56 protein-coding genes and 1 pseudogene (2 of these 57 running past the window's edge) are annotated in these 56,210 nt (G+C 64.8%); 32 read left to right on the plus strand and 25 right to left on the minus strand.

From position 1 onward, the window contains the following. The 3 genes from AC5Y5W_RS08385 to AC5Y5W_RS08395 all read right to left on the minus strand — a co-directional run. A protein-coding gene (locus AC5Y5W_RS08385; protein WP_500009964.1) for an IS110 family RNA-guided transposase crosses the window boundary here: on the minus strand, positions 1-321 show its 5' end (the start). It extends 963 nt beyond the left edge of the window; only the first 321 of its 1,284 coding nucleotides appear in the window; the start codon lies at positions 319-321; its stop codon lies beyond the left edge, outside the window. A gap of 414 nt (positions 322-735) precedes the next feature. Beyond that, the gene (locus tag AC5Y5W_RS08390) at positions 736-1,356 is read right to left on the minus strand and encodes an RES domain-containing protein (RefSeq protein ID WP_500009963.1); all 621 of its coding nucleotides are present in this window, start codon (positions 1,354-1,356) and stop codon (positions 736-738) included. Further along, positions 1,349-1,864 carry a hypothetical protein gene (locus tag AC5Y5W_RS08395; RefSeq protein WP_500009962.1) on the minus strand — a complete coding sequence of 172 codons (516 nt, stop codon included), beginning with the start codon at positions 1,862-1,864 and terminating at the stop codon, positions 1,349-1,351. The genes AC5Y5W_RS08390 and AC5Y5W_RS08395 overlap by 8 nt, the downstream gene beginning before the upstream one ends. Before the next feature lie 86 nt (positions 1,865-1,950). Between AC5Y5W_RS08395 and AC5Y5W_RS08400 the strand changes: the two genes are divergently transcribed. From AC5Y5W_RS08400 to AC5Y5W_RS08415, 4 genes are all read left to right on the plus strand, one after another. Then, positions 1,951-2,442, plus strand: a complete 492-nt coding sequence (locus tag AC5Y5W_RS08400; RefSeq protein WP_500009961.1) for a DUF309 domain-containing protein — start codon at positions 1,951-1,953, stop codon at positions 2,440-2,442. 21 nt (positions 2,443-2,463) lie between these two features. Further along, positions 2,464-3,402: a class I SAM-dependent methyltransferase gene (locus tag AC5Y5W_RS08405; RefSeq protein ID WP_500009960.1), complete on the plus strand. Its 939-nt coding sequence runs from the start codon at positions 2,464-2,466 to the stop codon at positions 3,400-3,402. 223 nt (positions 3,403-3,625) lie between these two features. After that, positions 3,626-4,174, plus strand: a complete 549-nt coding sequence (locus AC5Y5W_RS08410; RefSeq protein WP_500010016.1) for an MmpS family transport accessory protein — start codon at positions 3,626-3,628, stop codon at positions 4,172-4,174. After that, a complete protein-coding gene (locus AC5Y5W_RS08415; protein ID WP_500009959.1) occupies positions 4,171-7,101 on the plus strand; it encodes an MMPL/RND family transporter in 2,931 nt (976 codons plus the stop codon). The genes AC5Y5W_RS08410 and AC5Y5W_RS08415 overlap by 4 nt, the downstream gene beginning before the upstream one ends. 20 nt (positions 7,102-7,121) lie before the next feature. Here AC5Y5W_RS08415 and AC5Y5W_RS08420 read toward each other — a convergent pair whose 3' ends face one another. Next, complete coding sequence (locus AC5Y5W_RS08420) at positions 7,122-9,485, minus strand: lysylphosphatidylglycerol synthase transmembrane domain-containing protein (RefSeq protein WP_500009958.1); 2,364 nt, start codon at positions 9,483-9,485, stop codon at positions 7,122-7,124. 72 nt (positions 9,486-9,557) lie between these two features. On the opposite strand from AC5Y5W_RS08420, the pseudogene AC5Y5W_RS08425 reads away from it, so the two are divergent. Next, positions 9,558-11,855: pseudogene (locus AC5Y5W_RS08425) on the plus strand (GH92 family glycosyl hydrolase); the annotation flags it as partial. A gap of 31 nt (positions 11,856-11,886) precedes the next feature. Beyond that, the gene (locus AC5Y5W_RS08430; RefSeq protein WP_500009957.1) at positions 11,887-12,762 is read left to right on the plus strand and encodes a DMT family transporter; all 876 of its coding nucleotides are present in this window, start codon (positions 11,887-11,889) and stop codon (positions 12,760-12,762) included. An 8-nt stretch (positions 12,763-12,770) separates the two neighbouring features. On the opposite strand, the gene AC5Y5W_RS08435 is transcribed toward AC5Y5W_RS08430, so the two are convergent. Beyond that, positions 12,771-13,403 carry an RES family NAD+ phosphorylase gene (locus tag AC5Y5W_RS08435; RefSeq protein WP_500009956.1) on the minus strand — a complete coding sequence of 211 codons (633 nt, stop codon included), beginning with the start codon at positions 13,401-13,403 and terminating at the stop codon, positions 12,771-12,773. Then, positions 13,400-13,582 carry a hypothetical protein gene (locus tag AC5Y5W_RS08440; protein ID WP_500009955.1) on the minus strand — a complete coding sequence of 61 codons (183 nt, stop codon included), beginning with the start codon at positions 13,580-13,582 and terminating at the stop codon, positions 13,400-13,402. Before AC5Y5W_RS08440 ends, AC5Y5W_RS08435 begins: the two co-directional genes overlap by 4 nt. Before the next feature lie 74 nt (positions 13,583-13,656). On the opposite strand from AC5Y5W_RS08440, the gene vapB reads away from it, so the two are divergent. The 6 genes from vapB (at position 13,657) to vapC (ending at position 15,925) form a co-directional block, all read left to right on the plus strand. After that, on the plus strand, positions 13,657-13,878 hold the full coding sequence (gene vapB / locus AC5Y5W_RS08445; protein WP_500009954.1) for a type II toxin-antitoxin system VapB family antitoxin: 222 nt from the start codon (positions 13,657-13,659) through the stop codon (positions 13,876-13,878). After that, complete coding sequence (locus AC5Y5W_RS08450; protein ID WP_500009953.1) at positions 13,875-14,285, plus strand: PIN domain nuclease; 411 nt, start codon at positions 13,875-13,877, stop codon at positions 14,283-14,285. The genes vapB and AC5Y5W_RS08450 overlap by 4 nt, the downstream gene beginning before the upstream one ends. Positions 14,286-14,501: 216 nt before the next feature. Continuing rightward, positions 14,502-14,771, plus strand: a complete 270-nt coding sequence (locus tag AC5Y5W_RS08455; protein WP_500009952.1) for a type II toxin-antitoxin system VapB family antitoxin — start codon at positions 14,502-14,504, stop codon at positions 14,769-14,771. Then, the gene (locus tag AC5Y5W_RS08460) at positions 14,768-15,166 is read left to right on the plus strand and encodes a type II toxin-antitoxin system VapC family toxin (protein ID WP_500009951.1); all 399 of its coding nucleotides are present in this window, start codon (positions 14,768-14,770) and stop codon (positions 15,164-15,166) included. The genes AC5Y5W_RS08455 and AC5Y5W_RS08460 overlap by 4 nt, the downstream gene beginning before the upstream one ends. A 166-nt stretch (positions 15,167-15,332) precedes the next feature. After that, positions 15,333-15,530 carry a type II toxin-antitoxin system VapB family antitoxin gene (locus AC5Y5W_RS08465; protein WP_499895463.1) on the plus strand — a complete coding sequence of 66 codons (198 nt, stop codon included), beginning with the start codon at positions 15,333-15,335 and terminating at the stop codon, positions 15,528-15,530. Continuing rightward, positions 15,527-15,925 carry a type II toxin-antitoxin system VapC family toxin gene (gene vapC / locus AC5Y5W_RS08470; RefSeq protein ID WP_500009950.1) on the plus strand — a complete coding sequence of 133 codons (399 nt, stop codon included), beginning with the start codon at positions 15,527-15,529 and terminating at the stop codon, positions 15,923-15,925. Before AC5Y5W_RS08465 ends, vapC begins: the two co-directional genes overlap by 4 nt. A 38-nt stretch (positions 15,926-15,963) precedes the next feature. On the opposite strand, the gene AC5Y5W_RS08475 is transcribed toward vapC, so the two are convergent. Both AC5Y5W_RS08475 and AC5Y5W_RS08480 read right to left on the minus strand, forming a co-directional pair. Then, the gene (locus AC5Y5W_RS08475; protein WP_500009949.1) at positions 15,964-16,209 is read right to left on the minus strand and encodes a type II toxin -antitoxin system TacA 1-like antitoxin; all 246 of its coding nucleotides are present in this window, start codon (positions 16,207-16,209) and stop codon (positions 15,964-15,966) included. Positions 16,210-16,411: 202 nt separating this feature from the next. Beyond that, positions 16,412-16,648, minus strand: a complete 237-nt coding sequence (locus AC5Y5W_RS08480) for a hypothetical protein (protein WP_500022265.1) — start codon at positions 16,646-16,648, stop codon at positions 16,412-16,414. On the opposite strand from AC5Y5W_RS08480, the gene AC5Y5W_RS08485 reads away from it, so the two are divergent. After that, positions 16,638-17,174 (plus strand): hypothetical protein, encoded by a 537-nt coding sequence (locus tag AC5Y5W_RS08485; RefSeq protein ID WP_500022266.1) that lies wholly within the window; start codon positions 16,638-16,640, stop codon positions 17,172-17,174. The two genes, AC5Y5W_RS08480 and AC5Y5W_RS08485, sit on opposite strands and share 11 nt — an antisense overlap. A 29-nt stretch (positions 17,175-17,203) precedes the next feature. Continuing rightward, positions 17,204-17,386: an ADP-ribosylglycohydrolase family protein gene (locus AC5Y5W_RS08490; RefSeq protein ID WP_500009946.1), complete on the plus strand. Its 183-nt coding sequence runs from the start codon at positions 17,204-17,206 to the stop codon at positions 17,384-17,386. A gap of 7 nt (positions 17,387-17,393) precedes the next feature. On the opposite strand, the gene AC5Y5W_RS08495 is transcribed toward AC5Y5W_RS08490, so the two are convergent. From AC5Y5W_RS08495 to tpx, 3 genes are all read right to left on the minus strand, one after another. Then, the gene (locus AC5Y5W_RS08495; protein WP_500009945.1) at positions 17,394-17,789 is read right to left on the minus strand and encodes a type II toxin-antitoxin system VapC family toxin; all 396 of its coding nucleotides are present in this window, start codon (positions 17,787-17,789) and stop codon (positions 17,394-17,396) included. Continuing rightward, a complete protein-coding gene (locus AC5Y5W_RS08500) occupies positions 17,783-18,040 on the minus strand; it encodes a type II toxin-antitoxin system Phd/YefM family antitoxin (protein WP_500009944.1) in 258 nt (85 codons plus the stop codon). Before AC5Y5W_RS08500 ends, AC5Y5W_RS08495 begins: the two co-directional genes overlap by 7 nt. Before the next feature lie 66 nt (positions 18,041-18,106). Beyond that, positions 18,107-18,610, minus strand: coding sequence for a thiol peroxidase (gene tpx / locus AC5Y5W_RS08505; protein WP_500009943.1), 504 nt, complete (start codon positions 18,608-18,610; stop codon positions 18,107-18,109). 176 nt (positions 18,611-18,786) lie between these two features. Between tpx and AC5Y5W_RS08510 the strand changes: the two genes are divergently transcribed. Genes AC5Y5W_RS08510 through AC5Y5W_RS08520 form a run of 3 tightly spaced genes read left to right on the plus strand, consistent with a single transcriptional unit; the run spans position 18,787 to position 27,811 of the window. After that, on the plus strand, positions 18,787-22,146 hold the full coding sequence (locus AC5Y5W_RS08510; protein ID WP_500009942.1) for a hypothetical protein: 3,360 nt from the start codon (positions 18,787-18,789) through the stop codon (positions 22,144-22,146). Further along, complete coding sequence (locus AC5Y5W_RS08515; RefSeq protein WP_500009941.1) at positions 22,143-26,783, plus strand: DEAD/DEAH box helicase; 4,641 nt, start codon at positions 22,143-22,145, stop codon at positions 26,781-26,783. Before AC5Y5W_RS08510 ends, AC5Y5W_RS08515 begins: the two co-directional genes overlap by 4 nt. After that, positions 26,780-27,811: a hypothetical protein gene (locus AC5Y5W_RS08520; protein ID WP_500009940.1), complete on the plus strand. Its 1,032-nt coding sequence runs from the start codon at positions 26,780-26,782 to the stop codon at positions 27,809-27,811. The genes AC5Y5W_RS08515 and AC5Y5W_RS08520 overlap by 4 nt, the downstream gene beginning before the upstream one ends. 359 nt (positions 27,812-28,170) lie before the next feature. Here the strand turns inward: AC5Y5W_RS08520 and AC5Y5W_RS08525 are convergent, their stop codons facing one another. Continuing rightward, a complete protein-coding gene (locus tag AC5Y5W_RS08525) occupies positions 28,171-28,320 on the minus strand; it encodes a hypothetical protein (protein ID WP_500022267.1) in 150 nt (49 codons plus the stop codon). 216 nt (positions 28,321-28,536) lie between these two features. Here AC5Y5W_RS08525 and AC5Y5W_RS08530 point away from each other — a divergent pair, with 216 nt between their 5' ends. Continuing rightward, positions 28,537-29,283 carry a DUF5131 family protein gene (locus AC5Y5W_RS08530; RefSeq protein ID WP_500009939.1) on the plus strand — a complete coding sequence of 249 codons (747 nt, stop codon included), beginning with the start codon at positions 28,537-28,539 and terminating at the stop codon, positions 29,281-29,283. Here AC5Y5W_RS08530 and tcmP read toward each other — a convergent pair. Further along, a complete protein-coding gene (tcmP, locus tag AC5Y5W_RS08535; RefSeq protein WP_500009938.1) occupies positions 29,273-30,541 on the minus strand; it encodes a three-Cys-motif partner protein TcmP in 1,269 nt (422 codons plus the stop codon). The two genes, AC5Y5W_RS08530 and tcmP, sit on opposite strands and share 11 nt — an antisense overlap. Before the next feature lie 165 nt (positions 30,542-30,706). Here tcmP and AC5Y5W_RS08540 point away from each other — a divergent pair, with 165 nt between their 5' ends. The 5 genes from AC5Y5W_RS08540 (at position 30,707) to kilB (ending at position 38,003) form a co-directional block, all read left to right on the plus strand. Then, positions 30,707-32,548 (plus strand): N-6 DNA methylase, encoded by a 1,842-nt coding sequence (locus AC5Y5W_RS08540; protein WP_500009937.1) that lies wholly within the window; start codon positions 30,707-30,709, stop codon positions 32,546-32,548. Then, a complete protein-coding gene (locus AC5Y5W_RS08545; RefSeq protein WP_500009936.1) occupies positions 32,545-33,747 on the plus strand; it encodes a restriction endonuclease subunit S in 1,203 nt (400 codons plus the stop codon). Before AC5Y5W_RS08540 ends, AC5Y5W_RS08545 begins: the two co-directional genes overlap by 4 nt. After that, positions 33,744-36,689 carry a type I restriction endonuclease subunit R gene (locus AC5Y5W_RS08550; protein ID WP_500009935.1) on the plus strand — a complete coding sequence of 982 codons (2,946 nt, stop codon included), beginning with the start codon at positions 33,744-33,746 and terminating at the stop codon, positions 36,687-36,689. The genes AC5Y5W_RS08545 and AC5Y5W_RS08550 overlap by 4 nt, the downstream gene beginning before the upstream one ends. Next, positions 36,689-37,018 carry a M48 metallopeptidase family protein gene (locus AC5Y5W_RS08555; protein ID WP_500009934.1) on the plus strand — a complete coding sequence of 110 codons (330 nt, stop codon included), beginning with the start codon at positions 36,689-36,691 and terminating at the stop codon, positions 37,016-37,018. Before AC5Y5W_RS08550 ends, AC5Y5W_RS08555 begins: the two co-directional genes overlap by 1 nt. A 490-nt stretch (positions 37,019-37,508) precedes the next feature. Continuing rightward, entirely contained in the window at positions 37,509-38,003 is a 495-nt protein-coding gene (gene kilB / locus AC5Y5W_RS08560; protein WP_500009933.1) for a plasmid transfer protein KilB, read from the plus strand. Between the two features lie 240 nt (positions 38,004-38,243). Here kilB and AC5Y5W_RS08565 read toward each other — a convergent pair whose 3' ends face one another. From AC5Y5W_RS08565 to AC5Y5W_RS08580, 4 genes are all read right to left on the minus strand, one after another. Beyond that, positions 38,244-39,224, minus strand: a complete 981-nt coding sequence (locus AC5Y5W_RS08565) for an SDR family oxidoreductase (protein WP_500009932.1) — start codon at positions 39,222-39,224, stop codon at positions 38,244-38,246. Positions 39,225-39,259: 35 nt separating this feature from the next. Beyond that, entirely contained in the window at positions 39,260-39,571 is a 312-nt protein-coding gene (locus AC5Y5W_RS08570; protein WP_500009931.1) for an EthD family reductase, read from the minus strand. Beyond that, positions 39,571-41,622, minus strand: a complete 2,052-nt coding sequence (gene paaZ, locus AC5Y5W_RS08575; RefSeq protein WP_500009930.1) for a phenylacetic acid degradation bifunctional protein PaaZ — start codon at positions 41,620-41,622, stop codon at positions 39,571-39,573. The genes AC5Y5W_RS08570 and paaZ overlap by 1 nt, the downstream gene beginning before the upstream one ends. Before the next feature lie 105 nt (positions 41,623-41,727). Further along, a complete protein-coding gene (locus AC5Y5W_RS08580) occupies positions 41,728-42,351 on the minus strand; it encodes a TetR/AcrR family transcriptional regulator (protein ID WP_500009929.1) in 624 nt (207 codons plus the stop codon). A gap of 94 nt (positions 42,352-42,445) precedes the next feature. Here AC5Y5W_RS08580 and AC5Y5W_RS08585 point away from each other — a divergent pair, with 94 nt between their 5' ends. From AC5Y5W_RS08585 to paaK, 9 genes are read left to right on the plus strand one after another with little or no spacing between them, the layout of a single operon-like run. After that, positions 42,446-43,186, plus strand: a complete 741-nt coding sequence (locus tag AC5Y5W_RS08585; RefSeq protein WP_500009928.1) for an enoyl-CoA hydratase/isomerase family protein — start codon at positions 42,446-42,448, stop codon at positions 43,184-43,186. After that, a complete protein-coding gene (locus AC5Y5W_RS08590; protein ID WP_500009927.1) occupies positions 43,183-44,046 on the plus strand; it encodes a 3-hydroxyacyl-CoA dehydrogenase family protein in 864 nt (287 codons plus the stop codon). Before AC5Y5W_RS08585 ends, AC5Y5W_RS08590 begins: the two co-directional genes overlap by 4 nt. After that, entirely contained in the window at positions 44,043-44,828 is a 786-nt protein-coding gene (locus tag AC5Y5W_RS08595; RefSeq protein WP_500009926.1) for an enoyl-CoA hydratase/isomerase family protein, read from the plus strand. The genes AC5Y5W_RS08590 and AC5Y5W_RS08595 overlap by 4 nt, the downstream gene beginning before the upstream one ends. Then, positions 44,828-45,757: a 1,2-phenylacetyl-CoA epoxidase subunit PaaA gene (gene paaA / locus AC5Y5W_RS08600; RefSeq protein WP_500009925.1), complete on the plus strand. Its 930-nt coding sequence runs from the start codon at positions 44,828-44,830 to the stop codon at positions 45,755-45,757. The genes AC5Y5W_RS08595 and paaA overlap by 1 nt, the downstream gene beginning before the upstream one ends. Beyond that, the gene (paaB, locus tag AC5Y5W_RS08605; protein ID WP_500009923.1) at positions 45,738-46,037 is read left to right on the plus strand and encodes a 1,2-phenylacetyl-CoA epoxidase subunit PaaB; all 300 of its coding nucleotides are present in this window, start codon (positions 45,738-45,740) and stop codon (positions 46,035-46,037) included. The genes paaA and paaB overlap by 20 nt, the downstream gene beginning before the upstream one ends. 15 nt (positions 46,038-46,052) lie before the next feature. After that, the gene (gene paaC / locus AC5Y5W_RS08610; RefSeq protein ID WP_500009921.1) at positions 46,053-46,961 is read left to right on the plus strand and encodes a 1,2-phenylacetyl-CoA epoxidase subunit PaaC; all 909 of its coding nucleotides are present in this window, start codon (positions 46,053-46,055) and stop codon (positions 46,959-46,961) included. Beyond that, entirely contained in the window at positions 46,955-47,458 is a 504-nt protein-coding gene (gene paaD / locus AC5Y5W_RS08615) for a 1,2-phenylacetyl-CoA epoxidase subunit PaaD (protein ID WP_500009919.1), read from the plus strand. The genes paaC and paaD overlap by 7 nt, the downstream gene beginning before the upstream one ends. A gap of 1 nt (position 47,459) precedes the next feature. After that, positions 47,460-48,527: a 1,2-phenylacetyl-CoA epoxidase subunit PaaE gene (gene paaE / locus AC5Y5W_RS08620; RefSeq protein WP_500009917.1), complete on the plus strand. Its 1,068-nt coding sequence runs from the start codon at positions 47,460-47,462 to the stop codon at positions 48,525-48,527. Between the two features lie 15 nt (positions 48,528-48,542). Then, positions 48,543-49,880, plus strand: coding sequence for a phenylacetate--CoA ligase PaaK (gene paaK, locus AC5Y5W_RS08625; RefSeq protein ID WP_500022268.1), 1,338 nt, complete (start codon positions 48,543-48,545; stop codon positions 49,878-49,880). On the opposite strand, the gene AC5Y5W_RS08630 is transcribed toward paaK, so the two are convergent. The 8 genes in view from AC5Y5W_RS08630 to AC5Y5W_RS08665 are tightly spaced (at most 20 nt apart) and all read right to left on the minus strand, a layout consistent with a single transcriptional unit that may run on beyond the window. Beyond that, a complete protein-coding gene (locus AC5Y5W_RS08630; RefSeq protein ID WP_500009916.1) occupies positions 49,869-50,774 on the minus strand; it encodes a DUF1028 domain-containing protein in 906 nt (301 codons plus the stop codon). The genes paaK and AC5Y5W_RS08630 overlap by 12 nt on opposite strands. Further along, positions 50,775-51,161 (minus strand): SCP2 sterol-binding domain-containing protein, encoded by a 387-nt coding sequence (locus tag AC5Y5W_RS08635; protein ID WP_500009914.1) that lies wholly within the window; start codon positions 51,159-51,161, stop codon positions 50,775-50,777. After that, entirely contained in the window at positions 51,158-53,497 is a 2,340-nt protein-coding gene (locus AC5Y5W_RS08640) for a xanthine dehydrogenase family protein molybdopterin-binding subunit (RefSeq protein WP_500009912.1), read from the minus strand. The genes AC5Y5W_RS08635 and AC5Y5W_RS08640 overlap by 4 nt, the downstream gene beginning before the upstream one ends. Beyond that, the gene (locus AC5Y5W_RS08645) at positions 53,494-53,979 is read right to left on the minus strand and encodes a (2Fe-2S)-binding protein (protein ID WP_500009910.1); all 486 of its coding nucleotides are present in this window, start codon (positions 53,977-53,979) and stop codon (positions 53,494-53,496) included. The genes AC5Y5W_RS08640 and AC5Y5W_RS08645 overlap by 4 nt, the downstream gene beginning before the upstream one ends. Further along, positions 53,976-54,818 carry an FAD binding domain-containing protein gene (locus AC5Y5W_RS08650; RefSeq protein WP_500009908.1) on the minus strand — a complete coding sequence of 281 codons (843 nt, stop codon included), beginning with the start codon at positions 54,816-54,818 and terminating at the stop codon, positions 53,976-53,978. Before AC5Y5W_RS08650 ends, AC5Y5W_RS08645 begins: the two co-directional genes overlap by 4 nt. 9 nt (positions 54,819-54,827) lie before the next feature. Beyond that, positions 54,828-55,619 carry an alpha/beta fold hydrolase gene (locus AC5Y5W_RS08655; protein ID WP_500009906.1) on the minus strand — a complete coding sequence of 264 codons (792 nt, stop codon included), beginning with the start codon at positions 55,617-55,619 and terminating at the stop codon, positions 54,828-54,830. Between the two features lie 5 nt (positions 55,620-55,624). Further along, a complete protein-coding gene (locus AC5Y5W_RS08660; protein WP_500009904.1) occupies positions 55,625-56,059 on the minus strand; it encodes a YybH family protein in 435 nt (144 codons plus the stop codon). Positions 56,060-56,079: 20 nt separating this feature from the next. Continuing rightward, positions 56,080-56,210, minus strand: the 3' end of a protein-coding gene (locus AC5Y5W_RS08665) for an LLM class flavin-dependent oxidoreductase (RefSeq protein ID WP_500009903.1). It continues 856 nt past the right edge of the window; only the last 131 of its 987 coding nucleotides appear in the window; its start codon lies beyond the right edge, outside the window; the stop codon is at positions 56,080-56,082.

Below are 56,210 nucleotides of genomic sequence, written 5' to 3' on the forward strand. Positions count from 1 at the left end.
TAGCCAGGCCGCATCAGAAACGTCGGTCTTGCGTCCGGGTACGTTGCGGACGTGGCGGGCGTTGACCAGCATCACGTTCAGCGTGTCGTCGAGCAGAAAGTAGAACGGCTTCCAGTACGCCGCGGTCGACTCGATCACCACACATGTCACCTGCTCGGCGATCAGATGCTCCCGCAACGCCAAAATGCTGCCAGTCATCGATGTCCACGTGGTCACCGTCGACGATGTAGCTTTACGACCGCGGCCTTGGACGCGCACGCACACCTTGGCGTCCTTTTTTGACACATCGATGCCCGCACAACGCGGATGAATCACTTCCATGACAATTCATCCCCTTTCACACTCAAAACTGTTGTAATGAAAGGTGTTTCGGAGAGGGCTGATATGAAACAGAAGTCTCACTCGCGTGCTCACCGGCAACAATCCACATCCCTCGCATAACCGCTAAGGGAATGCCCTCCAGCCCCACGCTCTATAGCCGTGCTCACCAGCAACAAGGCGGGACGGGGTCGCCGAAACACCTCTTAAGCGTCAACCTGGACCACAGCGAACGCAACCACGCACCGAACCGCGCCGGCACGTGATTTTCATCCACCTACACCGGGGCGCAGCCCCCACAACGCTCTGAGCGACTATTGCGGCGCAGCGGGCCAGTTGTCGCTCAGAGGCGGGCAGATCGACACATGCCGAAGATCTTGAGGCGCCTGGGAATTCTGGGGTCATGGGGTGCGTCGTCTACAGTCCGTCGATATCCCAGCCGATGGTGAACCCATGGCGCAGAACAAGGTCGGTGAGGACGTCGGTCCGCTCGGCAAGCGGCCAGGACTCGGTGGAGAAAGCGTCGAGGGCGAAGAATGCGTAGTTGATCGACGTCTCCGGCGTGGTGCGCGGCCGATAAATGAGGGCGTCGAGGTCGGTCCACCAGCGATGGACGGCGTCGGCGAGTCGGTGGCAGGTGGTCCATACCTCGGGATGCTGGCCGGTGCTGATCTGGTCGTCGACGTCGAGGATGTCGAGGTTGTTCTCGGTACGCAGATCGAACACCCGCAGATGGCGGGCAGTGACCAGTCGCACCAGGTGATGCGCGATATGGTCGGCGGGAATCATCAGTCCGGTGGCCCGGTAGCGCTCACGGAATGCGCCGACGGAAGTACTTGCGGCATAACGTGTCCGGAATGCGCCGGACTCCGGATCGAACCGGAAGCGTGGGCTGGGGAAGCCGGTCCAAGTCCAGTCCTTGGGCGCCATGGCTTCGACCCGCCACAGCTCGGTGCCGGCATCGACGCGCCGGCGCCGCAGACCGACCGGTCGAGCACCGGACAAGAGCGTCCGGTAACCCGCGGAAAGGTCAGGCACCGACGGCGGCGAGCATCCGCCATGCGGTCTCGGTGGTCGAAGGGTGACGCAGCGCCTCGGCGATCGACAACCCACCGAGTTCGTCGTGGGTCAGGCGCATGATGCGATCCGCAGCCAGCGCGTCCGACGTGAACCGAGCCAACAATTCCAGGATCCGTGGCAGATCGGGTCGCTGCCGGTCGCCGTCGAATTGCCAGGCGGGAAACCAGGTTTGGTTCCCGACCGCGGCCCCGAGAAGTTTGCCGCGGCTGCGCAGCCTGTGCACGGCCTGCGGCGAACGCAGTCCCAGCCGAGCCTGGACTTTCGGCGTCGGCAACGATCCTTCGACGAATTCGCGGACCAGGGCTCCGCGGCGCTCCTCATTCAAGCTGCGGGCAGCGATGCGTTCCAAGACTCCGTGGGGTGCAGTCGGCGCGGTCAGGATGGCGTCGAGGACCTCGACGAACTCGGCGTCTTTGCGTGCACGTTCGGCGACCTGGCGGAGCAGTGGGGCAACGGCAGTGGTCACGGATCCATGGTACCACCGACGGTCGGCAATTGAAACAATCGAAACAGGAGGCTGGGCTCGCGGGCGGGCTGCGCCATGATGGATGCATGGCCGAGCGGGATCGTGACGAAGTGGGCCGGCCGCGCAGTGCTCGCCCGCGCGACGCGTTGGGCCGGCCGCTTCCCTATGGCAGTGACGGCGTTCCCCGCATTCCCGACGACCTCGAGCTGAGCCCGGCGGAAACCCTGACCTATGCGCAGCAGCTGCTGGATCAGGGCATGGCGTTCAACGCCCACGAGGTGCTTGAGGCGGCCTGGAAGAACGGGCCCGACGACGAGCGAACCCTCTGGCAGGGCCTGGCTCAGCTCGCGGTGGGCCTCACCCACGTCCAGCGCGGCAACCCCAAGGGTGCCATCAGCCTGCTGCGCAGCGCGTCGGGTCGTCTTTCGCGTAGCGACGGCCGTTATGGCATCGACGTCGGCGGGTTGACGGATTTCGCCGATGCACTGGTCAGCGACCTCTCCGCCGGCATCGAGGTCACCTCGGATCGGCTCCGACCCTGCCTCACAGAAAGCTCACGTACCGTCGGCGACGAGTAGCGCTGGTGAGGAGGAGCGACGGTGCCGAGAAGCGACAACGACACTTGGGACATCACCGAAAGCGTGGGCGCGACGGCGCTCGGTGTGGCGGCGGCGCGCGCCGCGGAAACCGAGAGCGAGAACCCGCTGATCGACGATCCGTTCGCGCGGGTCTTCCTCGACGCGGCCGGCGAAGGCATGTGGACCTGGTTCGCGGCTCCTAACCTGCCCGATGAGGTCATCGAAGCTGCTCCGGAACTGCCGCTGCGGATGCAGTCGATGCTCAACTACATGGCTTCCCGCACAGCGTTTTTCGACCGGTTCTTCATCGACGCGGCCAACGCCGGGGTACGACAGGCGGTGATTTTGGCGGCCGGGCTGGATTCGCGGTCGTGGCGGCTGCCGTGGCCCGACGGGATGACGGTCTACGAGCTCGACCAGCCCAAGGTGCTGGAGTTCAAGTCGTCGACACTTTGGCAAACCGGCGCCAAGCCGTCCGCCGGACTGGTCAACGTCACCGTCGACCTGCGGCAGGATTGGCCAAAAGAGTTGCAGCAGGTGGGGTTTGATCCCGGTGCGCCGAGTGTGTGGTCAGCGGAGGGGTTGCTGCCGTTTCTGCCGGCCGCCGCGCAGGACCTGTTGTTCGAGCGGATTCAGGAGCTGAGCGCACCCGACAGCCGGATTGCGGTGGAGGCACCGGGCCCGGGCTTCAACGATCCGGACGTCCACGCCAAGCAGCGCAACCAGATGCAGCGGATCCGCGACATCATCGCCAAATTGGACGAGTCGCGCGACATTCCCGACGTCCAGGACCTGTGGTACATGGAGGACCGCACCGACGTCGGCGAGTGGCTGCGTGGCCACGGCTGGGAGGTAGACGTGGTGGCGGCCGAAAACCTGATGACCGGCTATGGCCGCCCACCGGCTGACGTCGAGGACTCGGCGCCGCACAGTCTGTTCGTGTCCGCGCAGCGGGTGTAGTTCGCCGGTGCGCTTCAGCTGCGGCAACACCTACTGCAACATTGGTAACGAAATCCGGAGGATATGACCCTCTTCTGATGTGATGGCGCATCCGACAGTCCGCGAAAGCTGTCGCGTGGACAGAACTGCTTTACTGGTCGCCTATTCAGATTAGAGTAGCTAAGGTTACACACGGACTAACTATTTGAGCAGCCTTCGCGCATGGTTAGGAATTGAAGCGCCCATGACGACGACTGAGCCGAGGACCGAGCCGCTGAATATCCAGGGCGCCGCAGGCAGTGGGGGCAAGAACGCCACCCCGAAGCGCACCAAGACGAAGGGGTTTCTGGGCCGTTTCTGGCTCGTGCTCACGGTGGTCGCTGTCGTCGCGCTGTCCGGATTCGTCGTGCACCGGTTGCACGGCGTTTTCGGCGTTCACAAGGGTTCGTTCGGTGGTGGCACGTCGGGCGAGGTCCTCGACGAGTTCAACGCCAAGACGATCACACTCGAGGTCTGGGGTTCGCCAGGCAGCACGGCAACCATCAACTACCTCGATGAGAACTCCCATCCGCAGCAGGCCCTCAACGCGCCGTTGCCCTGGAGCAAAGTATTGAGTTCAACGAAGCCTGGGATCCCGGCGAACCTGGTGGCTCAAGGAGATGGCAGTTGGATCGCCTGCCGGTTCGTCGTGAACAACCACGACGGGCACGGTGACGTCATCAAGGCTCCGAATCACTCGCCCCCTAACGAATCAGTGAATGCCTTCGTTTATTGCCTGGACAAGTCCGCATGAGCGAGACAGGCGAGGCTGCGCCGCGCGTCGACCAGCCGCTGATCCCGCCGTTCCTGCCGCGGATGATCCACCGGTTGGCGCTGCCGATCGTCCTGGTGTGGTTGGGCATTGTGTTCGTCACGAACACCATCTCGCCACAGCTAGAAGTCGTCTCCAAAACCCACTCGGTGTCGCAGAGTCCCACAGACGCGGTGTCGTTTCAGTCGACGATGCGCGTCGGATCGACATTCAACGAGTTCGATTCCGACAACTCGGCCATGGTCCTGCTGGAGGGCGACAAGCCGCTGGGGGCGGAGGCGCACCGCTACTACGACGAGATCGTCAAGCGACTCGAGCAAGACAAGAAACACGTTCAGCACGTCCAGGACTTCTGGAGTGATCCGCTGACCGCCGCCGGCTCCCAAAGCCACGACCAAAAAGCCGCGTACGTGCAGGTGTACCTCGCCGGCAACATGGGTGGAGGCCTGGCCACTGAGTCCACCGAGGCAGTCCGCAAAATCGTGGACTCGGTGCCCGCGCCGCCGGGAATCAAGGCCTACGTCACCGGTGCGGGTCCGCTGATCGCCGACCAGTCTCACGCGGGTGAGAAAGGCGTCGCGAAGGTCACCGTCGTCACCATCCTGGTGATCATGTTGATGCTGCTGTTCGTCTACCGTTCGGTGAGCACCGTGTTGATCATGCTGACCATGGTCTTCATCGAGTTGGCGGCCGCCCGCGGTGTCGTCGCGACGCTGGGTAACTACGGCATCATGGGGCTTTCCACGTTCGCCAACAACATGCTGGTTTTGTTGGCCATCGCCGCCGGAACGGACTACGCGATCTTCGTCGTCGGCCGCTATCACGAGGCCCGTGGTCTGGGCGAGACACGTGAAGAAGCGTTCTACACGATGTTCCACAGCACGGCGCATGTCGTGCTGGGGTCTGGGCTGACGATCGCCGGCGCGATGTACTGCTTGAGCTTCTGTCGGTTGCCGTATTTCGAGTCGCTGGGCGTGCCCTGTGCGGTCGGCATGCTGGTCGCGGTCTTGGCGGCGCTGACCCTGGCGCCGGCGATGCTCACGGTGGCTTCGTTCTTCAAACTTCTCGACCCGAAACGAAAAATGCAGACCCAGGGCTGGCGTCGGATCGGCACCGCGATTGTCCGTTGGCCCGCACCGGTTCTCGCGGTGACGATCGCCATCGCGTTGGTTGGTCTGCTCGCCCTTCCCGGCTACAAGACGGACTACGACAACCGTCACTTCCTGCCGGCGGACACTCCAGCCAACGTCGGTTATGCCGCCGCGGACCGCCATTTCGACCAGGCCCGGCTGAATCCCGAGCTGTTGATGATCGAGACCGATCACGACTTGCGAAACCCAGCCGACTTCTTGGTCCTGGACAAGGTTGCCAAAGCGGTCTTCCACATTCCCGGTGTCGGCCGGGTGCAGACCATCACCCGGCCGCTGGGCACGCCGCTCGACCACAGCACCCTCGGGTTCCAGATGGGGGCGCAAGCCGCGGGCCGGATCCAGACCCAGCACTACCAAGAAGAGCAGGCGGCGAACCTGCTCAAGCAAGCAGACGAGCTTCGCAAGACGATGGCAACTCTGCATGAGCAAATGCAGGTCACCCAGGATCTCAGCAATACCACGCACGAAACCACCAAGCTCACAAAAGAAACCGTGCAGATCACCGAGTCCTTGCGGGACAGCATCGCCAACTTCGACGACTTCTTCCGGCCGATCCGCAGCTACTTCTACTGGGAGAAGCACTGCTACGACATCCCGGTCTGCTGGACACTCCGGTCTCTCTTCGACGCGCTCGACGGCATCGACGAGGTGGCTGAGAACATCGAGAAACTCAGCGCGAATCTCGACAAGCTGGATCAGATTCAGCCGCAACTGGTGGCACTGATACCGCCGCAGATCGAAAGCCAGCAGCGCAACCTCGACACCATCATGTCGAACTATGCGATCACAAGGGGTCTCAACGACCAGGCGAAAGCGCAGTCCGACAACGCCACCGCCCAGGGTGATGCCTTCGACAAAGCGAAAAACGACGACACGTTCTACCTTCCGCCGGAGGCGTTCAAGAGCCCGGATTTCGCGCGCGGCCTCAAGCAGTTCATCTCACCCGACGGCCACGCCGTCCGGTTGATCATCTCCCACGAAGGCGACCCGGCGACGCCGGAGGGCATCAGCCACATCGAACCGATCAAGCAGGCCGTGCACGAGGCGATCAAGGGCACGCCGTGGGAGGGCTCCAAGGTCTACCTCGGCGGCACCGCGGCGACGTACAAGGACATGCACGACGGCTCCAACATCGACCTGTTGATCGCTGGAATTGCCGCTGCCACTTTGATTTTCGTCATCATGCTGGTCATCACCCGAAGCGTCGTCGCGGCCTTCGTCATCGTGGGCACCGTGCTGCTCTCGCTGGGTGCCTCGTTCGGGCTCTCCGTGCTGCTCTGGCAGTACATCCTCGGCTTCAAGCTGCACTGGATGGTGCTGGCGATGGCGATCATCCTGCTGCTAGCGGTCGGATCGGACTACAACCTGCTGCTGATTTCCCGGTTCAAAGAAGAAATTCATGCCGGGCTCAAGACGGGCACGATCCGCGCCATGGCCGGCTCGGGTTCGGTGGTGACCTCTGCCGGTCTGGTGTTCGCAGCCACCATGGCCACGTTCGCCTTCAGCCCGCTGAAGGTGATGGCCCAGGTGGGTACCACGATCGCGCTGGGCTTGTTGTTCGACACCCTGATCGTGCGCTCGTTCATGACGCCGTCGCTGGCCACCCTGCTCGGACGCTGGTTCTGGTGGCCGCAACACGTGCGCCCACGGCCGGCCAGCAGCATGCTGCGGCCGTACGGGCCGCGTCCTGCGGTGCGCGAGTTGATCCTCAACGACGTCGACGAACACCCGGCGGGCGGACTGGTACAACCGCGCTGATCTGTCGTGGCGCGACGGCGCTAGATCATTTCGTTGCGGGTGAGCCAGCGCATCACCGGCCAGCCGACGAATACCGGTAGCCAACAGGTCAATACGCGATACAGCAGCACCGACGGCACGCCGATCGCGGCGGGGACACCGAAGGCGGCCAGTCCACCGATCAGCGCCGCTTCGACGGCGCCCACCCCGCCGGGTGTGGGTGCGGCTGAGGCCAGCGTCCCGCCGACCATCGTCACCACGGTGACGGCGACGAAGGTGGTGCCACCGCCGAAGGCTTCGACGCTGGCCCACAGCGCCAATGCCGCACCGAGAGTCGTTCCGGCAGCGCCCAATACGATCAGCGCCAGTCGTTTCGGTTCACGGGAGAGCGCGGCGAGGTCGCTGCTCACCTCGGTCAACTTGGGCCGCATCTCGGTGGCCAGCCAGCGCCGCAGCCTGGGGACGGCCAGGAATACGCCCACCGCGCCCAGCGCCACGCCCGCGATCAGGTACAGCACGGTGGCACTCGGCACGAAGTGCGACAAATCGGTCGAGGCGCCGGCGGCGGTGCTGAACAGGATCAGCAACGCGATGTGGACGATCACCTGGACCGACTGCTGCAGCGCCACCGCCGCGGTGGCCCGCACTGCGTTGAGTCCACCCTTCTGCAAAAACCGGGTGCTCAGCGCCAGCCCGCCCACGCCGGCCGGGGTAGTGGTGGCCGCAAAGGTGTTGGCCACCTGCATGATCGAGAGGTTCTTGAAGCTCACCAACCCGTCGGCGCAGGCCCACAGTGCTGCTGCCGCACCGACATACGTCAACGCCGACACAGCCAGCCCCAGCAGTGCCCACCACCAGTTCGCCCGGCCCAGTTCGGAAAAGAACGTCGGCACGGTGCTGATAAATGGATAGGCCACGTAGACCAGCGCCACCAGCAACACCAGCTGGATGAGTTGGCTGCGGGTGAACCGGGTAATGGTCGCGGCCTGGATTTGATCGGCCCCGGTTTGGCGCATCACCTCCGTGCGGGCCTGAGCGATGACAGCCCGCGGATCGGTCACGGCGTCCCGGATTCGCGCGGGCATAGCGGTTTTGGTGAGTCGACGCGACGCGGTCAGCACGGTGTCCTTGCCGAACGCCTCGATGGCCGCGCTTACCGCCGATTGCGCGTCATAGCGCGCCGAGGTGGTCACCAATAGTTGAGCGATGTCGGATTGCAGTTGGACGTCGGTGGCGCCGTATTCGGCGTGGCGGTACCCGCCGAACAGCACGGCGCCCTCGTCGACCGTGATCTCGCTGCCACGCAAGTCGCCGTGCGCGATCTGGTGATCGTGCAGGCTGCGCAGCGCAGTCCACACCCGGGCAGCCGGAGTCGTCGCGCACTCATCGATCGCAACGCCACGAGCGGGCTTGTGCGCGTACAACGTCCAGCCGCGGTCGAGCGCACCGACGGCGATCGTCGATGTGTTGGCAAGTCCGACATCGCCGATGGCAATCGACATCAGCGCGCGATGCTCGACGGCGCGTTGCAGGGAGGCGTGCAGCGGCGCGGTCTCGCTGCGGCGCAGTCTGAACTTGCGCCAGAGTTGGCGCAGCGCGCCGCCGCTGCGTTGATGCGGGCCGTACAGCTCGATCACCGCCGGATGCTCGGCAGCGGCGGACAGGATCAGCGGCCCGCGCCCGGCCGGCTGCAGCACCGTCAGTCCGGAGACGACGAATCCACGTCGGGCCAGCGCGCGCACCGCGCCGTCGAGCGGCACCTCCAGCGCCGGCGTCCCCGAGACCAGCACCACCAGCGCGCCGACCCACCACCCCACCGCCAGTCCCAGCAACGAGCGGGCCGGCACGATGGCGCTGACCACCAGATGGATCGGCACGAAGGCCAGTAGCAGTGCCCACCACCAGCGTCGCCACCGGGCGGGCAGCCAGGGACCGGACACGGTGAGCATCGCGGCGAGCATCGCGATCCAGCGCGGGTCGTCGAGGAACTGCGACAGCACGGTGGACAGCCGGTCCCTGAGGTCGAAGTGCCAGCGGGGTGCGGCGATGCCTTTGCTGTTGATCGACAGCGGCAGGATGGCCAGCAGCCCGGCGGCGGCGTAGGCGCCGAGCAGCGTCCACTGCCGGGCGACGATCAGCCCGATCAGGATCATGAACGGCAAAGCCAGGATCGCGATGCCGTAAGCCAGGTACACCAGATTGGACTGAGTGGGGGAGAGCAGCCCGATGATCTGCGAGACAGATTTCTCCAGCGTCATCCATTGCCTGCGGGTGATCAACGAGCTGGCGATCACGACCGCGAGGAACAGCCCCGCCAGCACCAGCCGCAGGATGTCGTTGGTGCGACGGGTCAGCGGTTGCAGCAAGCTGCCGGACACGGTGATGTCGCGCCCGTCCACTCGCACGCCGACAACTTAGCCGGATACCGGCGTCGTAGAAACACCACCGGACCAGACAGTTATGCAGTAGAGACAGTTATGCGGTCACGACGGGCACTCGTCGCTGTGGTCGTGGCAGCGGCCGGCCTGACGCTGACACCCGTCGCTCGCGCTGAAGAGGCCGGGTTCGTCGCGCACCCGGTGGAATACGTCGACACGCTGATCGGCACCGGGACCGGCGGCGACACGGTCGGGGAGATCAACAATTTCCCCGGGGCTTCGGTGCCGTTCGGGATGGTGCAGTACTCGCCGGACACCACCCGCACCTACGCCGGTTACAACCACGCCAACGAGCGCTCCACCGGATTCAGCATGACCCACGCCTCGGTGGGCTGCGCGGCGTTCGGCGACATTCCGATGCTGCCGACCACCACCCCGATCGGCGCGCAGCCGTGGCACGCCTGGGAGCGGATCGCCCACGACGACACCGAAGTGGGTGTGCCCGGCTACTACACAGTGCGCTTCCCGGACACGGGCGTGATGGCCGAACTCACCGCCACGACCCGCACCGGCGTCGGCCGGTTCCGCTATCCCGACGACGGCCGGCCCGCCCTGCTCCAGGTGCGCCCGGGCGGATCGATCGCGAGCGACTCTGCGGCCAGCATCGCGATCGGTGAAGACAACACCACGATCACCGGATCGGCGACCACCGGGGGTTTCTGCGGTGCGAAGAACAGCTACACCGTGTATTTCGCGATGACGTTCAGCCAGCCGTTCACCTCCTACGGCACCTGGGATGGCGAGTCGGTTTCGGCCGGTGCCCGCCGCGCGGACTCGAAACACAGCGGGGGATACGTGCAGTTTCCGGCCGGTTCGGTGCTCGACGTGCGCACCGCGCTGTCCTACGTCAGTGTCGAGGGTGCGCGGGCGAACCTGGCCGCCGAGCGCGGAGCAAGCTTCGACGATGCGCGCGCTGCCGCATCCACCGAATGGAACGCGATGCTGTCGCGCATCGCAGTGGCCGGCCGCAATGACGCCGACATCACGACCTTCTACACCGCGCTGTACCGATCGTTCTTGCACCCCAACACTTTCAACGACGTCGACGGCCGCTACATCGGATTCGACGGGGTCATCCGCACCGTGGCCGCGGGCCATACCCAATACGCCAACTTCTCCGACTGGGACACATACCGCTGTCTTGCTGCGTTGCAGGCACTGCTGTTCCCGCAGCGAGCCAGCGACATGGCCCAATCGCTGGTGAACGACGCCGAGCAGAGCGGCTCGTTTCCGCGGTGGGCCTTAGCGAATTCGTCGACCGGCATCATGACCGGGGACAACCCGGTTCCGCTCATCGTCAACCTCTACACGTACGGTGCAACGGATTTCGACGTGAAAGCCGCGCTGTACTTCATGGTGAAGACGGCAACCGACGGCGGTGTCGGACGGGACGGCTACGTGGAGCGGCCGGGAATCGTCAGCTACCTCAAGCATGGCTACGCGCCGCAGACCCAGGCGTTCGGCGCCGGACACGACATCGCCGGCGCGTCGATCACGATGGAGTGGTCGGTGGACGACTTCACCATCTCCCGATTCGCCGACGCGCTCGGGTACACCACGATCGCCGCCGAATTCGGCAATCGGGCGCAGTATTGGCAGAACGTGTTCAATCCGGCCACCGGGTCCATCTCGCCCCGCAGCGCCGACGGCGCTTTCCCCGACGGCCCCGGGTTCGTCGAACCTCCCCCCGAGAAGTTCGGCCAGCCCGGGTTCGACGAGGGCAACGCCGAGCAATACCTCTGGCTGGTGCCGCAGAATGTCGCCGGCCTGGTGACCGCGCTCGGCGGCCGCCAGGCGGCGGCCAACCGGCTGGACCGCTTCACGACCGAACTCAACGTCGGCCCCAACAAGCCCTATCTGTGGATCGGCAACGAGCCGGACTTCGGGGTGCCGTGGCTCTACAACTACATCGGTCAACCGTGGAAGACCCAACAGACCGTCGACCGGGTGCGTCGCGAACTGTTCGGCCCCACCCCCGACGGCGAGCCCGGCAACGACGACCTGGGCGCGGAATCCAGCTGGTACGTGTGGGCGGCGCTCGGCCTGTACCCGGCCACACCCGGAACGCCAATCCTCACCGTGAACACGCCGGTGTTCGACCGCGCCGAGATCGCGCTGCCCGCAGGGCAATTCATCCGCATCTCCGCGCCCGGTGCATCGAACGGCTTGACGTACATCAACGGGCTGGCCATCGACGGCCAGCCCACCGATCAGACCTACCTTCCGGAGTCGATCATCCACACCGGCGGCCACCTCACGTTCTCGCTCTCGGCGGTCCCCAACCCGGTGTGGGGCAGCGCCGAATCCGCCGCGCCGCCGTCGTTCGGTGCGGGCAGCTAAGGAGCATGACTGGCCGTATCGTCAGTGTGTGCTGATCGGGTTACTGCTCGCGCTCTGCTGCTCGGTGTGCTACGGCACCGCGACGGTGTTGCAGGCCATGGCGACACGATCGGTGGAAGCCGGCAGCGGCTCGGGTGTCGACGCTGTGTTGCTGTTGCGCGCCGTCAGGCAGTGGCGCTATCTCGCCGGCTTCGGCCTGGACGGCCTCGGCTTTGCACTACAGGTGGTGGCGCTGCGCTTGGTGCCGATCTACGTCGTCGCCGCGGCGATCGCCGCCTCGCTGGCGGTCACCGCCATCGTGGCCGCGTGGCTGCTGTCGGCGCATCTGTCATCAGTCGAATGGACAGCCGTGGCCGTGGTCTGTGTGGGCCTGGCGATGCTGGGACTCGCTGCCGGACCGGAGGGTTCGCTGCGCGGGCCAGCCGGACTCGCCTGGGCCCTGCTGGGTGTGGTCGCCGCAGTATTCGTCGCCGGCGCCGCGGGAGGCCGATTGAGCGACCGCCCCCGCGCACTGGTCCTGGGGCTTGGCGCCGGAACCGGTTTCGGTGTCGTCGAAGTCGGCGTGCGCCTGGTTGATCCGATCGATCCCACCGCGGCCACGTTCTACACCAACCCGGCCCTCTACGCGGTGCTCGCCGGCGGGACCGCCGGGTTTCTGTTGCTGACGTCCGCGCTGAACCGCGGATCGGTGACGACGGCTGTCGCGGGAATGGTTGTGGGAGAAACGATCGGACCGGCGCTCATCGGAGTGGTATGGCTCGGTGACCGCACTCGCAGCGGACTGGGCTGGATGGTGTTCGCCGGGTTCGCCATCGCAGTCGCCGCGACGCTGGTGCTGGCCCGATTCGGCGAAGCGCCTGATGCCGAACCTACGAAGAGCCTGCCGGCGCAGCCGCTCGCGTAACAGCCGGCTCATTGCGGCGGCTGGACGATACTTACCTGGCTGCTGTTGGGCGGGTGGACCACCGTGATGCCGACGTCTTTGCAGGCTTGGACACCGGGACGTGGCTGCGGATCGGTGAGCCAATTCTGTTGTCCGGCAGCGTCGAACAGCGCTGCCGAGTTGGGTTTGGTGCCTGGGCTAAAGCGGCTTTGATAGCGGATCCCCGAATGTTTGCGGCCGGCGAAAAACGCTGCGGCCCAGGCCTGCGGACGCGTATACGGCGAGCAGTTACCGATTTCGGTGGTCATGCCGAACGTCGCCGCTTTCGACGTGCAGGTGTTGGCCAGGAAGCGCATTGCCGGAATCCCCAGTTCCGAAACTTCGGTGCCGGCCGCCGCGTCGAACGTGACGACACCCTGGGACACCAGGCTGTGGCCGAATCGTTCGCGCAGTGCGGTCAGGACATCCGTTGCCAGATAACACGTTCCGTTGGGCAGGGGCAGATCGAAACGACCCGACAGGTTGGACGAGAACCACCACGGCGATCGACCGGCGCCGTGCGCGCGGTACAGCTTGTCTTTGGGCAGAAGCCGCGATCGCGGGAACTTCGACAGGTCGGCCGGCGGCGGGCCGAGCGCCAGGCTCTGTCGGGAACCGCTCATGTCGACCAGCTGGAGGCCACGTCGCGGGCCATCGCCAGCACTTGTTCGGCGTCGCGGCCCTGGCGCAGCCATTCACTGGGAGCCTGGCCGTCGAGGTCGTCGCTGGGCGCCCGCATCCACAGCGCGATCATCCACGCATCGTCGGTGCCTTCCGCGAGCGTGCCGAGCACGGCGGCCAACGACGGGATGGTGCCGGCGTCATCGCGGAATTGCCAATCGTGATATCGTCAGATATCACTTCCTGGAGGTGTCGATGAGCGATGTGCTGATCCGTGACATTCCGGACGATGTGCTTGCCGGACTGGACATGCTGGCTGGCCGGGTCGGCCTGTCACGAAGCGAATACATCCGGCGAAGGCTCGCGCAAGAGGCGCGGACGGCCCGAGTGCCGGTAACGGTCGAACATCTCCGGCAATTCGCCGATACTTTTAGTGATCTCGGTGATCCGGAGTTGATGGCTCGGGCGTGGGAGTGAGCAGCGCCGGCTGGCTCATCGACAAATCGGCGCTCGTTCGTCTTGGCACGACTGTCGACGCAGAAATGTGGAGCAACCGCGTCGAGCGTGGACTGGTACGCATCAGCAACGTGACGCGGTTAGAGATCGGATACTTCGCGCGGGCGGGTGATGCCGCTCGCCGCGACTTTCGTCAACCGCCGCTGGTGGCGTTGCCGGTTGAATACCTCACGCCGTCGATCGAAGATCGAGCCCTAGAAGTTCAGCTGCTGCTCGCTGACACAGGGATGCACCGTGGGCCCTCGATACCCGACCTGATCATTGCCGCGACCGCCGAGCTCGCAGGCTTGATCGTCCTTCACGTCGATAAGGATTTCGACGTCATCGCAAATGTCACAGGGCAATCAATGGAGCGACTGAATACCTGATGGGTTGCGCCGGGTTCCCACTCCGCGCGCTCCGCAGTCAGCGACAGCGTCGGCTCTTGGAGTGCGGTCCACGACGGGAGCGTCCGGACTTCGCCGTGACGCCACGTCCCGTCATGACACAGGGTCAAATGCTGGACGACGACTGACCAAGCAGCGATTTGGTCCGGACGGATCGCAGCGTATAGACGTTATATACGGATGCGGTATTCTTATACCATGGGGTTGAACATCAAGAATGAGCACACCACCGCACTGGTGCGAGAACTGGCCCAACGGACCGGCCTGACCCAGACCGGCGCGATCGAGGCGGCGGTGCAGGCCAAGCTGACCGAACTCGACCGCGGCCAGACTGCACAGGATGATGCGCGGCGGGTGAAGGCACAGCAATTGCTGGATGAGTTGCGCAAGTCGCTCACCGACGCCGAGCGCGCGGAGCTCAAAGCCGCCGAGCGACAACTCTATGACGACGCCGGACTACCTTCGTGATCGTCGACACCTCGGCGATCGTCGCGATCGTCCTGGGCGAAACACACTCCGACGGTCTCGCCGCGGCTTTGGCCGACACGCCGGCACCGAAGATGTCGGCGGCAACCGCCGTGGAAGTCAACGCCGTTCTGACCCGCCGCCTGCGGCCCGAGGACCAACGACGGGTCGAGCGTCTGCTCGAGGTGTGGGAAATCGAACTGGTGCCGTTCGATGCGCAGCAAGCCGAAATCGCCAGCAGGGCTTACCGCGATTTCGGCCGCGGCAGCGGGCATCCGGCGGCGCTCAACCGCGGCGATTGTTTTTCCTACGCCCTGGCGCAGGTGACCGGTGAGCCATTGCTATACGTGGGTGACGATTTCGTTCACACCGACATCAGCGCCGCTTACCCGGTGTAGGCGACACAACATCAGACGCATAAATGCGTAATGGCCACAGCAGCCTCGGCAGTCACCGCGGGGAAGGATTTATTGATGTGCCCGCCTCTGCGCGACAAGACGATCAGTGCCACAGCGGTCGTGCGGGCACGTCTGCTTACACAACAACTGGTGTAAATTGATGTGTATGCGGACCAACATTGACATCGACGACGAGGTCTTGCGGGAGGCCCAACGCTTGGTCGGGATGCGGACGAAGCGTGAGACGGTGAACCTGGCACTGCGTGAACTGGTTGCCCGGCATCGCCAGATCGGCATCCTTGAACTGCGCGGGAAGGTGCACTGGGAAGGTGATTTGGCGCAGAGTCGTCGCGGCCGGTCGTGATCGTCGTCGACACCAGCGTCTGGATTGACGTATTGAACGATGCCCCCTCCACCCAGGCCCAGCGTTGTGTGGAGCTGATTGAATCGGGAGAACCCATCGCCCTCACCGATGTCATCCTGACGGAGGTGCTCCAGGGGCTGCGGTCGGACCGGGAGGCGGCGTTGGTGGAGCGGCATTTGCGCGCCTTTCCGATCCTTCGTCTGGAGGATGTTGATGATTTCGTGCTTGCCGCCAAGCTGTATCGCACGGCACGACGCGCCGGCGTGACCATCCGGAAGACGCTCGACTGTTTGATCGCCGCCCCTTGCGTGCGTACCGGTGCGCCGCTGCTGCATGCCGATCAGGACTTCGACCGCCTTGCCGGCTGCACACCGCTTCGGATCTGGTCAAGCTGACACGCAGAACCGCAGGCGCGGGCCGGCATCGGTCAGGGTCACGTGGGAGTAGGGTCGTCGGCGAGCAGGTCGGAGAATGCTTGGCCGCTTCGCTGTGCACGATCGCCGCCGCCGTGAATGACGCCCAGTACGTCGCTGAAGTCCTCGTGTGGGTCGGCGGTCAGGACCGCGTCCGCGCGCTGGGCGGCAGCCTGGCGAATGAATTCCGACAACGAGACGCCGGTTACCGAAGCCGCGCGCTGCAGCCTCTTTTCGAGCTCGGGGTCCAGTCGGAGTGACTTCACGACGGTCAGCGTATCGCGCTAGATGCAGCCCGTGATACGCATCCGGCAACCGCCTCGAAGCTCCACCCGCGACGGACCCTACGGCCCGTGCAACCGAACTTGTCGGTACCCCGCGCTACCTTGATGTCGGCTTCATGAGACGCCGCCGACGTGGGCGTCTTACGGGGGAGGCATCGGGCATCAGGAGGTAGCTATGGCGCATTCAGTCGTATTGCTCGGCGATCGCGACACGGTGCAGCACCGTGACGACTTGACTGAGCATGCGGCACAGCAGAACTGCGTCATCGCCGACGCTTTCGGGTTCGCGGAGGGTGCGGCAGCCTCGACCGAGGACCTGACCGAGGTCGACGCGGTGGTGTCGGCGCTGGGGTGCGCGACCGCCGGCCGGATGGACGTCTGGGTGCCCTTCCTGTGCCCAGACCTCGGCCGTGAGCAGCACTGGCGACGGCTGGGTCTGGTGCTCCAACGCCACGGCCTCAACCTCCGGTTCGGCCGGCAACTCGAGTCGTTCCCGACCACCGGCGGGGTACAGCGAAATCGACTTCGCGCTGCGACGCGAAGTCCAGGTGGTCGACGAGCTCGACCAGGCGGCGCTGGCGGCCGTGGGAGCCGAAAGCCTTGGGCGGGAAATCGAACTGGCGCTGGTCGCTGGAGGCGCCTCGGCGCCGGTGATGCCGGTGCCGCGACGGGTTCCGGCGGGGGCCGGCACCGAGGCGAGTTCGGACACCGAAAGCGTTTCGGCGCCGGCCCTTCCGGCACCGACGACGCCATGGTCGCAGCGCCAGCCGATGCTCAAGCGCTACGTCCGGTGGCTGGTGCACGGCTGCGGTGTCACCCAGGCAGCGACGGCGCGGGTGCTGAATTCGACGGGCCAGCGCACGCCCAAAGGCCGCCCGTGGCAGCCGGCGACGGTGTCGGCCCTACTCAACGGCCGCTACGACCACGGCGCCAAAGCTTGCCGGTGATCGACCCCGCCACTGAAGGAGGTAAGCGCATGAAACTTAATGCTGCACAATTGGATCGGGCTTGCGGAGTGCTGCTGGCAACCGCCGCTGGCGATGCGTTGGGCGCACCGTTCGAATTCGGCGACCCGCTGGGACCCGAGGTGAAGGTCGCGATCGATGACGAGGTGAGTGGCATTCGATCTGGGAGACCGGCGAGTAGCCCGATGAGGTGACCTAGCGTCAGAGTGTGATGACTTCGATGTCAGGCATCGCGGAGTAGTCGCTGTCCTGGGTCACGATCGGAATGTGATGTGCTACAGCGGTTGCCGCAATCCAGCTGTCGTTGATAGGTACTCGCCGGTTGGCCGCGCGAAGCTTCGACACCAGCAATGCCCACGCTTCGGACACCGTCTCATCGATATTGAGTGGTTCGAACCGTTGGGCAAGTTGATACGTGGAAAGCCGGCGTGCGGCGGCGTCTGGACCGGAAGCTTGCAGCACTCCCAGCCGGAGCTCGCCGAGCGTGATCACTGAGACGCCCCATTCGTAATCGACAAACCGGCTCGCGTCAAAGCGTGCGGCCTCGAACCCGACGAAGACGGAGGTGTCGGCCAGCGCCCGTTGAGTACTTACCACGGCAGGTCGTCGGTGGTCTGGGTGAGCGTCTCACGTAGCTCCGCACGAAGTTTGGTGGTGTCGGAGCCAAGACGCGCCAGTTCGCTGATGACTTCGGCGGCCGGCAGCCACCGGCGGCGCCGCGCGACCGGACCGATGCGTGCCACCGGACGATTGTCCTTGAGCACCTCGATTTCCTCACCCGCCGCAACGCGCCGCAACACCTCCGCGGTGTGGTTCCGAAGATCGCGGGCAGGGATCGTAGCAGCCATGCTACAAGTGTAGCAGCACCAGCGCATGCGCTAAGTAATCAGGGCTCGGGTGGCGGTCCGCCGGCGTTACGCCGAGGAGCTCACGGCGGACAGCGCCGCGTCGTAGTTGGGCTCCTGGGCAATCTCGGGCACCAGCTCCGAGTACGCCACCTTGCCGTCGGTGCCGATCACCACGACGGCGCGGGCCAGCAAGCCGGCCATCGGACCGTCAGTCAGGGTGACGCCGTAGTCCTCGCCGAAGCTGTCGCGGAACGCCGATGCCGACTTGACGTTCTCGATGCCCTCAGCGCCGCAGAACCGCGCCTGCGCAAACGGGAGATCGTTGGAGACGCAGAGCACCGAGGCGCCGCTGCCGGCGGCCCGCTCGTTGAAGGTCCGCACGCTGGTCGCGCAGACTGGAGTGTCGATCGACGGAAAGATGTTGAGCAACAGGGGCTTGTCGCGAAATTGGTCGCTGTTGACCGCGCCGAGGTCCGTGCCGGTCAATGTGAAGCCGGGAGCCGAGGAGCCGACGGCTGGGAGCTCGCCAACCGTGTTGATCGCATTTCCACGCAAAGTTATCTGTGCCATGGGCACAGTCTGCCAAGACGTGCGGATCGTGCTAGAAGAGGGTCCGCATCGCCTCGTGGATGCTTCCGTTACCCACTTTTTAGGACATTTGTCCCATTTGTCGGACGCTTGTCTTAAAGTGCCTTCGAAGTGACGTTTCGAGGGAAGGCATGGCGACCATGTCGCTGGCAGATTGGATGACCGACACGGACTACGAGTGGCGGTCCCGGCTGAAGCCGGTGAACCTCGTCATCGAGACCGATTTCTCTACTGACGAGGTGAGGACCGCTCAGAGTAGGTACGGCGCGGCCGCACAGCACTTGCTAAACCGCGGTTGGTCGCATGTCGAAATCGTCAAGCGATACCCCGCGCTGACGTTGATGATCCTTGTCGGACACGCAGCGCTTGCCTATGAGGAGGGCAAGTACTGGGAGAGCTTCTGGGATGAACTCGGGATGTCCCGAGACGCCGACTTCGAGAACGAGATTCGACGAAACTTAAGCAAGCTACTCGACAAATTCTCGCTGGCGCGGTTCCCAGACATCGAACGCGACAGCAACCGCAAGTACGTAATGACGTTTGCACTGCATGCCGGGATCCCTGTGCACTGCTTGGCTGACCTGCTCACTGTCATCAATGACCACGTCCGCCATGGCGGCCCAGCTACCGGCGCTGCGGTCCTGGAGTGGCTGGAAGAGCCCGGTAAGGAATACCGCGCGGCAGCATTGGACGTACCGGTACAGAACTTTCTGAGGCATGGCGCCGAGTTCGCGACCGACATACTCGACCGGATCATCGAGTTCGTTGAGGCAACAGCCGCCGAGCCGACTCTGTTCGACGCGGACCTCGACGCCTCGACCACGGGTTTGCCCAGCGTATTACTCGATGAACTGATCGCTAGGCTGCGGGACGCGCCCCTCCAGCTGGAACGCAGACGCTCAGTCGCGAGGAGCTCCCTTCAACCTGCGATCACCTACAACGTCGATGACGACGAGATCGTCCTGGTACTTCCCACGCCGCCGGAAGATACAGAATCACCCTGGCGTGTTTCTCTCGACGGCGAGGTCCGCGAGGTCTACTGCGCCCGCAGATGGGGCGGTGATACTCAAACGGCTGTTGCGCGAGTGACGGTGCCGGGGCCCGTCCGTGAAGCGGTAATCTCGCATCCAGCAATACCCACAGGTTCCGCATTACCGATGGTGGTGAAGTCTGATCCGTTACTGACCTTCGACAAGAACGGTCGATGGATCCCGAGGCGGGACGGATTAAAGGAATGCGTTTGGGCGGTCTTCCCCGACGACCACAAGCTGATCGACAATTACACCGGCAGCCCGGTCGTCCACTGCGACGCCGGGTGTCCGGCGGGCTGGCACGGCTGGCGCAGTGCATTCGTCGAGCTTGAAGACGTCCACGCACTTCAACTACGCCGCAACGATGAACCGATCGGCACCCAGCGGCTGGTGCGGAAGGATGCGAGACCTCGCTTCGAACTCGGGCGGTCGGTGACTGGCATCTATACAACCGATGGGCGGTCGGTGCACGGCACTCGACCATGGGTCATCCTTCCGCCGTCACGCACTGACCCCGGCCCGGAGTGGCATGTTCGAGTTCGACGTCTGGGCGACACCGAGTGGGTCGTCGACGAATCCTGGGGCGGCGAAGATGTCGAAACGTGCGTTGATCCTTTCGACGAAATCGAGGAGCCGCAACTCGGTCTGTTCGAGATTCTGGTAAGCGGACCGCTGGGAACTGACGCTCGCTGCGTGGTGTTCGTGGCCGAAGGTCTCGACGCCAGTTTCGATCCATCGATTCGGGTTCCGGAGTCAGGCGGCCTGACGCCGTGCATAGGCGAAATCGTCACCGATACCGTATTTGCGGAACCGGCTGGCCCGATCTCCTTTGATCACCGAGATCTTCAGGTCGACGTTCAGCTGGTTAGCGCCGAAGTCGCCCAGGCTGTGGTGCTCAAGCCGCCGCATATCGAAATCCGTGCCGGTGTGGTCGGAACACCCGCCTCGTGGCGGATGTCGCCGGACGTGTGCGACCCGGAGGATTTCAGCCAGGACCGATTCATGGCAGTCCGCGCTCCCGGTGTCGAATCCGTTGAGTTTGGCTACTTTTCAGCAGTCGGTGACCTCCTGCAGGTCGATCCGCGGCCACGTGGCCGCCAGGGCGACGTGTTCGAATCGCGGACCCAACAGTTCGCCGACACCGTCCGCAGCCACCCGGGCGGCCGGATCGTCGCAACATTGCACACTGACGGTGGTTCCGTTCAGGTGGCCGTGCTGTCTGCGCAGCCCCGGCAACTGGCGTCCGGAGTGAGCCTGCACGACAACACGTTGGTATTCACCGATGTCGCGGCAGTTGACGACTTGGCTGCCTACGTCTGGAGTACGACGGCACCATGGCGTGCGCCCGAAGTGCTCCCGGTCCCCACTGGGCGGGCCGCCCTGCCCGATCACCTTGTCGACGCCGGTGACCTACGGTGTCAGCTGTTCGTCGATGATCCGTGGGGGCTCATCGACCCGCCTGCAATGCCCACCGAGGAAGCGTTTCGTGTTGAGCAGCTGGGCTGGCGCGACGACGGCACACCCGACCAGGTAAAGCTTTCCCGCTACCTGGGCGGCCCGCGTCGTGCGCCCGTCGAGGTCGGGGCCAAGCCGGAAGTCTGGGCGGCGCTGGCGCGGCTGCACGCCGACGGCAAGACGGAGCGGTTCGCCGGTCTGATTGCTCTGTTGTCCGATGACCCGAGGAAAGCGCTGGAATGTCTGGGGGACAGCACCATCCCGGCCGGTGACAAGATGGCGATGCTCGTCCGCAGTGAAATCGTCAACTACAACTTCGCCATCGAGCAAACGCTCAACGAGCTGCATTTGCATCCGTGGTTCGGCTGCATGGTGGAATTGGCCGACCTTGCTTCCCTGTACGACCGCCGGCGAGAGGTGCGCGATGAGCGGCGCCAAACGCTTGCGTACCTGCGGGACCGCGGCGGTGAGCCGTTGCTGGAGTTGTTGCGGTCAGGCAAGAACCCGAGTATCCACGACGCCTGCCTCGATGCGAATGTCTTCGCGATGAGTTCGGCGCCCGGCAACCAGGTTGAAGCGAAGTGGCGTGAAATACAGGCGGTCCCGCTCGCTCAACTGCATCCGGATAACTTGCGCGCCGGAGTCTATGAGGCGTTCTGTCACCGGACCCACTGGATGAGTACGGGCTGGTCAGCCAACTTCGCCCAGCAGACCTCGTTGGTGGTCAACGCCATCAAGCGGACCAATCGGCCCGCGCACGAGGCCATCATGATGCGCAGCGACCGGGTGCGGGGAATCGATGTCGCCAAGCACCCGTGGGTCCTGATGTCGGTGCAATCACTGACCCTTGCGCTGCTGGCCAGGCTCGAAGCGCACGGGAGAATCGGTGGCCAGTACCTGAACTCGGGACTACTTGGCGACTGGGCGCAGCTCGCGCAGGTATGCCCCACGATGGTCGCCAACGACTTGCTGATTGCTGAAGCCATGGTGCTATACGACCGCCGTGGCGATCTGACCGGAGAGGACCAATGATCGATCGGCTGGACCCGCTGGAGACTGCCAAGCAAATTGAATACAGCTACAAGCGGTACCTCAAGACGCTGCTTCCCCCGCGTGATGAGCGGCTCGCCGCGGCCTTCGACGCCGAGATCGATGCCAGCGCACAGCTGACCAAAGGCCCGATGCTGGAGCTCACCCCGCCGTATGAGACCGGATTGTCGTGCCGACAGCTGATCGATGAAGGTGTGCTGCATCCCGACTTCGCCCGAGTGGACAGCCAATCCTTCCCGATCGACCAGGCACTCTACGTGCATCAGGAAACGGCCATCCGAAAATTTCTGGCCGGCCGCAATCTGGTGGTCAGCACGGGCACCGGGTCCGGCAAGACCGAAAGCTTCCTGGTTCCGATCGTCAACTCATTGCTCGAAGAGTTAGCCCGCGGAACGTTGGGGCCGGGCGTGCGGGCGTTACTGCTGTACCCGATGAACGCGTTGGCTAACGACCAACTCAAGCGGCTGCGCGCGATACTCGGCGGGGTTCCGGAGATCACCTTCGGCCGTTACACCGGCGAAACCCGGGAAGATGCGCGTACAGCTGAGAACGAGTTTCTGAACAGCAACCCCGGCGAACCGAGGCTGCCCAACGAGCTGCTCAGCCGAGACGAAATGCGTGCCAGCCCTCCGCATCTGCTGCTGACCAACTACGCGATGCTGGAATACCTGCTGTTGCGTCCAAGAGACATTGACCTTTTCGACGGTAAGCACGGCGGAACCTGGCGGTTCATCGTGATGGATGAAGCCCACGTGTACGACGGCGCGCAGGGATCCGAGGTCGCGCTCCTAATGCGTCGACTCAAACAACGCGTCGCCCCGGACGCAACTATGCAGTGCATCGCCACGTCGGCATCGCTCACCGGTTCGGTCCGCAATGACCCCCGTGTTGAGGCGATGGAATTCGCCAGCAACCTCTTTGACGCCCCATTCGAGTATGTGGAGGGTGACTCGGGCCGGCGGGATCTTGTTGAGCCGGTACGCAAGAAGCATCTGCAGACGCCAAGTTGGCGGCTGACCGGCGAGCAGCTGCTCGCGCTGCGCGACGGCAGCACGACACTCGCCGAGATCGTGCCCGCCGGGACTAAACCAGCGGAAGCTTTGAGCACCGAAGAATCCATCATCGCGCTGAAAGACGCCCTCGGTGCTGGGCCAGTTGGTGTCCGGTTGCTGCGGGAGCGCCTGTGGCCCAACGACGAGCGGTCGACGGAGAAGCTCGACACAATTGTCCAGCTCGGCAGCAGCACCCACGACGACGCCGGCCACCCCGTCCTGTCCGCCCGCTACCACCAGTTCGTGCGTGCAACCGAAGGAGCATTCGTCAGCTTCAACGACGACGGGCCCCGCATTTTCCTTGGCCGCCACGAAGTCGATCCTGAGACCGGGCGCGCGGTATTCGAATTCGGGACGTGCTCGCGTTGCGGTGCGGTCCATCTGGCCGGCAGCCTTGATCGGCGAGAGGGCCGAGAATACTTCGTGCCATCCCCGAAGCCGGATGCACCAGTGAATTGGTTGGTTCTCGCCGACCCGGAGCAAGACATCCTGATTGACGAGGACGAGCTCACCCTGGCCGGCGATGATTCAAAGCCGGGCAAAACTGACCCCACCACGCGGCGGCTCTGCACCTGCTGTGGCCTGCTCGCCGACGCTACGGCCAGCACCTGCTTGTCGGCGAATTGCTGTGGCGGACAGATGTTACTGGTTCGGGAACACCCGCGACCAAAGCGCGTCATGAGTCGCTGCACCGAGTGCGGAACACAATCATTCCAGGGAGTTCGGCGGCTGCGAACCGATGTCAACGCGGCGCCCGCCGTCATCGCCACCGCCCTTTATCAGCAACTCCCCGAGGCCACCGATGAGGCCGCCGGCCAAGTTGGTCGGGGACGGAAGTTGTTGATGTTCTCCGACTCTCGCCAGGCGGCTGCCTTCGCAGCGCCATATCTTGACCGCACCTACACCCGGATGCTGGAACGGCGCTACATCACCCAGGCACTCCGCGATCCCGATGCCGCCGGTGAGATCACCGTCGGAGACCTAGCGGTGCTCACCCGCGAGAGTGCCCAGGCCGCAGTGCACTTCGCGCAGAAGCTGGGCCATGTCGAGATCACCCAGGCGGTCAACCAGTGGGTCGCGGGTGAATTGATGACTCTCGAAACACGACAGTCACTCGAGGGTCTGGGGCTGATGCGAGTGGCGCTGCGCACCGATGCTACCGTGCCCATGCGAGGTTTCGCATCTCTTGGCCTGACCGATGACGAGGCCTGGGCGTTGCTCAACGAACTCGTCAAGACGGTGCGGCTGCAGGGCGCAGTGACAGTCCTCGATCGTGTCGACGTGAAAGATGAACGGTTCGCTCCGCGGAATACCCGGGTGCGAATGCGGTCGACCGGATCAGACCGGGCCAAGCAGATCATCAGCTGGAGTCCCAGCGGCACCGCCGCAACGAATGCGCGAATCACGCTCCTGCGTAAGGTACTCGCAACGCTGTCGAATGACACCCCCGCAGAGCGAGTGCTCGAAGGCTGCTGGAACCTCCTCGATAAGGGGGGATTTCTGGTCAGCGAGTCCGACCGAGTCCTCGGCCAGGTTTATCAGCTCGATCACACCAAGCTTTCGGTCACCAGCGGCACCAATTGTCCGTGGTACCGGTGCGACGGCTGCCGGCTGATCACCGCATTCTCGGTGCGAGACGTATGCCCCAATAGCCGCTGCACGGGCAAGCTCAAACCCTTCGACATCCCCGCGCCCGAGGTCGATACCAACCACTATCGCGCTGTGTATCAGACCATGAACACGGCGCCGCTCAGTGCACGCGAACACACCGCGCAATGGGATGCCAAGGCTGCGGCTGGAATCCAACGCGATTTCATCACGGGGAAGGTCAACGTGCTGTCCTGTTCGACCACTTTTGAACTCGGGGTGGATGTCGGGGATCTTCAGTCGGTCGTGATGCGCAACATGCCGCCCAAGACCGCGAACTATGTGCAACGGGCCGGCCGGGCCGGGCGCCGTGCCTCTTCTGCAGCACTAGTCGTCACCTACGCGAACCGATCCGCACACGACCTGGCCAAATACCAGGAGCCGAATTCGATGATCGCTGGCCGGATGCGGATTCCCTGGGTGCCGGTCGACAATGCGCGGATCGCCCGCCGACACGCCCACTCGATCGCGCTGGCCGCTTACTTTCGATACTGCTTCGAGCGACGCAACGAGCGTTGGAAGACTGCCGGGGAGTTCTTTTCAGCGGGACCGGATGGCGAGGACTCGCCGGCGCGTCGAGTGAGCCAGTTCCTGACACCGGTGCCCGCCGACGTCGAAGCGGCTCTGCGTGCCGCGCTCCCGCCGGCCGTCGAGGCGGAGGTCGGGATCCTCGACGGCAGTTGGGTCGCGAAGCTGGTCAACCTCTTGGACTCGGTGGAAGAAGAGCTGATTAAGGACATTACGGACATCGAGGACCGCATCCAGGAGGCCGTGAAGGAGCGCAAGTACGGATTGAGCAAGCGACTTGATGACACGCTACGGACGGTCACGGGCCGGGAACTGCTCGGATACCTTGCCAACCGAAACATCCTGCCGAAGTACGGCTTTCCGGTGGATACGGTCGAACTCAGCACCTTGCAGGCCGCCGATCCGGTGGGCCGTCAATTGGAGCTCGCCCGAGATCTCAGCCTGGCGATCTACGAATATGCCCCGGGCAACGAGGTTGTGGCGGGCGGCCGAGTCTGGACCTCGACGGGATTGAAGAAGCGTCCCGGAAAAGAACTCGACCGGCAACAGTATCGGATTTGCCGGAACTGCCAGCGCTTTCAGTGTGAGCGCAGCCTCGAGCCGGCCGAAATCTGCCCCAGCTGCGGGGACCCGTTCGGGGCAATCGGCACGCTGGTCATTCCCGAATTCGGTTTCATTGCCGCAAATGAGACGCGTGAGGTGGGTAGCGCTCCGCCCGAACGCCGCTGGCATGGCGGTAGCTATGTGGAGACACCGGGTGACGACGCCGGCCGGTACTACTGGTCCGACCGCGGGCTGAAAGTGACTGCGCGAGCCGGTGTGCGGGCCTGGCTTGCTGTCGTCTCCGATGGGGCTGGCGAAGGGTTCCAGCTGTGTGAGTGGTGCTATTGGGCGGGTGTGCCCGAGCGGGGGAGTCGTCGTCGCAAGCACCGGCGGCCCGACAACAACAGGGAATGCGATGGCCCGCTGGAAAGGATTTCGCTCGGCCACCGCTACCAGTCCGATGTCGCTGAGTTCACCTTCGACGGGATCTCATACCGCCGCGACCAGGAGGCCAACTGGCTGTCTGCGCTGTACGCGATCTTGGAGGGCGCCTCCTATGCCTTGGAGATCAGTCGCGACGACATCGACGGGGCGCTGTCTTGGAGTAAGGATCAACGGCGCAGCATCGTGGTCTTCGACACCGTCCCAGGTGGGGCCGGTGCGGCGAAGAAGATCGCCCAAAACATCGGTGTCGTTCTGCAGTCGGCGGTCAAACGGGTGACCGACTGCGACTGCGGTGAAGAGACCTCGTGTTACGGATGTCTGCGGTCGTATCGCAATCGACGGTTCCACGAGGAACTTTCGCGGGGCGCGGCGCTGCAGCTACTGGGTGGGGTGGCGGGTTCATGAAAGGTTCAACGCAGGAGGATGTCGTGTCGTATGACAGCGGCGTGTCGATCGGACCGGGGCAGCAGGTACACCTGAGTGCATTTGGCCGTACTGAGTTTTGGCTTCAAGACTGGTTGGCCCACGATCTTTCGCGGCTCGGCCTCGGGCCGCTGACGTTGGTGCACCAGGAACAGACACAATCGGGTGGAGGCAACCTCGATCTGCTCGGCGCTGCAGATGACACGTACTACTCAATCGAGGTCCAGCTGGGCGAGGTTGATTCCGACCACGGGTTCCGGGTGTTTGATTACTGGGCGAGGAACAAACGCCGCTTCCCTGACAAGACGCACGTCGCTGTTCTTGTCGCTGAGACGACATCTGGTCGGTACCGTCCCGCGCTCGAGGAGCTTGCGCAATACGTGCCATTGCTCGTGGTGGAGATGCGGTGCTGGCGCGGAACGAACGAAGCACTCCTTGTGCCTGACTTAGTGGTCGTCAACCCAGAACTCGATGTCAGCGGCACACCGTTGGCAGTCACGGCAGGCTCAATGCGCACGAAAGACGATTGGCGAGAAGCGATGACCGAGGACGCTTGGTCGTTCAAACAACAGTTCGTCGATTGGGTCCGCTCGAATATTGGTGAGGTGAAGGTCGACTATTCGCCAAAATCCTATGTCGGTCTGCGAGTGGGTCGTCGCGTGTGGGCGCCACTCTGGCCTCGCAGAGATGGAGCATACATCTACCTTCCCGATCCTGACGGTTCACGTAGCGATGAGTCAGTAGCATTTGAGCACTTCCGCGACCTGCTTGATAGTGAAGGCCTTACGATCGCTTGGAACCCGACCTACAATGCTGGCGCCAATCCGATCTCAATACGGCTGCGCACCACTGACCTAACGAAACCCGCTGTGCTGCAATTATTAAAGGCAACGTACGAAGCAGTCTCGATCTCCAGTCCGGAGCCATGGTCTGCCGCGCATCCGACAGGATCTCTGTCAGCTGAACCGCTGGCGGCCAATGACTTTGGTGACTCTGGCGAAACGGCGTAGCTTCCGACGCTCCGTGATCTTGCCACGCGTTGCGTGTAGTCGCGGTCGCGAAGCCTGTTAATGATCGTCTGGTTCGCGCCAGCCTCATGTGGGCCGCGCCACTATTGGATGTGTTGGACCCCACGGCACCAAATATTGCGAATGGCCGGCTTGGAGAGGACGATCTGCGCTGGACCATCGCGACGGGGTGGCATGCTGCTTCCGCGTCTCACCTAGGGCAGTGTGCGGCCACACCTCCACACGATTTGGCTACCTACTCGACGCCGAGCGGGTACTGCATGATCGGCACCGGCAAGACGGTGGTCGCCGCGCTGGACTATCGCCGGCTGGTGCGCGAGGTGCACGGCCGAGACCTGACGCTAGCCCTTCAGCCACCCGGCGCCGGTCTGCCCGCCGGTCCAAGTCCTGCCGACAGCGCGGGCAGTCATCACACGTCGGGAAGGTTCAGCGCCCAACCGGATGACCTGGGCGTGGTAGCCGGGATGGTTGCAGTATCCGCAGATCGCCATGACGTGGCTCTCCTGATTCTCGAGGTTCGAGAGACACGGTGTGCCCCCATACCTTCATGTACGAAGCCCGCCGATAACAGTGCGTCGGCTGTTCGCGCCGTCACCCCGCCGCGCAGACGACACACCTCCGGGGCCGGAATTACATAGATGTGATTCGGTTGTCGGTATGGGTAAATAGGGTGCGTATGAGCCACGACCGCTGAGAGGAGGACCGTGATGGCGGACCGTTCGGCGATCGAGTGGACCGAGGCCACCTGGAACCCCGTCACCGGCTGCGACCGCATCTCGGCCGGCTGCGACCACTGCTACGCGATGACGCTGGCCAAGCGACTCAAGGCGATGGGCTCGGCGAAGTATCAGGTCGATGGCGACCGCCGGACCTCCGGTCCCGGCTTCGGTGTGACGCTGCACCCGCAGGCGCTCGACGAGCCTCGGCGCTGGCGCAACTCCCGCGTAGTGTTCGTGAACTCGATGTCCGACCTCTTCCACGGCAAGGTGCCGCTCGACTTCATCCGTGACGTGTTCGACGTCTGTCGCGACACCCCACAGCACACCTACCAGGTGCTAACCAAGCGCAGCCTGCGCCTGCGCCGCGTAGCCGACAAGCTCGATTGGCCGGAGAACCTCTGGATGGGCGTGTCTGTGGAGAACGCTGACGCCCTGCCCCGCATCGACCACCTCCGCGAGGTGCCGGCCGCGGTGCGGTTCCTATCCTGCGAGCCGCTGATCGGCCCGCTCGACGGCATCGATCTCACCGGCATTGGATGGGTAATCGTCGGTGGCGAATCCGGTCCTCGGTACCGGCCGATCCAGCTGTCGTGGGCACGGGGGATCCGGGACGCCTGCACCGAGGCCGAGGTGCCGTTCTTCTTCAAGCAGTGGGGCGGCCGCACCCCGAAAGCGGCGGGACGTCAACTTGACGGTCGGCTGTGGGACGAGATGCCCGAGGCCGCTACGGGTTAGGAGCCGTCGTCTTGCGGATAACGTGCTGGTGCGGCTTCGACACCTTGGTCACGTGTTCAATCTCGCCCGACTTCACCAGAGCGCGAACCGCCGCCGTGTACGCAGTCTCCTTGGCCTCACCGTAGAGGTCTCCGTACACCTCCTTCACGTGCCGGACCACCTCCTTCGGTTGCCCGTCGGCAGTCAGCCGCCGCAAGTTTTCGGTGATGTGCGCAATCGCTTGAGTGTGTTCCCTCTCAAACTGATCTGCCAGGGCGTCCCACAGTGTTCCCTGCGGTTCATCGGGGTCCGGCCCCAAGAACTCAATCCATCTCTGTCGCGCCTTTGCGCCGGCGGCTCCGAACACCCAGAAGCCGTGTGGGTCCTGGGTGAGGAATATCAAGTAGTAGACGGGCTGGTGATGGACCTGGCGCCGTACCGGTGCGACGACGTATCCGTACCCGGTTCCGTCGATCAGATGCTTGGCGTACTCGATCGCGACGTTCTCCGCGGCTGACTCCCAATCGCGCCCGCCAGATGCCTCATACGACCTCAGCGCCACACCTCGCCACCACTCACCGCCGCACACGGCGTCTGCCTTCGCGACACCGCCGAGATCGAGTTGGCCCTTCTTCAACTGACCGCCTGCTCGCCGGGTCAGGTCGGCGTTGAAGTTCAACAACAACTCGGTCCGCGGCCACTTGCCCCGCGTACGGAGGATGTCGCTAATGGAACTCATCGGGAGCACGGCCCCGCAGGGATCAAGGAAGACGAACAGACTGGCTCCGGCGGCCAACTGCAACGCCTCGTCGATGTAATCCCCGCATTCACCGTGGTGGCTGTCGATGCGGATACCTCGGGCGCGGTACTCGTCGGCCACCGCGTCGAGGGACTCGTAGTCCTGACGGTTCTTCTCAATCAGGAGAAGGTCGATCTGGGTGGTGTTCTTGGCCTTCTGCGCGGCGAGCATCATGTGCTCAGCGGATCCTGCTTCACCGGTGTCGAAGCGACCTCGGCCGGCGAACCCGTCGAAGAGCACCGCTCGCTTCGGCTTGAGCTTGCTCGCTGTCATCGTCGCGAATCTGACGACGTACTGCTCGAGGATCGCGTGCTTGTAGACCGATTGCGGCCTGGGGCTTGCCAGCAACCCTGCGTCGGTACCGGTGGGCATCGGCTCTGCATCCTGGCCGATCAGCGCCGCATCGACCAAGCCATCGATCCCGATGATCGAGTCGATGCGGTCAACATGCGAAGTCTCCCATTTTCTGCATGCGTCCAATCGAGCAGCTCTTGCACGTCTCATCGATGTCCATCGCTTCATCCATCATCTGACCCACATCCATCACCTCCGCCTCGAACGCTCCAACATCCACTGCCGTGGTCGGCCCCGGCGACCCCAGACCAATGATTGCATTTGTAATATCACTATGCAAACATAACATACATGACGGATCCACAGACGATTGCGACGCTCCTCCAGGCCATCCGTGCTGCACTCGACCTCACGCAGGCCGAGTTGGCCGAGCGGCTCGGTGTCTCCTTCGCCACGGTGAACAGGTGGGAAGCCGGTTCCAGCAAGCCACAGCGAGCCCAGCTCGCCAAGATCAACGCTCTGGCCGAGGATGCTGGCGTCGACGCCAGCGATGCCCCGCTCGCCGGTGGAGCGGTAGTCACCCGTCGCCGCGGGCGCCAAGCTAGGCCAGCGACTCCGACCACAAAGCCAATGGAGCAGATGCTGTGGGACGCCGCTTGCTCGATCCGAGGCGAGAAGGACGCGCCGAAGTTCAAGGACTACCTGCTGCCGCTGCTATTCCTTAAGCGCCTTTCTGATGTCTTTGACGACGAGATCGACCGACTCGCCGAGGAGTATGGCGACCGTGACGTCGCCCTGGAGATCGCGGACAACGACCACGACCTGCTCCGCTTCTATCTCCCGGCGGAGGCGCGTTGGGCCGTCATCAGCGGACGCGCGCAGTACGACTGGCCTGACGACGAGCGCGGTCGGTCTACACGACCACGCGACATCGGTGAGCACCTCACCAAGGCAGTGCGAGCCGTCGTCCGATTCAACCCGAGTCTCGCCGGAGTCATCGACGTCGTGGACTTCGCGGCTGAGCGCAACGGTGAGCGGGATATCAACCCCGCCAAGCTCAATGGCGTCGTCGAGACCTTTTCCGACCCGCGTTATCGCCTCGGCCTCGCCGATGTGCAGCCCGACTTCCTTGGCCGCGCATACGAATATCTCCTCCGAAAGTTCGCAGAAGGCTCGGGCCAGAGTGCGGGCGAGTTCTTTACTCCAACCGAGGTGGGATTCCTCATGGCGCGCATCCTGAGGCCGAAGCCAGGACACACCTGCCATGACTACGCTTGCGGTTCCGCCGGCCTGCTCATCAAGCTCCAGCTCATCGCACGTGAGCTGGACCCGACCGCGAAGGTTCCGCTCAAGCTGTATGGCCAAGAGCTCCAGGCCGAGAGTTACGCCGTCGCCCGGATGAACGCCATCATCCACGACATGGACGTCGACCTGCGCCGCGGTGACACCATGATCAATCCCAAGTTCCGCACGTCCTCGGGATCGCTCGACCAGTTCGATCTTGTCGTCGCTAATCCGATGTGGAACCAGCCTTTTGACCCCAGCATTTTCGAGGACGACCCGTACGACCGGTTCATCAAACACGGCGGCGCAACGTCAGGCAAGGGTGACTGGGCCTGGCTCCAGCAGACGCTCTCGGTGCTCAAGGACACCGGCCGTGCGGCGGTCGTCCTCGACACCGGTGCCCTAACTCGTGGCTCGGGCTCGAAGAACGAGGACAAGGAACGAAACATCCGCAAGTGGTTCGTCGAACACGACCTCATTGAGGGCGTCATTCTGCTACCCGACAACCTCTTTTACAACACGCCGGCCCCCGGCGTCATCGTCGTGCTGAACAAGCGCAAGCCTGAGTCCAAGAAGGGCAAGATCACGCTGCTCAACGCAAGCAAGCGGTTCACCAAGGGCAAGCCCAAGAACCACATAAACGACGAAGATGTCGTCGAACTCGCGAAGCGCTTCAACACTGGCGAGGTCGTCGAAGGTGAGGTTGCCGTCATCGAGACCGCGCAGGCCGCCGAGGCTGACTACAACCTGAGTCCGAGTCGATGGGTTGCAGTCAGCGGATCTGTCGACACCGACGACATTGGCGAGCTGCTCGTCGAGCTTGATCGGCTGAGTAGCGAAGATGTCGGATTGACTGCCGAGTTGTTGAAACTGCTTAGCCCGCTTGCAAAAGCCGGGGAAACCCAATGACATCAACGCCGACAACGTGGCCGACCCGGCCATTCTCCGAAGTCGCCGACTATGGCGTCGGGAGAACGCCCGCGCGCGCAAACGCCGCGTATTGGGCGAGGACAGGCGACGACATCCCGTGGGTCGCTATTTCAGACCTAGAACCGTACGGAGTAGTCACGAGAACGAAGGAGACCGCCAGCCGCGTCGCGCTCGAAGAAGTCTTCCGCGGCCGCCTTGTGCCAGCTGGCACCCTCCTCATGAGCTTCAAACTGACGATCGGGCGGATTGCCACCCTCGGCGTGCCGGCCGCGCACAATGAGGCGATCATCTCGATCTTCCCGCGTCCCGGGGTGGATCAGCGGTTCCTTGGATACTTCCTCTCGCATTACGATTATGACGAGCTTCAGGATCGGCAGATCAAGGGAAACACGCTCAACAAGAGCAAGATCGACCGCATCCCTATCCCGGTGCCATCCGAAGTAGAGCAGCGTGCAATTGCTGCCGTGCTTGACAAACTTCGGCAGGCGATCGACCTCCAAATGTCAGTGCTGTGCAACCTTGACAGGTTGAAGACCGCGACGATGCAACTGCTGTTCACACATGGACCGCGGGGAGAGTCGAAAAAGGAGACCGAGATCGGCTCAATCCCTGCGAGTTGGAGGATCGGGCCACTCGGTGATCTCGCACAATTGCAGCGGGGATTTGATATCACGAAGAGTGCTCAGTCTGAAGGCGGAACCGTCCCTGTAGTTTCGTCAGGAGGCGTCAAGAGTTTTCACGACGTTGCAGCTGTCAGCGGTCCCGGTGTCGTGATTGGGCGTAAGGGATCAATCGGTTCGGTCCATTACGTCGATTCCGACTACTGGCCTCACGACACAACACTTTGGTGCAAAGACTTCCTCGGTAACCTGCCAAAGTTCGTTTTCTACCGCCTCCAGTTGGTGGATATGAAGCGGCTCGATTCAGGTGCGACCAATCCTGCTCTGAATCGCAACTTCCTGCATGCGGAGGTCATAAGTTGGCCGGACGTCGAAGAGCAACGACAAATCGTCGGGATTATGGAAGCGATCGACCAGAAACTCGATATACACCGTCGTAAGCGCGACACGCTAGACCAGCTGTTCAAGTCGTTGCTGCACAAACTGATGACCGGCGAGATTTCGGTCGACGACCTCGACCTGAGCGCATTGCCGTCAATCGATGGGGCTGCAGCATGAGCCAGATCAAGATCTCCGAGGCCAAATCGGTGCAATTCCCGATGGTGAAGCACGCCTCAGCCGTCGGCTGGGAGCAACTCGCGCCAGAGGAAGCCGAACGCATGCGTCGCGGTCGGGCCAACATGCTGTTCCCCGAGGTGCTGGAGAACAAACTTCGGCAGTTCAACCCGTGGCTTACCGAGGACCAGGCGCGCGCGATTGTCGAGAGCATTGAAGCGCTGCCCGCCACGATCGAGGGCAACCGAGAGGTGTTGCGTTGGCTCCGAGGCGAACGTCAATGGCACGACGAGAACGAACAGCGCCAGCGCCCGGTTCAGGTTGTCGACTTCGATCTGCCCCACGAGAACGCCCTACACGTCACGTGGGAGTGGAAGGTCGAGCCGCCGGCCCGGGCGAAGGGGAACCGCGCGGACGTCATGTTTATCGTCAACGGCATCCCGGTCACCATCGTCGAGCACAAGAACCCGAAGGACCGCGACGCCCTGACCAAAGCGGTGACCCAACTCCGGCGTTACGAGATTGAGACGCCAGAACTCTTGGCTCAGGCGCAGCTGCATAACGAGACCCACCTGATCGACTACTGGTACGGCGTCACATGGAACGTCAACCGCCGCATGCTCTTTAGGTGGAAGCACACGACCGACGAGTCCTACCGTGATGCCGTTCAGGCGTTCTTCGAGCCGCGCGACTTCCTGCGCACTTTGCGCGAGTGGGTACTCTTCTACGTCGAAGACGGTGAAACAAAGAAATCGGTCCTTCGCGAGCACCAGCGCGGCGCCGTCGATGCGGTGGTCGAGCGGTGCGCCGACCCAGCGAAGAACCGCGGCCTGATCTGGCACACGCAGGGCTCGGGCAAGACCTTCACCTTGCTAACGGCGGCGCAGTTGATCCTCAGCCAGAAGGACCGCTTCAAGAACGCAACCGTCATCCTCGTCGTTGACCGCACCGAGCTGGAGGGCCAGCTCAAGGAGTGGGTCGACAGACTGCTCGGCGAGATGCAGGCCAACGACATCCCGGTTCGGCGTGCCAACAGCAAGGATGACCTGCAAGACATCTTCGATTCCGACTTCCGTGGCCTGGTCGTCTCGATGATCCACAAGTTCGAGACAATCCGGAAGGACAGCTCCAACCGCGACAACGTCTTTGTCTTCATCGACGAGGCTCACCGGTCGGTCGCTGCTGACCTCGGCTCATACCTCATGGCGGCGGTCCCAAACTCCACCATCATCGGCTTTACGGGTACCCCGGTCGGCGGGACACAAGGCGGTGGCACAAGTTCGTTCCAGATCTTCGGATCACAGGACGAAATGGGCTACCTGCACAAGTACTCGATCATTGAGTCGATCGAGGACGAGACCACTCTGCCGATCAAGTACATGCTTGCGCCGTCGTCGATGTCCATGGCACCAGAGGACTTAGACGAGCAGTTCTACGCCCTTGCGTCCGACGAGGCCGTCACCGACATCGATGAACTCAACAAGGTACTGCAGCGGGCAGTCGGACTGCGCACCTTCCTCGGCTCTGACAGCCGCGTGGCGCAGGTGGCTGAGTTCGTCGCGAATCACTTCAATGAGAACGTAGATCCGCTGGGGTACAAGGCTTTTCTCGTCGCAGTCGACCGTGAGACGTGTGCGAAGTATAAGCGCGCGCTCGACAAGCTGCTGCCGCCTGAGTGGTCCGAGGTGGTCTACAGCAAGAATGCGAGCGATGTCGTCGACCGTCCGGACGTACATGAGCTCCAGCTTTCCGATGACCGCGAGAAAGAGGTGCGCCGGCAGTTCAAGAAGGCCCGTCAACAGCCCAAGATCCTTATCGTCACTGACAAGTTGCTCACCGGTTACGACGCGCCGATCTTGTACGCGATGTATCTCGATAAGCCGATGCGTGACCACGTCCTCCTCCAAGCACTCGCGCGCGTGAACCGACCATATGTCGACAGCGAGGGTGTGCAGAAGAAGGTGGGTCTCGTCGTAGACTTCGTTGGCATCTTGAATGAACTTCACAAGGCGCTGCGGTTCGATTCCGCCGATGTGGAAGGCGCCCTGCAAGACCTCGATGTGCTGATGGCAGATCTGCTGCTGAAGATCGACGCTGCTTCCACCGAGTACCTGCAGGTCACAAGCGGCCAAGGCGATGACGAGCAGTTAGAAGGCATCGTTTACGGCAAGTTCGTATCGGAGGACGAGCGCAAGAAGTTTTTCGACGACTACCGCGACATCGAGGCGTTGTGGGAAATACTCTCGCCGTCAGCGGAGTTGCGCGACCACATCGCGACGTACAAGCGCCTATCTGTTCTATACGCGGCCGTGCGAAACGCCTACTCCGAGGCGACCACCTTCACGGCCGATCTGGAGCACAAAACGAAGCGCCTGATCGAGGAGAACGCGACTCAGGAAGGGCTCGGTCGATTCACCAAGGTTGCTACGTTCGACGTGCCAACGTTGGAAGCACTCGATCGGGACGACGGACCTCCCGAGGAGAAGGTCTACAACCTGCTCCGCGGTCTACGAAAGGAGATGGAAGACAACCCGGCAGCTGCGGTGGCGCTCCAGAGCATCAAGGAGAAGGCCGACCGCGTCATCGAAAATCTCGAAGAGCGCAAGGTCAACGGTCTCGCCGCACTCGATGAGCTCAAGGCAATTGCGGAGGAGAAGGACAAACTGCGCGAGTTCGCCAGGCAGAGCGGACTGTCGGATCGCGCCTTCGGTATTTACTCGGCATTGAGAACCGAGCATTCGTTGCGTGGGCTGAAGGTCGATATCCAGCGGGTCGCAGTGAGCATCGAGGTAGCGGTGGATCAGTTCCCGCACTGGCGACAGAATCCCGACGAGCGGCGCCGCCTGCGCAGTGGACTCTACAAACCACTGCTGGATAGTCAGGTGCCTGCGAAGTCCTGCGCCGAGATTATCGATAACGTTATGACTGTGCTGGAGAAGGTCTGATGGCAAGGCCGAAGATGCCGCTGACCGCCGATCAGGCGCTCAGCCGCAAGGCGATGGCGTGGGCGACCAAGATTCGAGTGAATCCTTCCCGCATCGTGATCGCCGAGCTCACTACAAAGTGGGGCTCGTGCGCACCGGACGGTGTGATCACGCTCGCACAGGATCTTGTCGAAATGCCCGCGGCCTTCCAGGACTATGTCGTCGTTCATGAACTGCTCCACCTGCGATACCGCTCCCACGGGAAAGCCTTTACCGCGATGATGACTGCGTTCGTTCCCGGCTGGCGCGAGCTGGAGGCATCGAGCCCAATTAGGGAGGTGCACAGATGAATTCCGCGGAATTGTCTGGGTGATATGCCCCCGTGTCGGAGGGCAATTCAAAGAACGCCAAGATAGTCTTCGTCGTCCACGGACGCAATCTGGCTGCGCGGGCCCGATTCACTTTGGCCCCAACGACTTAGAGAAGAAAGTCGACCTCGCCGGAGGTAGCGAATTCGGGTGTGGTCAGGCCACCACATCGAGATCCGCACCGGCGGTGTCGGTTCGCCCGCGGCGTGGCGTCGTGGTCCTGGCCTGACCCCGATTGGTTGATCCATGGCTTATGAGAGTCTTGCGGCCCACAACGTGGACAGACTCAAGTGCATTGGCTTGCGGGTGTTTCGTTCACTTGACGGCTGGGCCGCGGATGCCTCACACATTAAGGCGGAGTACTACGCTGGCGAGGCAGACTGGCGATTCGGACAAGACTCAGCTTCCCTCGCGGAGAATGACCAACAGGCCTGACCGCAGAAACTAGATGAGCACTCGATGGGATTGATCGATGCAAGCGATATTGGCCAGTATCGTCGCGGTTGCCGGCACACTGCTTGGCTCCTGGCTTACATACGTGTTGCACCGACGAACCGCAAACGAAACCGGACGCCGTGAGCAGCGAGAAGAGCGGCGGCGCGAGTTCTTAGAAGCGGTCGACGCCTATTCGTCGGCGGTCAATCGACTGCGACGCGCGGAGCATGACCGCGCTAAGAAACGCCTGAGCAACGCGCCGTCGGAAGTCCGTGAAGATGCGCGCCAGGAGACCTACCGGCTGCGCTCAGATGCGTGGAGTGCTTACTACCGGCTGAGGCTTCGCGCCGACCCGAGGGCCGACGACGATTTTCTGTGCGACGCGGAGAGGATTATCGAACTTACAAGGGACATCACTGCTTATACAGAAACAGAGATCGAGATGGGAAAACGCAGCTCCGAGGCCAAAAAGGAGCTAAACGCATTTATAAGTGCAGCGCACCGGTGCGTTAGCGAGAGGTATCCGTCCTAGTCGGCGGGCCTAAGCGGGCTTTCTCGCAGCCGAGAACGTACTGGCCGCACACCGCTTCACGAGGAGCGAGGCAAACATTGCTAAGTGCCGCTCCGAGTGGCGTCGAGGTGATGAGGTGAGTGGTCAACTGGACCACCAAACGGGTCCCTCTCAACGTCTAACGGCATCGAAAGCAAGACCAACAACGATTACCGCGGCCGCCAGTTGCAACATCAACCCCCCGCCGCAGTCTCACCCGACCTAGGGAACAAACACATCCTTCATCTCCCGTAACCACGACTTCAACGGCAGCGCTTCAAATCCGAGCATTTCCGGGGTGAAGTGTCGTTCGGTGCCGTGCAAGCTGTTGCCGTTTTGCAGCAGCTCGTCGATGAAGGGCACCTCGTGGTGACAGTAGGTGAGGATGTACTCGGCGGCGTCGTCGCGGCGGTAGTACTTGCGCAGCCCGGCGCCGAGTTCGCGCAGGAACGCCTCGTCGCTGCCGTCGTAGCTGATCGGCACGCCCCACGCCTCGCTCATCAGCCGCGGGATCGTGCTGAACCTGACCAAGTCGTCGATGCCGTTCTCCAGATGAACGGTCTCGCCGATCTCGGTCAGCGACGGATCCAGCAGCAGCTCAGCCACGCACCGGCCGATGTCGCGGGTGGCAATGAAATTCATCGGCCGGTCGGCGGCCATCACGAACGTCTGCTTGTCGCGGACGGGCTCCAGCAGAAACCCGGAGAAGTCCTCGAAGAACCATCCCGGCACATTGGCGTAGACCACCGGCACGCCGGCGCCCGTTAGTACCCTGCGGGCCCGCAGATGCTGCACATTCGTCTTCTCGCCGTCGAAGCCCGGCAACGGGGTAACTTCCGATTCGTCGCGCAGACCCGGCGGGTCACCGATCAGCCGGATTAGCCGCACCAGCCTGCCTGATGCTTTGATCGCCTGGGCCACATTGGTCATCGCGGTCTGCTCGTCGAGGAAATCCGGAGTGACGACAAATGCCGCATCAATCCCCTCGAATGCCGCGACCATGTCCTCGGCCTTCAAATAATCGGCGATCATGACCTCGGCACCCGGGTGCATGGTCGCCAGCTCGTCGGCCATCTCCGGCCGGCTCGAGACGACGCGAACTTTGGCCGTCGGGTGACGCTCCGCGAGCCACTGCGCACACGGACCACCAATGTGCCCGGCAGCACCGAAGACCAGAAACGACGGGTCGGACGGCAATGTCATGTTGACTTCCTTTGTAGCCACGGATGTTTCGGTGATCAGCCGACGATGACGTTCTCCTCCTGGACGTACATCGTCACGCCGCCGGTCGCGAAGTTGGAAACATCAGCACCGGCGGCGCGCATCTCAGGTGAGGTCAGCCCGGCCTTCAGCGACTCGGCGGTCTCGAACCCCAGCCGGGCCACCATGTAATACGGCGGCTCGGAGCGATCCAACGACCGGCACGTGCCGGTGGTAAAGCTCACCAGCCCCGGCACTTTCAGCGCCAGCGGCGTATGGGTGGTGGCGTAATAGTCGTCGAACGCGGCCGGGTCGGTGGGCTGGCCGTAGCAGACGGACACAATGTGCATCAGTGCTCCTCGGGGGTAACGGGTTGCTTGGCCACCAACGTCAACACGTCGTAGGTCGCCACCGGTGAGTCATCCTGGTTGGTGACCACGGCATCCCACCGGACTTCGCCGTAGTCGGCCGAGATTCTCGGGGTGAGCTGTTTGGCGGTCAGCGTGACCGTCAACGCGTCGCCCGCCTTGACCGGGGTGAGGAAACGCAGCCCGTCGACACCGAAGTTGGCCAGCACCGGGCCGGGGTTGGGCTCGACGAACAGGCCCGCCGCCAGCGACACCACCAGGTAGCCGTGCGCGACGATGCCGCCAAACAGCGGATTGGCCGCCGCCGCTTCGGGATCGGTGTGCGCGTAGAACGTGTCGCCGGTGAACTCGGCGAAATGCTCGATGTCCTCGAGCGTCACCGTGCGCGGGCCGCCGATGATCGTGTCGCCGATCCGCAGCTCCTCCAAGTGTTTCCGGAACGGATGCACGTCGCCGACATCGCGGGCCGCACCGGCCGTCCACCGCCCGGTGATCGCGGTCAGCATGTCGGGGGAGGCCTGCACGGCGCTGCGCTGCATGTGGTGCAGCACGCCGCGGATCCCGCCGAGTTCCTCACCGCCGCCGGCCCGTCCGGGTCCGCCGTGTACCAGGGTCGGCAGCGGCGACCCGTGCCCGGTGGACTCCTTGGCGTCGTCGCGGTCCAACACCAGCATCCGGCCGTGATATGGAGCGATGCCCAGCACCACCCGGCGCGCCACCTCGGGGTCGTGGGTGACCACCGAGCCGACGAGGCTGCCGCGGCCGCGGGCGGCCAGCGCGACCGCCTCGTCGACATCGCGGTAACCGATGACGCTGCTGACCGGGCCGAACGCCTCCACGTCGTGCAGCGCGGCGGCGCCACCGCCGTCGGCGCGCAGCAGCAGCGGCGGCACGAACGCGCCGCGATCGGGATCGGCGCCCTCAACCGCAAAATTGTCCGGGTGCCCGCTGACCAGCGTGGCGGCATCGGTCAGGCTCTTCAACGAGCGCAGCACTTCCTCGCGCTGGGCGATGCTGGCCAGTGGGCCCATCGTCACGCCGTCGGCGCCCGGCTTGCCGACCACCACCGTGGCAAGCCGGTCCTTAGCGGCCGCCACCACGTCGTCGACCAGATCCCGTGGCACCAGGGCGCGGCGGATCGCGGTGCACTTCTGTCCGGCCTTGGCGGTCATCTCGGCCACGAGTTGCTTGATGTAGAGCCCAAATTCGGGGGTATCGGGGGTGGCGTCGGGTCCCAGGATCGAGCAGTTCAGCGAATCGGCTTCGGCGTTGAACCGCACCCCGGCGACGACGACGTTCGGGTGTGCGCGCAGCGCCGCCGCTGTGCTGGCCGAGCCGGTGAACGCGACGAGGTCTTGCTCGTCGAGTTGGTCGAGCAATCCGTGCGGGCTGGCGCACACCAACTGCAAGGAGCCTTCGGGCAGCAGGCCAGTGTCGATGATGTGCCGCACCACCAATTCGGTCAGATACGCCGTCTGGTGGGCGGGTTTGACGATGGTGGGCACACCGGCCAGAAACGCCGGCGCCAGCTTCTCCAACATCCCCCAGACCGGAAAGTTGAACGCGTTGATCTGCACCGCGACCCCGAGCCGCGAGGTGTAGATGTGCTGGGCGGTGAATGTGCCTGCGCGGCCGAGTCTTTCGGTCGGACCATCCAGATAGACCGTGTCGTTGGGCAGCTCGCGGGTGCCCTTGCTCGCGTAGCTGAGCAACGTGCCGATGCCGCCGTCCACGTCGATGGCCGAGTCACGCGCCGTCGCGCCGGTCGCAAACGACAGCGGATAGAACTGCTCCTTGTCGGCCATCAGCTGCTTGCCGAGCTGCTTGAGCAGCGCGGCCCGTTGATGGAAGGTGAGCTCCCGCAACGCCGGACCGCCGACGCGCCTGCCGTAGTCGACGACCGCGGCGAAATCGAGGCTCTGCGTCGAAAACCGTGCCACCGCCTCGCCGGTCGCGGCGTCGGCCAGGGTGACGCCGTCATCCTGGGCGCTGCTCCACTGCCCGTTCACATAACTCTGCAACAACGCCGCCATCCGACCGCGATCCTTTCCCAACCGTCCATTCGTTCGGTTATTAGAGTGGCAGTCGGAGCGGGCCGGCGTCAAGGGGCGCGGCATCCGCGCCAGAACCCGAAAGCGTCAGCGTTGGCCGGAGGACGGCACCCGTAGGCCGTCGAACAGCGACTTGATGACCGCGTCGGCCAGCTCGTCGGCGCCCAGGCCGCGCGTCGGCTTGTACCACTCGACGAGCGAGTTGACCGTGCCGAAAATCAGCCGGCTGGTCAAGGCGGGGTCGACGTCGGGGCGCACGCTGCCCTCCTCGGCGGCCTCCTGCACCAGCTGCTCGACGATCTGGTCGAACTCGCGACGACGCGCCAACGCGCGGCGCTCCACGGTGGTGTTGCCGCGGATGCGCAGCAGCAGGGTCACGTACGGAAGTTGCTCTACCAGCACATGAATGCTGCGATGGACCAGATTCTCCAGTCGATCGATCGCCGGCCCGGTGGTGGTGTCGGGTTCCCGGGTAGCCGCGAACAGCGCATCGAGTGCCCGGTTGACCGAGAGCCGCAGCAGTTCCGCCTTGCCGGGCACATGGTGATAGATCGACGACTTGGTGATCCCGAGCCGGCTAGCCAGATGCTCCATGCTGGTGCCGTCGTAGCCCCGCTGGTTGAACACCGTCACGGCGACGGCCAGCAGCGAGTCCAGGTCGTAGCCCGGGCGTCCGACCTGGCCGACGGGTCGCGAACGCGGCGCAGCCATACCGCACATCATCGCACTGCAGAAGCCAGTCACGACGCCGATCGGCCGACACTGGCTTGATAACCGACCGAAAGGTCGGTTATTGTTGGCAGCTGTGACGGTCTTCGACACACTCCGGGTGCACGCGGCCGACGACCGCGTTGTCGTCGAACTGCACCGACCCGAACAGCGCAACGCCATTAACGCCGCGATGGTTGCCGAACTGCACCGCGTCTGCGCCGACCTGGAACGCGACCCGCGGCTGCTGATCATCACCGGCGCGGGGACCGATTTCGCCGCCGGCGCCGACATCGCCGAGCTGCGCAGGCGGCGCCGCGATGACGCGCTGGCCGGAATCAACCGCGCCGTCTTCGATCGGATCGCCGCGCTGGCGATGCCGACGATTGCCGCCGTCGAGGGCAACGCGTTGGGCGGCGGCGTCGAACTGGCTTACGCCTGCGACCTCCGAATCGCCGGCGCGGGCGCCCGGTTCGGCAACCCGGAACCCGGACTGGGCATTGTGGCCGCGGCCGGCGCCGGCTACCGGCTCGCCGACCTGGTCGGCATGTCGATCGCCAAGCAGGTCATCCTGGGCGGTCGGCTGCTCGATGCCCAGTCCGCCCTACGCCACGGCCTGGTGTGCGAGGTCGTCGCGACGGGCTCAGCGGTGTCTGCCGCCCACGCGCTGGCCGACCGCATTGCGCGCTCCTCCGCACTGGCGCTGCGGCTGTCGAAAGCCGTGATCGACGCCGCGTCACCGCATCCGCTGCTCGACGACTTCGCGCAGGCGCTGTTGTTCGAGAGTCCCGATAAGAACGAGCGGATGACCCGGTTTCTGGAAAAGAGCCGCGCATGAGTTGCGTCGTGGCGGTCATTGGCGGCGGACGGATGGGCGCCGGCATCGCGCAGGTGTTCGCCGCCGTCGGCGCAACGGTCACTATCGCCGAAGCCAACGCCGACGCCGCCCGGGCCGCGCGGGAGCGGGTGGCCCGCGGCCTGGCCAAAGCCGCCGAAAAGGGTGCCAGCCAACTCGACACGGCGTTGGCTCGGCTGCATACCGTCACCGCGCTGACTGACCTGCCGTCCGACGCCGGCCTGGTGATCGAAGCGGTGCCTGAACGCGTCGAGGACAAGATCGCGGTGCTGAGCGCCGCCGAGAGAGTCGTCGGCCGTGACGCGGTGCTGGCCAGCAACACCAGCTCGCTGTCCATCGGGGATCTCGGCGCCGCGCTGGAGCACCCGCACCGCTTCCTGGGCATGCACTTCTTCAACCCGGTCCCGGCGTCCAGCCTCGTCGAACTGGTGCGCGGTTCGGCCACCGACGACGCGACCATGGAGTCGGCCCAGCAGTGGGTGCAGGAGCTGGGCAAAACCGCTGTGGTGGTGAACGATTCGCCGGGCTTTGCGACCAGCCGGCTGGGCGTGGCGCTCGGCCTGGAAGCCATCCGCATGCTCGACGAGGGAGTGGCCGACGCCGCGACGATCGACAGCGCCATGGAACTGGGCTACCGCCACGCGACGGGGCCGCTGCGCTCCACCGACCTGGTGGGCCTGGATGTGCGGATGGCCATCGCCGAGCACCTGCACGCCACCCTGGGCGAGCGGTTCCGGCCGCCGCAACTGTTGCGGGACAAAGTCACCCGCGGCGAGCTGGGCCGCAAGTCCGGGCAGGGCTTCTACTCGTGGCCGCACACCGAAGGAGGACAGCCCCGATGACCACCGTGACCTACACCGTCGACGACGGCGTCGCCAGCATTGTGTTGGACCGGTCCGCAGCATCCAACGCCCTGGATGGCGCGATGAAAGAGGAGCTGCTGAAGGCACTGTCGGCTGCCGGCAGCGATCCCACCATCCGGGCCGTGGCCCTCACCGCAACCGGGAAGAACTTCTGTGTCGGCCAAGACCTCGGCGAGCACGTCGATGCGTTGCGGGCCGACCCCAGCCACGCCATGGACACCGTTGCGCAGCATTACAACCCGATCATGCTGGCGCTGGACGCCATCGAAGTCCCGATTGTCGCCGGCATTGGCGGGGCCTGCGTCGGCGCCGGACTCGGCATCGCGTTGGGCGCCGATATCCGCATCGCCGGGCAGCGCAGCAAGTTCGGCACCGCGTTCTGCGGCATTGGGCTGGCCGCCGACTCGGGGCTGAGCGCCACCCTGGCAGCCTTGATCGGCAAAAGCCGGACGACCGGGCTGTTTCTCCTCGGCGACACCATCGACGCCGACACCGCTCACGCCTGGGGGCTGATCCACCGGGTGGTGCCTGACGCCGACGTCGCCGCCGAAACCGCCGCGCTGGCGCGGCAACTCGCAGCCGGGCCGACCGCCGCGTTCAAGGCCGTCAAACACCTGATCGCCGACAATACCGGCGCCGATCTTGTCGACGTGCTCAGCCGCGAAGCCCGTGCCCAGGCGCTGCTGGGCGCCAGCACCGATCACAGCGCCGCGGTCGAAGCGTTCCTCGACAAGCGGCGCCCGACCTTCGTCGGACAGTGATGACCGACACCTTCGACGAGATCATCGCCGCCGGCCAGCGAGTGGAGCCGCGCGATCAGATGCCCGACGGCTACCGCAACACACTGATCCGCCAGATCGCCCAGCACGCGCATTCGGAGATCATCGGCATGCAGCCGGAGGGCAATTGGCTGACCCGGGCCCCGTCGCTGCGGCGCAAGGCGATCCTGCTGGCCAAGGTGCAAGACGAAGCCGGCCACGGCCTGTATTTGTATTCCGCCGCGGAAACCCTCGGCGCCGACCGCGGCGACCTGACCGCGAAACTCATTGCCGGCCAGCAGAAGTACTCGTCGATCTTCAACTATCCGACGCTGAGCTACGCGGATATTGGCGTGATCGGCTGGCTGGTCGACGGCGCCGCGATCTGCAACCAGGTGCCGCTATGCCGCAGCTCCTATGGACCCTATGCCCGCGCGATGATCCGGATCTGCAAGGAGGAATCGTTTCACCAGCGACAGGGCTACGAACTGCTGCTGACCATGATGCGCGGCACCGACGAGCAACGCGCGATGGTGCAAGACGCCGTGGACCGGTGGTGGTGGCCGGCGTTGATGATGTTCGGTCCACCCGACGACCAATCGCCCAACACCGCCCAGTCGATGGCCTGGGGCATCAAACGCCACACCAACGACGAGCTGCGGCAGCGGTTCGTCGACATGACCGTTCCGCAGGGCGACGTCCTCGGCGTCGGCTTTCCCGATCCCGAACTGGCGTGGAACGAACAACGCGGCTGCTACGACTTCGGGACACCCGATTGGTCGGAGTTCATGGCGGTGGTGCACGGTAACGGCCCGTGCAACGAGGAACGGATCGCTATCCGCAAATCCGCCCACGAGCAGGGCAGCTGGGTGCGGAAGGCCGCCACCGCTTTCGCCGACAGGAGGAAACACGATGAGCGACAAGCAGGTTGACGCGGCCTGGCCGCTGTACGAGGTGTTCGTGCGAGGCAAGCGCGGCCTCAACCACGTCCACGTGGGATCGTTGCACGCCGCCGACGACGAGATGGCGCTGCGGCACGCCCGCGACGTCTACACCCGACGCAACGAGGGCGTCAGCATCTGGGTGGTGCGCTCCGCGGCGATCACCGCGTCGAGCCCCAGCGAGAAAGACCCGTACTTCGCGCCCAGCGGCGACAAGGTCTACCGCCATCCCACCTTCTACGACATCCCCGACACCGTCGCGCACATGTGAGCTGAGAACCTGCCAATGATTGACCACGATTCGGCCTACGGCGGCCTCGTCGACCTCGACGCCGCCGACCAGTGGGCATTCGGGACCAGTTTCGACGACCCGCTGGCCGGCGTGGACACCCGGCTGGCCGACGGCATCGACGGTACCGATCTGGCCGTCTACTGCTTGATGCTCGGCGATGATGTGCTGATCGCCGCGCAGCGCCTGACCCAATGGGTCACCCGGGCACCCGAACTCGAAGAGGAAGTCGCGCTGGCCAACATCGGCCTGGACCTGCTCGGTCAGGCCAGACTGCTGCTGGCCCGCGCTGCCGCCGCCGACCCGGAGGTGGTTCCCGCCCTGCCCGAAGGGTCGCCGATTCCCGCCGAGGACGCGCTCGCGTTCTTCCGCGATGAACCGCAGTTCCGCAACGTGCGGCTGGCCGAACTGGACAATGGTGACTTCGCGGTCACCATCGCCCGGCTGTTGGTGTTCGCCGCCTACCGGCTGGCGTTGTTGCAGCGGTTGCTTGGATCCTGCGACCCGGTGCTGGCTGCGGTGGCGGCCAAGGGCGTCAAAGAGGTCACCTATCACCGCGACTACGCCGCCCGCTGGCTGATCACCCTGGCCTGCGGCACAGCCGAATCGCGGCGCCGCATCGATGCCGCGCTCGCCGCGGTCTGGCCCTACGTCGGCGAACTGTTCACCAGCCATCCGATCGAGACCCGTCTGGTCGCCGTCGGCGCCGGCGTCGACCCCGCCGACCTGCAGGCCGAATTCGATGCGGTGATCCGGCAGGTATTTCACGCCGCCGAACTCCCGATCCCATCGCCGGCAACTCCGGGCGGGCGGACCGGGCGCGACGGCGAACACACCGAAGCAATGGGGCCCCTGCTCACCGAAATGCAATCCGTTGCCCGGTCACACCCGTTGGGGCAATGGTGATCCCGCTCGACCGGGCGCGACGGGTGGCCGCGGAGGTCACCGATCCGGAAATGCCGATCCTGACCCTCGCCGATCTCGGGGTGCTGCGCGAGGTGTCCAGCGACGAGCGGGGCCGGGTGGTCGTCACCATCACTCCCACCTACTCCGGGTGCCCGGCAATGGGCACCATCCGCGCCGACCTGCAGCAGGCACTGGCCAGGGCCGGGTTCGACGACGCGCAGATCCACACCGCGCTGAGTCCGGCGTGGAGCACCGATTGGATCAGCGACGACGGGCGCCGCAAGCTCGCCGATTGCGGCATCGCTCCGCCCGGGCCCGCGCCGAGCCACATCGGCCCAGTCATGCTCACCCTGACTCCGCGTCGCCGGGTGGTCCGCTGCCCGCGATGCGGATCGGTCGACACCGACACCACCTCGGAATTCGCTGCCACACCGTGCAAGTCGCTGCACCGCTGCCGGTCCTGCGCCGAGCCGTTCGAGCGGGTGAAGGAGATCTAGGATGACCACCCGCACCAAACCGTTTCACCCACTGTCGGTAGCCGCGGTGCAGCACCTCTGCGACGACGCGGTCGCCGTCACATTCCGTGTGCCCGACGAGCTGCAACCGGCCTTCGCGTTCCGGCCGGGTCAGTCGGTGACGCTGCGAAAGCGGTTGGACAGCACCGAAGAACGACGCAACTATTCGATCTGCGCGTATGCGGGCGAGCAGCTACGGATCGGGGTCCGGGAAGTACCGGGCGGAGTGTTCTCCCCGTGGTTGGTCCGCGACCTGCGTCCCGGCGACACGGTGGACGTGCAGACCCCGGCGGGCAGCTTTGCCGCCGAACCCGGCGGCGGTACCCGGCATGTGCTGATCGCTGCGGGATCCGGTATCACTCCGATTCTGTCGATCGCCGCAAGCGTGCTGCAACAACCGGATTCGCAGGTGACGCTGTTCTACGGGAACCGACACGTCAACTCGGTGATGTTCGCCGAGGAACTTGCCGACCTCAAGGACAGCTTTCGCGAGCGATTCGAACTGATCCACGTGCTGTCCCGCGAACCCCGCGGCGTGGACCTGTTCAGCGGCCGGCTCGACGCCGCCCGCATCCGGGCGCTACTGCAAACACTGGTGCCGATCGATGCCGTCGACCACTTCTGGCTGTGCGGGCCGCACGGCATGGTCGTCGACGCCCAACAGGTGCTGCGCGACCTCGGCGTCGCGGACGACCGGGTGCAGCGCGAACTGTTCTTCGTCGAAGACGTTGCCCCGCAACCGGCCCACCACCTCGAAACCACCGCCGACGGGCCCACCAGCGAGGTCACCATCATGCTGGACGGACGCTCGAGCACGCTGCGCCTGCCGCGGCACAGCACGGTGCTCGACGCTGCGCAGCGATCCCGCGACGATTTGCCGTTCGCGTGCAAGGGCGGGGTGTGCGGCACCTGCCGCGCCAAGGTGACCGCCGGCAGTGTTGATATGCGCCGCAACTACGCGCTCGAAACCGCCGAGGTAGACGCGGGTTTCGTGTTGACCTGTCAATCGCTTCCGTGCAGCGACGCCGTCACCATCGACTTCGACGCCTGACCGAGGAGTCACAGCATGACCGAGATCGTCGACCGCCCCGCAACGTGCAGCACCCAATCGCCCGATGAGCTCGAGCCGATCGAGACCGCCTCCCGCGACGAGATCTCCGCCCTGCAGCTGCGGCGTCTGAAATGGTCACTGCAGCACGCCTATCAGAATGTGCCGCACTACCGGGCGGCGTTCGACGCCAACGGCGTGCACCCCAGCGACCTCAAAGAGCTCGGCGATCTCCCGTTGTTCCCATTTACCACCAAGGCCGATCTGCGCGCGAACTACCCCTTCGGCATGTTCGCGGTCCCGCAGTCCCAGGTGGCGCGGCTGCATGCGTCCTCGGGCACCACCGGGCAACCCACCGTCGTCGGCTACACCGCCGCCGACATCGACACCTGGGCCAACCTGGTCGCCCGCTCGCTGCGCGCCGGTGGCGTGCGCTCGACCGACAAGGTCCACATCGCCTACGGCTACGGACTTTTCACCGGCGGGATCGGCGCCCACTACGGCGCTGAACGCCTCGGCTGTACCGTCATCCCGATGTCGGGCGGCATGACCGACCGGCAGGTCCAGCTGATCACGGACTTCCGGCCCGACGCCATCATGGTCACCCCGTCCTACATGCTGACCATCGTCGACGCGATGGAGGCGGCCGGCCTCGACCCGCGCAGCACGTCGCTGCGCATCGGGGTGTTCGGCGCCGAACCATGGACCGAAGAAATGCGTGTCGAACTCGAACAGCGCGTCGGGATCGCCGCCGTCGACATCTATGGCCTCTCCGAGGTGATGGGGCCTGGTGTGGCCCAGGAATGCGTGGAAACCCGAGACGGCCTGCACATCTGGGAGGACCATTTCTACCCGGAGATCATCGACCCGGACACCGGGCAAGTGTTGCCCGACGGCAGCGACGGCGAACTCGTGTTCACGTCGCTGACCAAGGAGGCGTTTCCAGTCATCCGGTATCGCACCCGTGACCTGACGGCGCTGCTGCCCGGCACCGCCCGCTCCATGCGACGGATGCGCAAGATCACCGGGCGAAGCGACGACATGATGATCCTGCGCGGCGTGAACGTATTCCCCAGCCAGATCGAGGAACTGGTCCTCGCCCAGCGCGCGCTGGCGCCGCGGTTTCAATGTGTGCTCGACCGCCCGGGCCGGCTCGAGCAGTTGACCATCCGGGTGGAGCACCGCCCCGGCGTTGCCGTCGAACACCGCCAACGCGCGGCTGACGCACTGGCGCAGCAGATCAAGAATCGCATCGGCGTCAGCGTGATCGTGAGTGTGGTGGACACCGGCTCGATCGAGCGTTCGGCCGGCAAGACCACCCGGATCGTCGACCACGAGCCTGGGTTACGACAGTAGGGCGGCCTCGTCAGCAGTCAGAATTCCCGCGTCGGCCAGTCGCACCACAAAACGTGGCAGCCGCGGGTTGCGACGGGTGGCGTCGGCCAGCAGGCGTCGAGCCGCGGCGTGTCGCCCCCACCGGGCATGCAACACCGCCGACCAAAACGTGGCTTCGGGATTCGGGTCCAGCACCCCATCGGCAGCTTCCAGTGCCGCCGCGGCCGAGGCGAATTCGGCATCGTGTCCACCGAGAACGGCGCCCGACGGGTTGAACACCACCCGCGAGACTTCGTCGTATGCGTCGCCCAGATCGATGAGTCGAGCCAGCTCGCCAATCGGGTCTGCGTGGTCGTCCACCCGCATATCGCGCAGCACGCCATCCCACGGGGCGTCGGTGCGCCCACCGTCGACAACCAGCAGCGCCGCGGACTGGCTGCCCCGGATATCGCCGCCGGCGTCATTGCCACTGCGTAAACCGGCGACCAGACGATGCGCGAGATCACCCTCTGCCTGCTCGAACCCGCGCAGCATGGCGCCGAGCACCACGTCACTGTCCAGCATGTTGCCCAGCGCGGCAGCGTCATCGGTGGTCGCGACGCCGGCCGCCGCAACACACCGCGCGCCGGTATGGATGCCAACGCACCCCGACGAGTCCAGATAGCCGACTTGCCGCAGTTCCCGATCAGGGTCGGCGTCGAGCAGCAGCGACAGCGTCTCGGGCGCAGATCGGTCGTCCCGCATCAACGCCAAACCCCGCGGCCCATAGGAACGTTGCGGAAACGCCTGCGTCGCCACCACTCCCACGCCCGCCTCGGCCCACGTCACCACCGCACCGACGCCCAGATAGTGCGACTGCGATGCGACACCCAGCGCACCGGTGGCCGGGTCGCGAGCCAGCAGCGAGAACGTCATTCAGAAGTCGGTTTCCTCGACCAGCTGCGCGTAATGATCGCGGTATTCGGTGGTCTGCGTAATCGGCATGAGCGCCGCCAGCTTCGCGACATTGCCGGACAGCTTGACTCGGCCCTGCATGAACGCGGTGTTCGGCGCCAGTTCGCCGCGCAGCATCGCGACCGAATCGGCGTACGACGCCGACATGGTGCCGTCGGCGGCCGGGTCGTCGCCGAGCTGCTGGTCGACGATGCGGCCATCCTGCACGTCGGCGAAATACCGGATGTCGTCACCGTCGGGTGCCTGTGTGAGCCGGTATTGCACCCGCGCCGACGCGCCAGCCCGTCGGCCGAACGCCTGTTGCAACTCGCGCTGCCGATCCAGCCATTCCTGCGATGCGTACTTCACACTGTCTCCCTCGGTTGAGTGGTGCTGGCCTGCCGATCGAGCACGGCCAGTAGGTTTTCCGCGGTGATCGGAATGGTGTCGACGACGGTGCTGTCGTCCGAATCCAGCGCGTCGCGGATGGCGTTGGCCAGTACCGCCGGCAGCGGGATCGCACCGCTTTCCCCGCAGCCCTTGGCGCCGTTGAGCGAGAACGGCGACGGTGTCTCCAGGTGGACCAGCTCCACTGCGGGCATGTTGGCCGGCAGCGGCGGAAAGTAATCCCACAGCGACTCGACCACCGGCCGGCCGTCAACGGTATACGGCAGCTGTTCATACAGCGCCGCGCCGAGCCCCTGCGCCGCGCCGCCGATGATCTGCCCGGCGACGTTGGCGGGATTCAACTGCACACCGCAGTCGTGCCCGAACACCAGCCGCTGCACCGACACCGTCCCGGTGTCGCGGTCGATCTCCACCGCGGCGGCGACCGCGCCATAGGAGAACGCGAACGCCTGCGGCTCGTAGGTAGACGACGATTCCAGCCCGGGCTCGGTGTCAGGCGGCAGATCCCTTGCCTGGTACGCTGATTCGGCGACGGCGGAAACCGTCACGACCCGGTCGGAGTCGTCGGCGAAACCGCCCTCGACATCGTGCACCGCGCTGGCCTCCAGCAGGTGTGCCGCGATGCCGCGCATCCGCTCCCGCAGTCGACGCGCCGCCATCAGCACCGCCGACCCGGCGACCCCGGCACCCCGGCTGCCGCCGCTGCCGTAGCCGGTGTACGGGCAGGCCAACGTGTCACCGCAGATCACCGACACCGACGCCAACGGCACTCCGAGTTCGTCGGCGGCAACCTGCGCCAGCACCGTCTCGAGCCCCTGACCCATCGGCATCTGGCCGGTCAACACGGTGACCAAGCCCGACTCGTCCATCCGGACCACGGCACGGTCATGGCCGGGGCTGTTGATCCCCATCATCGCCGCCGTCAACGACGGCCCGAAATTCGTGGCTTCCAAATAACACGCGACACCGACGCCGACCAGCCGGCCCGCAGCCCTGGCCTCGGCAGCCTCCCGCCGAGTTCGACCCCAGTCAATCTGCCCCGCAACGAGGTCCAGCATCTCGCTGTAGCGTCCGCTGTCCAGACACATCATCGCCGCCGTCCAATACGGCAGCTCGTCGGGACGCAGCAGGTTGCACCGGCGGATCTCGATCGGATCGACACCCAACCGCCGCGCACCCTCGTCCATCGCGCGCTCGATCGCGAACGTGGCGTCGGGCATGCCGAATCCGCGGTAGGCGCCGATCGGCGTCTTGTTCGTCACCATGGCCGCCAGCTCGCTGAGCGCGTCGGGAATCCGGTACGGACCGAGCACCGTGGCGGCGGTGACCATCCCGGTCCCACAGCCCACCATGTACGGGGTCGCGCCGCAGTCGAGCAGGACGTTGGCCCGCAGCCCCGATATCGCACCGTCCGCGGTGAATCCCAGTTCGAGGTCGACGACCGTGCCGCGACCGTGAACCGTGGCGACAAACGCCTCCGACCGGCTCTCGATCCAGCGGACCGGCCGGCGCACGGCGCGGGCGGCGAAGGCCACCAACGTCTCCTCGATATAGGCGCACGCCTTGTTGCCGAACGCGCCGCCCATATCCGGGCACAGCACCCGCACCCGACTCTCCGGAATTCGCAGCGTCGCCCCCAGCGAGCCGCGCACCTGATGCGGCGACTGCGTCGACGTCCACACCGTGACCGACTCGCCGGTGATGTCCCAGATGGCGCGCACCCCGCGCGCCTCCAACGACAACCCCGCCACCCGGCTGCTGGTGTAGCGGCCACGCACGATCACCGCCGCGTCGCCGAGCGCCGCGGCGGCATCGCCCGCCTCGAAACGGTTGCGGCCGAACACGTTATCCGGCCAATCGTCGTAGAGCAGCGGTTGGCTGTCCGGGCACGCGTCGACGACCGCGGACAGCTTCTGGTAGCTGACGTCGAGGAGTTCGGCGGCATCCTCCGCCTGATACGCGTCGTCGGCGATGACGGCGGCGATCGGCTCACCGACGTAGCGGACCTTGTCGGTCGCTAGGCACCAGGTGGGTGCCTCGGCCTGGATCTGCGCATTCCACATCATCCCCATCGGCTCGGTAGCCGAGCGAATGTCCGCACCGACCAGCACCGCGTGGACGCCCGGCGCGCCGCGGGCCCGCCGCGGGTCCACCGAGATGCGGGCATGCGGTTCGCGGGAGCGGACGATCACCAAATGCAGCTCACCGGCCGCGTATTCGTCGGCCAGATAACGCCCGCCGCCGGCTGCCAACCGCCGCAGAGGCAGCCCCGGCGAGCCCTCACCAACGTGGCTCATCGGCTCTGCTCGACAATCTTGGCGGCGACGAGTTCCTCCGCGGCCGCCACGATCGGCGCGTAACCGGTACAGCGACACAACGACGCGGCCAGCCGATCGCGTAGCTCCGCCGGGGTAGGCCGCGCGCCCGCGTCGACCTCGGCCAGCAGCTCTTCGATCAACACCACGAATCCCGGTGTGCAGAAGCCGCACTGCAGCGCGCGGTGCCGTACCAGGCAGTCCTGGACCGGGGAGGGCTCCGGCGCCTGGCTCAGGCCTTCGATCGTGACCACATCGGACCCGTCGGCCTGCACGGCCAGCGTCAAACATGCGCGCACCGAACGTGAATCGACCAACACGTTGCAGCTGCCGCACAGCCCTTGACCACAGCCGATGTGGGTGCCGGTCAGGCCGAGTCGCTCGCGCAGGAAGTCGGCCAGTGACATCCGGGCCGGCACATCCGCGCGGGTCGGGCGACCGTTCACCCGTAGCTCGATGGTCACGGCAGGTCCCTCCGTAGTCGACGCAGCAGCCGCGCGACGATATGCACGGCGAGCCGACGGCGATGGTCTGCGGAGCCGTGCGCGTCGCCGGCGAAGGACAGGCCCGCCGAAAAGGCCTGGGCGGCACACTCGACCGCGTCGTCGTCGAGTCGCCCGGGCAGCCCGAGCACCGGTATCTGCCCGGCGCCGCCGACCACGATGCGCACGTCGGTGGCCTCGCCGTCGACGACGCTGCCGGTGACCGCGGCACTGATCAGCGGCGTGTCGCCGGGGCCGCGCAGCGTGACTTCGTCGAAATACCCGACGGATTCGGTCTTCGGTCGGTGAAACGTGACGCTGTGCATCAACTCGCCGGGTTGCAGCGCGGCCCGAAACGGCTCCCGGAAGAAATCCTCCGCGGCGATCTGTCGGAAACCATTCGACGAGACGGCGGTGACCGCACCACCGAGCGCGAGTAGACAGACCCCGAGTTCGGCGGCCGGGTTGGCGTGGGCGATGCTGCCGCACACGGTGCCGCGGTTGCGCGTGGTGACCTTGCCCACCCGGGGAAGTGCCTGTGCCAGAACGTGGAAGCCGCCGAGGGCGGGGGAGAACTCGACGGTGCGTTGGGTGACGGCGGCGCCGACGCATACTCCCTCGGCAGTGACGTGCAGGTCGTGAAGTTCCGCGATCCGGGTGATGTCGACCAGCCGCCGTGGCCGCGCCAACCTCCGGACCAAAAGCGGCATCAGACTCTGTCCACCGGCGAGAACTTGGGTGCCGCTTGGATCGTCACCTAACGCAGCGCAGGCTTCGTCGACCGAGGTTGCTGCCAGGTAGTCGAACGGAGCCGGATGCATCGTCAAGCCTCAAGGGGTCGGCACGCTGTCGATATGCCGCAGCTGCTCGTCGATCAGCCCCGCGACAAGGACCGGATCCTCGACGTGGGCCAGGTGTCCGCGCCCGGCCAGCACCCGGCACTGCGCCCGCAGTGCCGCCGCGAGCTCGGCGCCCAGCACCGGCGGGCACGTTTGATCGTGTTCGCCGACCAGCACCAGAGCCGGTGCTTCGACGTGTCCTGCGGCGGAGGCAATGTCGGCGGAGAATGCCGCGCGGATGATCTGCTCCACCGTACTGCTGTCGTTGCGCGCCGCCCGCAGTACCGAATCGGCGAGCCGCGCGTCGTCGGTACCGGGCGCAAAGCTCGCCACGGCGAATTTCTCGAAGAACGGCGTCAGCCCGAGCCGGTGCAACTCGTCGACCACAGCGCCGCTGTCCACCCCGCTGACTCGCAGCGCCCCACCGATAACCGTCACCGACTGCACCCGCGCCGGCTGGGTCGCCGCCAGCACGACGCTCGCGCTACCGCCGAAGGAAGCGCCCACTAGGTGGGCACGCGCGATCCCGAGACCGTCCATGACCGCGGCGACATCCGCGGCGTAGTCCGCGGCGCCGTAGGTTCCGCCCGGGTCGGAAAAGCCGTGTGCTCGTAGGTCGACGGCAACCGAACTGCGGTCGGTCAGTTGCTCCATCACCGGCAACCACTGTTCGGCGGCACCGTTGATGTGGTGGACGAACACGACCGGCGTGACGGGCACGTCGCAACGTCGACGCACACCCCGGACCACACCGACCGGTCCCGACACCGCGTATCGCTCCATGGTCGCTACCGCTCACCGGCTTCGCCGGGCGCATGCGCGGAGAAGTGCGCGTGCACCAGCTCCCAGTTACTCTCGCGGCGCCGCCAGATCTCGGTGCTGCGCATGCCGGCGTCATAGCTGCCCAGCTCGCCGAAGTCGGCCTGGTAGTGGTTGAGGTAGGTCACCCAGGCGACATCGCCGACCACCTCGATGCGCTCATCGCGAAGCTCGGCGCTCACCGCCTCGCCCCCCATGGCCGACGACAGCATGTCCCACAGCTGGGCGATGTGATCCTGCCCGACGTAGACCGCGCCATTGAGGTTGTACCAGACCAGTTCGTCGGGTACCGCAGTCACCCGTCGCCGCAGATAACTCGAGTCGAGCGGACCGTTGGCGTCGACGAATTCCCGGTGCAGACGCATGATCTCCTGTGCGTCGCCGTCGAGCAGGGTCTCAGTCATGAGCGTGTTCCGTTCGTCGGTCAGGGTTGGGCCGCGAGCAGCGGACGGCACTCGGCGATCAGCGCAATGAGTTCGGGCACCTGGTCGGGCGGCGCGAACGGCACGATCGCGATCTCGTCGATACCGGTCTCGGCGTAGGCCGCCAACGAAT

The sequence above is a fragment of the Mycobacterium sp. NGS51 genome, from assembly GCF_059812525.1.

What these genes read in the sequence shown, in the direction of transcription:
- AC5Y5W_RS08400 (WP_500009961.1), top strand. Translation starts at nt 1,951, where the DNA reads ATGGCCGAGCGGGATCGTGACGAAGTGGGCCGGCCGCGCAGTGCTCGC.
- AC5Y5W_RS08410 (WP_500010016.1), top strand. Translation starts at nt 3,626, where the DNA reads ATGACGACGACTGAGCCGAGGACCGAGCCGCTGAATATCCAGGGCGCC.
- AC5Y5W_RS08415 (WP_500009959.1), top strand. Translation starts at nt 4,171, where the DNA reads ATGAGCGAGACAGGCGAGGCTGCGCCGCGCGTCGACCAGCCGCTGATC.
- AC5Y5W_RS08435 (WP_500009956.1), bottom strand. Translation starts at nt 13,403, where the DNA reads ATGAGCGGTTCCCGACAGAGCCTGGCGCTCGGCCCGCCGCCGGCCGAC.
- vapB (WP_500009954.1), top strand. Translation starts at nt 13,657, where the DNA reads ATGAGCGATGTGCTGATCCGTGACATTCCGGACGATGTGCTTGCCGGA.
- AC5Y5W_RS08455 (WP_500009952.1), top strand. Translation starts at nt 14,502, where the DNA reads ATGGGGTTGAACATCAAGAATGAGCACACCACCGCACTGGTGCGAGAA.
- AC5Y5W_RS08465 (WP_499895463.1), top strand. Translation starts at nt 15,333, where the DNA reads ATGCGGACCAACATTGACATCGACGACGAGGTCTTGCGGGAGGCCCAA.
- AC5Y5W_RS08490 (WP_500009946.1), top strand. Translation starts at nt 17,204, where the DNA reads ATGAAACTTAATGCTGCACAATTGGATCGGGCTTGCGGAGTGCTGCTG.
- AC5Y5W_RS08500 (WP_500009944.1), bottom strand. Translation starts at nt 18,040, where the DNA reads ATGGCTGCTACGATCCCTGCCCGCGATCTTCGGAACCACACCGCGGAG.
- tpx (WP_500009943.1), bottom strand. Translation starts at nt 18,610, where the DNA reads ATGGCACAGATAACTTTGCGTGGAAATGCGATCAACACGGTTGGCGAG.
- AC5Y5W_RS08510 (WP_500009942.1), top strand. Translation starts at nt 18,787, where the DNA reads ATGACCGACACGGACTACGAGTGGCGGTCCCGGCTGAAGCCGGTGAAC.
- AC5Y5W_RS08515 (WP_500009941.1), top strand. Translation starts at nt 22,143, where the DNA reads ATGATCGATCGGCTGGACCCGCTGGAGACTGCCAAGCAAATTGAATAC.
- AC5Y5W_RS08520 (WP_500009940.1), top strand. Translation starts at nt 26,780, where the DNA reads ATGAAAGGTTCAACGCAGGAGGATGTCGTGTCGTATGACAGCGGCGTG.
- AC5Y5W_RS08525 (WP_500022267.1), bottom strand. Translation starts at nt 28,320, where the DNA reads ATGGCGATCTGCGGATACTGCAACCATCCCGGCTACCACGCCCAGGTC.
- AC5Y5W_RS08530 (WP_500009939.1), top strand. Translation starts at nt 28,537, where the DNA reads ATGGCGGACCGTTCGGCGATCGAGTGGACCGAGGCCACCTGGAACCCC.
- AC5Y5W_RS08540 (WP_500009937.1), top strand. Translation starts at nt 30,707, where the DNA reads ATGACGGATCCACAGACGATTGCGACGCTCCTCCAGGCCATCCGTGCT.
- AC5Y5W_RS08545 (WP_500009936.1), top strand. Translation starts at nt 32,545, where the DNA reads ATGACATCAACGCCGACAACGTGGCCGACCCGGCCATTCTCCGAAGTC.
- AC5Y5W_RS08550 (WP_500009935.1), top strand. Translation starts at nt 33,744, where the DNA reads ATGAGCCAGATCAAGATCTCCGAGGCCAAATCGGTGCAATTCCCGATG.
- AC5Y5W_RS08555 (WP_500009934.1), top strand. Translation starts at nt 36,689, where the DNA reads ATGGCAAGGCCGAAGATGCCGCTGACCGCCGATCAGGCGCTCAGCCGC.
- kilB (WP_500009933.1), top strand. Translation starts at nt 37,509, where the DNA reads ATGCAAGCGATATTGGCCAGTATCGTCGCGGTTGCCGGCACACTGCTT.
- AC5Y5W_RS08565 (WP_500009932.1), bottom strand. Translation starts at nt 39,224, where the DNA reads ATGACATTGCCGTCCGACCCGTCGTTTCTGGTCTTCGGTGCTGCCGGG.
- AC5Y5W_RS08570 (WP_500009931.1), bottom strand. Translation starts at nt 39,571, where the DNA reads ATGCACATTGTGTCCGTCTGCTACGGCCAGCCCACCGACCCGGCCGCG.
- paaZ (WP_500009930.1), bottom strand. Translation starts at nt 41,622, where the DNA reads ATGGCGGCGTTGTTGCAGAGTTATGTGAACGGGCAGTGGAGCAGCGCC.
- AC5Y5W_RS08580 (WP_500009929.1), bottom strand. Translation starts at nt 42,351, where the DNA reads ATGGCTGCGCCGCGTTCGCGACCCGTCGGCCAGGTCGGACGCCCGGGC.
- AC5Y5W_RS08590 (WP_500009927.1), top strand. Translation starts at nt 43,183, where the DNA reads ATGAGTTGCGTCGTGGCGGTCATTGGCGGCGGACGGATGGGCGCCGGC.
- AC5Y5W_RS08595 (WP_500009926.1), top strand. Translation starts at nt 44,043, where the DNA reads ATGACCACCGTGACCTACACCGTCGACGACGGCGTCGCCAGCATTGTG.
- paaA (WP_500009925.1), top strand. Translation starts at nt 44,828, where the DNA reads ATGACCGACACCTTCGACGAGATCATCGCCGCCGGCCAGCGAGTGGAG.
- paaB (WP_500009923.1), top strand. Translation starts at nt 45,738, where the DNA reads ATGAGCGACAAGCAGGTTGACGCGGCCTGGCCGCTGTACGAGGTGTTC.
- paaC (WP_500009921.1), top strand. Translation starts at nt 46,053, where the DNA reads ATGATTGACCACGATTCGGCCTACGGCGGCCTCGTCGACCTCGACGCC.
- paaD (WP_500009919.1), top strand. Translation starts at nt 46,955, where the DNA reads ATGGTGATCCCGCTCGACCGGGCGCGACGGGTGGCCGCGGAGGTCACC.
- paaE (WP_500009917.1), top strand. Translation starts at nt 47,460, where the DNA reads ATGACCACCCGCACCAAACCGTTTCACCCACTGTCGGTAGCCGCGGTG.
- paaK (WP_500022268.1), top strand. Translation starts at nt 48,543, where the DNA reads ATGACCGAGATCGTCGACCGCCCCGCAACGTGCAGCACCCAATCGCCC.
- AC5Y5W_RS08630 (WP_500009916.1), bottom strand. Translation starts at nt 50,774, where the DNA reads ATGACGTTCTCGCTGCTGGCTCGCGACCCGGCCACCGGTGCGCTGGGT.
- AC5Y5W_RS08640 (WP_500009912.1), bottom strand. Translation starts at nt 53,497, where the DNA reads ATGAGCCACGTTGGTGAGGGCTCGCCGGGGCTGCCTCTGCGGCGGTTG.
- AC5Y5W_RS08650 (WP_500009908.1), bottom strand. Translation starts at nt 54,818, where the DNA reads ATGCATCCGGCTCCGTTCGACTACCTGGCAGCAACCTCGGTCGACGAA.
- AC5Y5W_RS08655 (WP_500009906.1), bottom strand. Translation starts at nt 55,619, where the DNA reads ATGGAGCGATACGCGGTGTCGGGACCGGTCGGTGTGGTCCGGGGTGTG.
- AC5Y5W_RS08660 (WP_500009904.1), bottom strand. Translation starts at nt 56,059, where the DNA reads ATGACTGAGACCCTGCTCGACGGCGACGCACAGGAGATCATGCGTCTG.